Source organism: Paenibacillus sp. UASWS1643, assembly GCF_008693195.1.
In the GTDB taxonomy this organism is placed as follows: Bacteria; Bacillota; Bacilli; order Paenibacillales; family Paenibacillaceae; genus Paenibacillus; species Paenibacillus amylolyticus_B.
This window is the reverse complement of the sequence record NZ_VXKZ01000100.1, coordinates 1-57,671: the sequence shown is the minus strand read 5'-3', so window position 1 is coordinate 57,671 and position 57,671 is coordinate 1. Positions and strand designations below refer to the sequence as shown.

At 46.2% G+C, this 57,671-nt stretch carries 49 protein-coding genes, 4 tRNA genes and 1 other RNA gene; 7 read left to right on the top strand and 47 right to left on the bottom strand.

Annotation, left to right across the window (positions count from 1 at the left end):
* Positions 1–103: 103 nt before the first annotated feature.
* The 12 genes from FE296_RS07965 to FE296_RS07910 form a co-directional block, all read right to left on the bottom strand.
* Positions 104–811, bottom strand: coding sequence for a uracil-DNA glycosylase (locus FE296_RS07965; RefSeq protein ID WP_150364666.1), 708 nt, complete (start codon positions 809–811; stop codon positions 104–106).
* 131 nt (positions 812–942) lie between these two features.
* Positions 943–1,869 carry a metal-dependent hydrolase gene (locus FE296_RS07960; RefSeq protein WP_190945081.1) on the bottom strand — a complete coding sequence of 309 codons (927 nt, stop codon included), beginning with the start codon at positions 1,867–1,869 and terminating at the stop codon, positions 943–945.
* Positions 1,870–2,308: 439 nt separating this feature from the next.
* Positions 2,309–2,673: a transfer-messenger RNA gene (ssrA, locus tag FE296_RS07955) on the bottom strand.
* A 569-nt stretch (positions 2,674–3,242) separates the two neighbouring features.
* Complete coding sequence (gene smpB, locus FE296_RS07950) at positions 3,243–3,725, bottom strand: SsrA-binding protein SmpB (RefSeq protein WP_036674736.1); 483 nt, start codon at positions 3,723–3,725, stop codon at positions 3,243–3,245.
* A gap of 255 nt (positions 3,726–3,980) precedes the next feature.
* Positions 3,981–6,767 carry a ribonuclease R gene (gene rnr, locus FE296_RS07945; RefSeq protein WP_150364664.1) on the bottom strand — a complete coding sequence of 929 codons (2,787 nt, stop codon included), beginning with the start codon at positions 6,765–6,767 and terminating at the stop codon, positions 3,981–3,983.
* Between the two features lie 557 nt (positions 6,768–7,324).
* Entirely contained in the window at positions 7,325–7,558 is a 234-nt protein-coding gene (gene secG / locus FE296_RS07940; RefSeq protein WP_062837740.1) for a preprotein translocase subunit SecG, read from the bottom strand.
* Between the two features lie 212 nt (positions 7,559–7,770).
* Positions 7,771–9,057 (bottom strand): phosphopyruvate hydratase, encoded by a 1,287-nt coding sequence (gene eno / locus FE296_RS07935; protein WP_062837741.1) that lies wholly within the window; start codon positions 9,055–9,057, stop codon positions 7,771–7,773.
* A 242-nt stretch (positions 9,058–9,299) separates the two neighbouring features.
* Complete coding sequence (gene gpmI / locus FE296_RS07930; RefSeq protein ID WP_062837742.1) at positions 9,300–10,844, bottom strand: 2,3-bisphosphoglycerate-independent phosphoglycerate mutase; 1,545 nt, start codon at positions 10,842–10,844, stop codon at positions 9,300–9,302.
* A gap of 1 nt (position 10,845) precedes the next feature.
* A complete protein-coding gene (gene tpiA / locus FE296_RS07925) occupies positions 10,846–11,598 on the bottom strand; it encodes a triose-phosphate isomerase (RefSeq protein WP_036616221.1) in 753 nt (250 codons plus the stop codon).
* Positions 11,599–11,640: 42 nt separating this feature from the next.
* Positions 11,641–12,822 carry a phosphoglycerate kinase gene (locus FE296_RS07920; RefSeq protein WP_150364663.1) on the bottom strand — a complete coding sequence of 394 codons (1,182 nt, stop codon included), beginning with the start codon at positions 12,820–12,822 and terminating at the stop codon, positions 11,641–11,643.
* A 151-nt stretch (positions 12,823–12,973) separates the two neighbouring features.
* Entirely contained in the window at positions 12,974–13,981 is a 1,008-nt protein-coding gene (gene gap, locus FE296_RS07915; RefSeq protein ID WP_017691243.1) for a type I glyceraldehyde-3-phosphate dehydrogenase, read from the bottom strand.
* A 106-nt stretch (positions 13,982–14,087) separates the two neighbouring features.
* Complete coding sequence (locus tag FE296_RS07910) at positions 14,088–15,113, bottom strand: sugar-binding transcriptional regulator (protein WP_124118313.1); 1,026 nt, start codon at positions 15,111–15,113, stop codon at positions 14,088–14,090.
* 426 nt (positions 15,114–15,539) lie between these two features.
* Between FE296_RS07910 and FE296_RS07905 the strand changes: the two genes are divergently transcribed.
* Together FE296_RS07905 and clpP are read left to right on the top strand one after the other, a co-directional pair.
* Positions 15,540–15,614, top strand: a tRNA-Arg gene (locus FE296_RS07905).
* 176 nt (positions 15,615–15,790) lie between these two features.
* Positions 15,791–16,387: an ATP-dependent Clp endopeptidase proteolytic subunit ClpP gene (gene clpP / locus FE296_RS07900; protein ID WP_017691245.1), complete on the top strand. Its 597-nt coding sequence runs from the start codon at positions 15,791–15,793 to the stop codon at positions 16,385–16,387.
* 166 nt (positions 16,388–16,553) lie between these two features.
* On the opposite strand, the gene FE296_RS07895 is transcribed toward clpP, so the two are convergent.
* The 7 genes from FE296_RS07895 to FE296_RS07865 all read right to left on the bottom strand — a co-directional run bounded on the left by FE296_RS07895 (position 16,554) and on the right by FE296_RS07865 (position 23,319).
* A complete protein-coding gene (locus tag FE296_RS07895; protein ID WP_150364662.1) occupies positions 16,554–17,651 on the bottom strand; it encodes a stalk domain-containing protein in 1,098 nt (365 codons plus the stop codon).
* Positions 17,652–18,039: 388 nt separating this feature from the next.
* A complete protein-coding gene (locus FE296_RS07890) occupies positions 18,040–18,792 on the bottom strand; it encodes an SIMPL domain-containing protein (RefSeq protein WP_074092967.1) in 753 nt (250 codons plus the stop codon).
* 156 nt (positions 18,793–18,948) lie between these two features.
* Positions 18,949–19,218 carry an HPr family phosphocarrier protein gene (locus FE296_RS07885; protein ID WP_017691248.1) on the bottom strand — a complete coding sequence of 90 codons (270 nt, stop codon included), beginning with the start codon at positions 19,216–19,218 and terminating at the stop codon, positions 18,949–18,951.
* Positions 19,219–19,472: 254 nt separating this feature from the next.
* Positions 19,473–20,411 carry a DNA-binding protein WhiA gene (whiA, locus tag FE296_RS07880; protein ID WP_091038642.1) on the bottom strand — a complete coding sequence of 313 codons (939 nt, stop codon included), beginning with the start codon at positions 20,409–20,411 and terminating at the stop codon, positions 19,473–19,475.
* A 6-nt stretch (positions 20,412–20,417) separates the two neighbouring features.
* Positions 20,418–21,404, bottom strand: a complete 987-nt coding sequence (locus FE296_RS07875) for a gluconeogenesis factor YvcK family protein (protein ID WP_150364661.1) — start codon at positions 21,402–21,404, stop codon at positions 20,418–20,420.
* 13 nt (positions 21,405–21,417) lie between these two features.
* A complete protein-coding gene (gene rapZ / locus FE296_RS07870) occupies positions 21,418–22,317 on the bottom strand; it encodes an RNase adapter RapZ (RefSeq protein WP_047841457.1) in 900 nt (299 codons plus the stop codon).
* Between the two features lie 51 nt (positions 22,318–22,368).
* Entirely contained in the window at positions 22,369–23,319 is a 951-nt protein-coding gene (locus FE296_RS07865) for an ROK family glucokinase (RefSeq protein ID WP_062837749.1), read from the bottom strand.
* Positions 23,320–23,680: 361 nt separating this feature from the next.
* On the opposite strand from FE296_RS07865, the gene FE296_RS07860 reads away from it, so the two are divergent.
* Genes FE296_RS07860 through FE296_RS07845 form a run of 4 tightly spaced genes read left to right on the top strand, consistent with a single transcriptional unit; the run spans position 23,681 to position 27,085 of the window.
* On the top strand, positions 23,681–24,595 hold the full coding sequence (locus FE296_RS07860) for an ABC transporter ATP-binding protein (RefSeq protein ID WP_317889404.1): 915 nt from the start codon (positions 23,681–23,683) through the stop codon (positions 24,593–24,595).
* Between the two features lies 1 nt (position 24,596).
* Positions 24,597–25,334: an ABC transporter permease gene (locus FE296_RS07855; protein ID WP_150364660.1), complete on the top strand. Its 738-nt coding sequence runs from the start codon at positions 24,597–24,599 to the stop codon at positions 25,332–25,334.
* 9 nt (positions 25,335–25,343) lie between these two features.
* The gene (locus FE296_RS07850) at positions 25,344–26,483 is read left to right on the top strand and encodes a sensor histidine kinase (protein ID WP_150364659.1); all 1,140 of its coding nucleotides are present in this window, start codon (positions 25,344–25,346) and stop codon (positions 26,481–26,483) included.
* Positions 26,480–27,085, top strand: coding sequence for a response regulator transcription factor (locus FE296_RS07845; protein WP_150364658.1), 606 nt, complete (start codon positions 26,480–26,482; stop codon positions 27,083–27,085). The genes FE296_RS07850 and FE296_RS07845 overlap by 4 nt, the downstream gene beginning before the upstream one ends.
* A gap of 169 nt (positions 27,086–27,254) precedes the next feature.
* Here FE296_RS07845 and FE296_RS07840 read toward each other — a convergent pair whose 3' ends face one another.
* From FE296_RS07840 to FE296_RS07830, 3 genes are all read right to left on the bottom strand, one after another.
* A complete protein-coding gene (locus FE296_RS07840; protein WP_124118318.1) occupies positions 27,255–28,286 on the bottom strand; it encodes an AI-2E family transporter in 1,032 nt (343 codons plus the stop codon).
* Between the two features lie 162 nt (positions 28,287–28,448).
* The gene (gene trxB / locus FE296_RS07835; protein WP_124118319.1) at positions 28,449–29,408 is read right to left on the bottom strand and encodes a thioredoxin-disulfide reductase; all 960 of its coding nucleotides are present in this window, start codon (positions 29,406–29,408) and stop codon (positions 28,449–28,451) included.
* A gap of 170 nt (positions 29,409–29,578) precedes the next feature.
* Entirely contained in the window at positions 29,579–31,312 is a 1,734-nt protein-coding gene (locus FE296_RS07830) for a tetratricopeptide repeat protein (protein ID WP_150364657.1), read from the bottom strand.
* Positions 31,313–31,770: 458 nt separating this feature from the next.
* Here FE296_RS07830 and FE296_RS07825 point away from each other — a divergent pair, with 458 nt between their 5' ends.
* Positions 31,771–32,223 carry a hypothetical protein gene (locus tag FE296_RS07825; RefSeq protein WP_150364656.1) on the top strand — a complete coding sequence of 151 codons (453 nt, stop codon included), beginning with the start codon at positions 31,771–31,773 and terminating at the stop codon, positions 32,221–32,223.
* Between the two features lie 147 nt (positions 32,224–32,370).
* On the opposite strand, the gene FE296_RS07820 is transcribed toward FE296_RS07825, so the two are convergent.
* The 25 genes from FE296_RS07820 to FE296_RS07700 all read right to left on the bottom strand — a co-directional run bounded on the left by FE296_RS07820 (position 32,371) and on the right by FE296_RS07700 (position 57,575).
* A complete protein-coding gene (locus tag FE296_RS07820; protein ID WP_150364655.1) occupies positions 32,371–34,122 on the bottom strand; it encodes a hypothetical protein in 1,752 nt (583 codons plus the stop codon).
* Positions 34,123–34,375: 253 nt separating this feature from the next.
* Positions 34,376–35,326 carry a sugar phosphate isomerase/epimerase family protein gene (locus FE296_RS07815; RefSeq protein ID WP_124118324.1) on the bottom strand — a complete coding sequence of 317 codons (951 nt, stop codon included), beginning with the start codon at positions 35,324–35,326 and terminating at the stop codon, positions 34,376–34,378.
* Between the two features lie 49 nt (positions 35,327–35,375).
* Positions 35,376–36,248: a carbohydrate ABC transporter permease gene (locus FE296_RS07810; RefSeq protein WP_062837759.1), complete on the bottom strand. Its 873-nt coding sequence runs from the start codon at positions 36,246–36,248 to the stop codon at positions 35,376–35,378.
* A gap of 70 nt (positions 36,249–36,318) precedes the next feature.
* Positions 36,319–37,218 (bottom strand): ABC transporter permease, encoded by a 900-nt coding sequence (locus FE296_RS07805; protein WP_124118325.1) that lies wholly within the window; start codon positions 37,216–37,218, stop codon positions 36,319–36,321.
* A 131-nt stretch (positions 37,219–37,349) separates the two neighbouring features.
* Positions 37,350–38,939 carry an extracellular solute-binding protein gene (locus FE296_RS07800; protein WP_150364654.1) on the bottom strand — a complete coding sequence of 530 codons (1,590 nt, stop codon included), beginning with the start codon at positions 38,937–38,939 and terminating at the stop codon, positions 37,350–37,352.
* Between the two features lie 447 nt (positions 38,940–39,386).
* The gene (locus tag FE296_RS07795; RefSeq protein WP_150364653.1) at positions 39,387–41,648 is read right to left on the bottom strand and encodes a helix-turn-helix domain-containing protein; all 2,262 of its coding nucleotides are present in this window, start codon (positions 41,646–41,648) and stop codon (positions 39,387–39,389) included.
* 255 nt (positions 41,649–41,903) lie between these two features.
* Positions 41,904–42,851, bottom strand: coding sequence for a ribose-phosphate diphosphokinase (locus FE296_RS07790; RefSeq protein ID WP_036616184.1), 948 nt, complete (start codon positions 42,849–42,851; stop codon positions 41,904–41,906).
* A gap of 80 nt (positions 42,852–42,931) precedes the next feature.
* On the bottom strand, positions 42,932–43,756 hold the full coding sequence (gene hisJ, locus FE296_RS07785) for a histidinol-phosphatase HisJ (protein WP_150364652.1): 825 nt from the start codon (positions 43,754–43,756) through the stop codon (positions 42,932–42,934).
* Positions 43,757–43,768: 12 nt separating this feature from the next.
* On the bottom strand, positions 43,769–44,494 hold the full coding sequence (gene hisIE, locus FE296_RS07780; protein ID WP_150364722.1) for a bifunctional phosphoribosyl-AMP cyclohydrolase/phosphoribosyl-ATP diphosphatase HisIE: 726 nt from the start codon (positions 44,492–44,494) through the stop codon (positions 43,769–43,771).
* 1 nt (position 44,495) lies between these two features.
* Positions 44,496–45,257 carry an imidazole glycerol phosphate synthase subunit HisF gene (gene hisF, locus FE296_RS07775; RefSeq protein ID WP_017691268.1) on the bottom strand — a complete coding sequence of 254 codons (762 nt, stop codon included), beginning with the start codon at positions 45,255–45,257 and terminating at the stop codon, positions 44,496–44,498.
* A gap of 30 nt (positions 45,258–45,287) precedes the next feature.
* Positions 45,288–46,022, bottom strand: coding sequence for a 1-(5-phosphoribosyl)-5-[(5-phosphoribosylamino)methylideneamino]imidazole-4-carboxamide isomerase (hisA, locus tag FE296_RS07770; RefSeq protein WP_047841450.1), 735 nt, complete (start codon positions 46,020–46,022; stop codon positions 45,288–45,290).
* Between the two features lie 62 nt (positions 46,023–46,084).
* Complete coding sequence (gene hisH / locus FE296_RS07765; RefSeq protein WP_124118331.1) at positions 46,085–46,711, bottom strand: imidazole glycerol phosphate synthase subunit HisH; 627 nt, start codon at positions 46,709–46,711, stop codon at positions 46,085–46,087.
* Between the two features lie 3 nt (positions 46,712–46,714).
* Entirely contained in the window at positions 46,715–47,344 is a 630-nt protein-coding gene (gene hisB, locus FE296_RS07760) for an imidazoleglycerol-phosphate dehydratase HisB (RefSeq protein WP_197997954.1), read from the bottom strand.
* Positions 47,337–48,641, bottom strand: a complete 1,305-nt coding sequence (gene hisD / locus FE296_RS07755) for a histidinol dehydrogenase (protein WP_150364651.1) — start codon at positions 48,639–48,641, stop codon at positions 47,337–47,339. The genes hisB and hisD overlap by 8 nt, the downstream gene beginning before the upstream one ends.
* Before the next feature lie 158 nt (positions 48,642–48,799).
* Positions 48,800–49,459 carry an ATP phosphoribosyltransferase gene (gene hisG, locus FE296_RS07750; protein ID WP_124118349.1) on the bottom strand — a complete coding sequence of 220 codons (660 nt, stop codon included), beginning with the start codon at positions 49,457–49,459 and terminating at the stop codon, positions 48,800–48,802.
* A 1-nt stretch (position 49,460) separates the two neighbouring features.
* The gene (locus FE296_RS07745; RefSeq protein WP_124118333.1) at positions 49,461–50,660 is read right to left on the bottom strand and encodes an ATP phosphoribosyltransferase regulatory subunit; all 1,200 of its coding nucleotides are present in this window, start codon (positions 50,658–50,660) and stop codon (positions 49,461–49,463) included.
* 390 nt (positions 50,661–51,050) lie between these two features.
* The gene (locus tag FE296_RS07740) at positions 51,051–51,593 is read right to left on the bottom strand and encodes an acyltransferase (protein WP_124118334.1); all 543 of its coding nucleotides are present in this window, start codon (positions 51,591–51,593) and stop codon (positions 51,051–51,053) included.
* Positions 51,590–52,246 (bottom strand): pyrophosphatase PpaX, encoded by a 657-nt coding sequence (ppaX, locus tag FE296_RS07735; RefSeq protein WP_124118335.1) that lies wholly within the window; start codon positions 52,244–52,246, stop codon positions 51,590–51,592. The genes FE296_RS07740 and ppaX overlap by 4 nt, the downstream gene beginning before the upstream one ends.
* A gap of 6 nt (positions 52,247–52,252) precedes the next feature.
* On the bottom strand, positions 52,253–53,278 hold the full coding sequence (gene lgt / locus FE296_RS07730; protein WP_124118336.1) for a prolipoprotein diacylglyceryl transferase: 1,026 nt from the start codon (positions 53,276–53,278) through the stop codon (positions 52,253–52,255).
* A gap of 121 nt (positions 53,279–53,399) precedes the next feature.
* A complete protein-coding gene (gene hprK, locus FE296_RS07725; protein WP_091011999.1) occupies positions 53,400–54,338 on the bottom strand; it encodes an HPr(Ser) kinase/phosphatase in 939 nt (312 codons plus the stop codon).
* Between the two features lie 421 nt (positions 54,339–54,759).
* Positions 54,760–55,884 (bottom strand): ABC transporter ATP-binding protein, encoded by a 1,125-nt coding sequence (locus FE296_RS07720; protein ID WP_124118337.1) that lies wholly within the window; start codon positions 55,882–55,884, stop codon positions 54,760–54,762.
* Between the two features lie 103 nt (positions 55,885–55,987).
* Positions 55,988–57,205, bottom strand: a complete 1,218-nt coding sequence (locus tag FE296_RS07715) for a PucR family transcriptional regulator (protein ID WP_124118338.1) — start codon at positions 57,203–57,205, stop codon at positions 55,988–55,990.
* Positions 57,206–57,324: 119 nt separating this feature from the next.
* Positions 57,325–57,397: transfer RNA gene (locus tag FE296_RS07710), tRNA-Lys, on the bottom strand.
* A 7-nt stretch (positions 57,398–57,404) separates the two neighbouring features.
* Positions 57,405–57,490: transfer RNA gene (locus FE296_RS07705), tRNA-Tyr, on the bottom strand.
* A 12-nt stretch (positions 57,491–57,502) separates the two neighbouring features.
* Positions 57,503–57,575 (bottom strand) — tRNA-Phe (locus tag FE296_RS07700).
* Between the last annotated feature and the right edge of the window lie 96 nt (positions 57,576–57,671).

Here is a 57,671-nt window from a genome sequence, read left to right as displayed (position 1 = left end):
AGCTTCACCAACCAATCTTTATAGGATAGGGCATACGTTATGTGTGAGCACTTGAACGATAAGAATGCATGTGTCAGCATTTATTTCTCCAGTTCCAAATGGGCTAGATTATTGACCTTACTGCTTTTTGGAATTGTACTGCTCTTCCATTTGCAGGATGGGGAACATGATGATGTTTAATGAGATGGGCGCTTAACGTGTCTGCTGACTTTTTGCCAATAGCCACGATCTGAGCATCAGGATTCAGTTGCATAAGCTGTTTGGCGAATAACACACCATCCTCCAACTCTGCCAAAGTCGGCGTTCGATTCGTCATTCTTTTTTCAGGAGATTGATAAGGATGAAAGGGATAGATGTTCCAAAATATAAAGTCATTTGGCTTCCACCTTGAACTGGATAACACTTCGCCCCATATGATGGATGCTGTCGGTTCTGCGAATCCATACAGCGCCTGACTGCGGTTAGGTTTTGCGATATTGGGCAAGCTCGTTCGGACACCCGGCTCACCTGGAAAAATCATCTCGTGATTCACCAGCAAATGATTCCCGGTAACCATTCGCTCAGACGTCAAGGGTACACCAGAGAACCTCGCCCCTTGATAGCCCACGGCTTCCGCAATAAATATGTACCGAGCCTTGCACATTCTTGGTTCGAAATACCTGACCAAATGTTCTGTACGAATATCTACCGCTTCGGGGCCGATATCATAGCCCGTCACATAATCTCTCCAAGGATTAATCACATTTACTGGCGACACATATGCTTGTATCCCTGCAACAAACTCGCAGATCTCTTGCTGCGTTTGGCTCATGCTTCTTTGCCTCCTTTGGGAGATTACAGAGTATATCGGGCTTGCATCAGCTTATTTTACAAAGATTATAGCATAAACCAAAAAACCACCAACCAGACGGCTGGTTGATGGTGGATAGAAACTGTAGAAAACTATTGCGGTATAACTTCTTCCCACTGACCATTGGTGGTTTCTTTGTAGGTAAGAAGGTTTCCATCATACTTTCCCTGAATAAAGTTAGAACCCGCTTCTTTCCATTCCTTAGTAACAGATATCACAACTTTAGAATCCTGTAAATTTATTGGAACATACTTTCCTCTTGATAAATTTATCTCAAAGGCTACTGGATAAAAATCGTACCAGAATAGTTTGTCTGATTTCTCTCCCAGTATACCCGCATCACCACCTTTAGAGAAATGAGGACTGATGACTCGAAACCTGAACTCTAACCATTTTCTGGGATCTAGAGGAAATTCATAATGACTATCGGGCTCCACTATAATATATGACTTTTCAGGAACTGGGTGTTGAACTTGAATTTTGTGCTCAATTATTTCTTTTGATATTATTCGAAAAACTAAATATACCAATATGAATAGTATCGAAGTAATTACAGGTAATTTAGGCTTGTTCCTCAAAAAAACACTTAATCCAAGACCAATAATTAACGGAAACCATATCCATGGATCTCCCAATGTAATGGCTTCCATAATATATAATTTATCGCTAAGGGGATAGAATGCTGGTAAATCATGTCCCATATAGTCTAAAAATAAGTGTCCAAACAAGACAGACAAAATAGAAGATCCCCAGATTAATTTGAAACTAGTCTTTTTATAGAACAGTTTTGTCAAATAGGCTATTCCTAAAACTAAAAAGGGTGTAAATAATACCGAATGGGACCACGGAGCTACACTTCTATCCCCGAAAATATCAGGGATTATTCCACACAGTGCACCCGAACATAGACATATCATAAGATTTTTCCATGTATCCCTTGGCAAAAAGCAGTATGCAATTACAGCCCCAAGAAGAGCATGTGATAGAACATGAAAAAACAAATATAAGTACGGATCCAAAATAACTACTCCTTTACTCTGTTAGCATCAAAAAAATATGGTACTTAATGTTAAACATTTAGTTTTTATATATGAAAGACCCTGAAAGCCGAACCTCTTCCAAAGGTCTGTGGCGAGTAGTCTCCGTTTGGATGTATCCAATCTATTTTCTTAGATCAAAAATTCGGGCCCAAGCTAGCCCAGGCTTCACAAAATAGAATCAACAAGCTTTAAATACCCTAAACCATTAATGCCTCGTATGTATTTTCTATTATCATAATTCGGTCTAGCTAAAAGTTTGTTTCCATTCATGTTGATTGGACTTATTTAATTTTTTTTCGAGCTGTTCTCAATTTTTCAACATCTTGAGTTAGCCAATCAAAATTTCTTTTTACATTATATCATAATAAATGGAAAAACCACCAACCAGAACACTGGTTGGTGGTTTTTGACTTGACTCTAATGGAGGCGAGGGGAGTCGAACCCCTGTCCGAAGATAACGACACATAAGCTTCTACGGGTGTAGTCACAGTTTTGATGTCACCCGAGTATCGCCCCGTAACCGGCTATACGTTGGGTCAGCCTGATTGTCTTCTTCAGCACACCCCAGGCGGAGATGTGACAGCGTATCCCACTACTTGTTAGCCCCTAATCCTGTCACATGGGCGATGCAGGTTAGAAGCACGCACACAGTTTCTTAGGCTGCGAAAGCGTAGTTTGTTTGTTGTTTGCCGTTTAATAGGCTTTAGCGTTGATGAAGCGGACGCGTCCCCACTACCCGCTACCCATGCTCGAACTATCCCCGTCGAATCCATAAACGCCCCCTCATATAAGAAGGGCTCCAGGATTAATTCGTGAATACGGAGCAAAGGTGCTGCACATCTTTTCCCTCCAAGGTAAAAAGATGCTTCTTTCAAACTCGGCATTCCTGTCTGCTACATGAGTAATCATAACACAGGACACATCACCGAAATAGTATAGATTGCTGGAAGACATTCCAGCAGGCTGAGCATGTGTACAAGGTTATCCAATACAACAGGCTCAATCGTCTACATATTATACCGCGTCACCAATCGGAAGTAAAGTTTACCCAGATTGGATCACGAACAACTGCACCTAAGTATCTTACCCACGATTTAGTCAACTTACCCAACAACTGATAATTTAGATTCATCACCGCACTTAGCACCAGGCTCCTAGCTGTTTTCTTAGTCACACATCAACAAAAACAGCCCTCTCACACTTTAGCAATTCATATCAATTCCCCTCCCCAATACAAATAAAAAAAGCCTCAATCTTGCCCATTGCAGGACAAACCTTGAGACTCCTTAACTCATACATCAATCTTCCTAGCTTCATCACAAAAACTAACTTATACACCTACAGTGCTCCACTTAACGCGCAACCTTCTGCTTCTCGCGCAGTACCCGTTGGATATCACGTTGAGCATCCCGCTTAGCTGCAGTCTCACGTTTATCATACTGCTTCTTACCTTTACCCAGTCCAAGCAAGAGCTTTGCGTAACCGTTGCGGATATAAATTTTCAGCGGAACAATGCTGTACCCATCCTGTTTCGACAGCCCAAGCAACTTATGAATCTGCACTTTATGCATCAACAACTTGCGCGTACGTGTTGGATCGAGCGGATTATTTCGGTTCCCTTGTTCAAAAGGACTAATATGCATATTGTGAATATGAATCTCACCGTTCCGAATCGTGGCAAATGCATCACCAATATTCGCACGGCCGTTACGAAGAGATTTGATCTCCGTTCCGGTAAGCACCATGCCCGCTTCATACGTATCTTCAATGAAGTAGTCATGGGAAGCCTTTTTATTCTGTGCAAGCACTTTACTCTGTCCATCATTCTTGCCCATGTCCTCACTCCTTCTCCGTAAAATAAGCCGGTACCATGCTCTATAGCAGCGCACCCATGTTGCACCGAGGTACTACGTGCCAGACCTTAATTGTAGCAAGTACGGCTGTTAAAATCAAGAAAGAGGCGACCTCTGCCGCCCCTTCTCATTACACCACTTTCAGACTGTGCGAAACAACACACAACTGAAGTGACTATTTCTCTAACGTAACTTGGAGGAACCAATTGTAATCCATCCCTCCAAGTTACGTTAGCTTTATTTTTTCTTTTTCCGTACAAAAGCTGCCGTGCCATTACCAGCTGCACCTTTGCTCTTCTTCCGCTTGCGTCGTGGTGCTCCACCTTCCTGAGCGCCACCAGGTGTTGCAGCTTCCCCGATGAATACGCCGCTCGGCGAAGTGTTCTTGCGACCACTTCCGCCTTTGCCACCTTTACCGCCACCCTTGCCGGACTTAAAGCTGCCTTCACCGCGACCGCTACCGCCGTTCAGGCCACTTCCTTGTCCACCGGTTGAACCACTATCCAGTCCACCCGATGTAGAGCCATAACCACCTTTACCTGAGCCAAAACCAAAGCTTACCGCCCCTTTGCCCCGGCCAGTCGATGCACCAGCTTCCCCAGCACGACGCTCACCTTTCGGTTTGCCGCCGCCTTTACCTGTATAGCCACCGGATGAGCCTGCGCCTGCACTCGCTGCTCCACTGCGACCGCGTCCACCTTTGCTGCTCTCTTCCGTAGATCTGCCACCACGGTTGGCTCCAGCGCTAGCTGAGCTGCCTTTACCGCCACGCGAACCGCTGAAACCACCTGGTCCACCCTTGGCACCGCCGCGTCCGCCGCCGCTACCTGGACGTCCACCTTTACCGCCACGTCCGCCACTGAAGCCGCCAGGACGTTCAGCGCGAGGTTTCATATCTACCATTTCAAAATCAATCGTATACTCTTCCATGCTTACACGTGCCACACGGATCTTCACTTCATCACCGATGCGGAAGACTTTCGAGGTACGTTCACCAATCAGAGCCATATGCTGATCGTCAAAATGGTAATAGTCGTCCGTGAGCGCACTCAGACGAATCAGACCTTCAACCGTGTTCTCCAGTTCAATGAACATACCAAAGCTGGTCACACTGCTGATCATGCCTTCGAACTCTTCGCCTACTTTATCGAGCATGTACTCGGCTTTCTTCATTTTCTCCGTATCCCGCTCAGCTTCTACCGCCACACGTTCACGTTCAGAAGACTGCTGTGCAATATCAGACATGCGTGCCGCCAAATACTCCTGACGGTTCTCGGGCAAAGCACCATTATTTTCAATGACTTCGCGAATCACCCGGTGAATGACGAGATCGGGATAACGACGAATTGGAGACGTGAAGTGACTATAGAATTCTGCTGCGAGGCCAAAGTGACCTGACATTTCGGAATCATACTTCGCCTGTTTCATGGAACGCAGCATCATCGTACTGATAACGGTCTGTTCTTTCGTTCCGTTGATATCTTCAAGCAACGATTGAAGGGCCCGTGGATGAATTGCATTGCCACGTCCTTTGACCTGGTGTCCGAAATTCGCTGCAAAGGCGAGGAAATTTTGCAGTTTTTCCTGATCCGGGTCTTCATGCACACGATAGATGAACGGAACCTTCAACCAGTGGAAATGCTCTGCCACTGTTTCATTTGCTGCCAACATGAACTCCTCAATGATTTGCTCTGCAATCGAACGCTCCCGTTTTACGATATCCACCGGTTTGCATTCTGCGTCCACAATGATTTTGGATTCTTCAAAATCAAAGTCAACCGCACCACGGCGCATACGCATAGCACGCAGCTTCAATGCAATCTCTTTCATCAGATGGAAATCATCCACCAGATCCTTATAACGCTCGAGCAATTCCGGCTCTTCGCCTTCAAGGATTTTACGGACGTTGGAATACGTCATCCGCTCTTTGGTTTTGATTACACTCGTGAAAATGTCATGTTTCACAACCTTCATCTGGTCGTTAAACTCCATTTCACAAGACAGGGTCAAGCGATCTACCTGCGGGTTCAAACTACAGATCCCGTTGGACAGACGTTGTGGCAGCATAGGAATAACCCGGTCTACCAGATACACACTGCATCCACGGTTGTAGGCTTCCTGATCAAGCTTGGAATTCTCCTGTACATAATAGCCGACATCGGCAATATGAACGCCCAGACGGTAATTACCGTTAGGCAGTTTCTCTACATTTACAGCATCATCCAGATCCTTGGCATCTTCACCATCAATCGTGACAATGTTAAGTCCACGCAGATCACGGCGACCCTGTTGTACAATCTCTTCATCCGTGATGGAGTCCGGTGCCTTCTCCGCCTCTTCTACGACTTCATCCGGGAAAGCTTCAGGCAGCTGATGCTTGCGAATGACGGACAAAATATCAATACCCGGCTCATCCTTATGACCGAGAATCTCGATCACTTCACCCTCGGCTGCCGCACGGCCCTCTGGGTAGCTGACGATTTTTGCTACGACCTTCTGTCCATCCACAGCCCCTGCAAAGTTAGTGCGCGGGATGAAAATATCGCGATTAATCCGTTTGTCATCCGGAATAACGAAGCCGTACACCTCATGACTTTGGAACACACCTACAACTTGTGTCACCGCACGAGTAACAATACGGACGATCTCACCCTCCAGGCGACCACCAGAAGGTCCTTGAGATGTGACTTTAACCAATACCGTGTCACCATTCATCGCACTCTTCATATCATTGGCGTGAATGTACACATCCGGGTGCTCCCGATCCTCAGGAATGAGGAAAGCAAAGCCTTTGGCGTGAGCTTGTAAACGTCCACGTACCAAATCCATGCGCTCTGGCATGCCATAGCGATTGTTACGAGTCAGCAAAACTTTACCGGATTCCTCCAGCCTATTCAGCATAATCAAAAAGGCTTTGAAATCAGCTGCGTCTTCGATGGCGAAGTGCTGTTCCAACTCCTGATAAGTCATGGGTCTATAAGCGGTTTCCCGCATGAAGTCGAGCAATTCTTGTTCTGTTATCATTAATATATTCACCTCGGGAAACATAAAAGTGTAATCGGGTCTCATCTCTTTATGTATCGGAATTCTTACCATTTTCATGCAATACAATATCACTGTTGCAGAGACTGTAGTAGTTCAACCATACTATCTCATACCCTAGTATACACGAATTCAATCCAACCCATCCGTACCTCATAAAAAAACTACAGTTGCCTGACGCCCCTCTAAAATCACGCTTTCACGTATCTCTACAGACATTTTATGCGATGCAACTGCTGTACGCATCTGGAAAAGGAGTATATCTGAAAATTTTCTGTACACATGACATTCATTATAGGGAGTGAGTTCGCGTAACGAATAAGCGAGGGACATACCATACATGATAGGGGTGCGTTGCACGCTAAGGAAGGAAAGCCGAAAAGAAGTGAGAAGAAGACTGAAATCATGGAGTCCATAAATCGTTGGAAAAGTTTGGACGCTTGAAAATTTATTAAAAAACCCCCGTTTCTCCACGAAACGAAGGTTCATCAATTAAGCCATTAGCTTAAGAGCTATTCATTGCCGTGCTAATCCAAGTCTTACTTGGAAACAACCGTAACAATAATAGACAAAATCATAAATCCTGCACCCAGTACCACCGTTGCACGTTGCAGGAAGAGATCCAATCCGCGCGCTTTCGTTTTACCGAAAAGATGTTCCGCACCACCGGAGATGGCACCCGCCAAACCAGCGCTTTTCCCGTGCTGCAGCAATACTACAGTGATTAGACCGATCGAGAAGACAACGAGCAGCAATTTCAAAGCAATATCCATTCTTTCCACCTCCTACCCATGTGGGCATAACATCTCACCATAAAAACAGTTACTTTAATTGTAACATAGCTATGGTTGTACTACAAGTAGTACAGTTTATACAATGCCCTAAATTTCACCATCTGCTTGATCCTTGCGTTATACCATTACTCCGTTTCAATAAAAAAGACAAGCCGGTTACCCGGCTTGCCCGTAAAAGCTGGATATCCAGCTTATTTTTTAAGGTTGTAGAATCCTTTAAGACCATTGTATTGAGCCAGTTCACCCAATTGATCCTCAATGCGGAGCAATTGGTTGTACTTCGCGATACGGTCTGTACGGGAAGGAGCACCCGTTTTGATTTGACCAGCGTTAGTTGCAACAGCGATGTCAGCGATTGTGCTGTCTTCGGACTCACCGGAACGGTGGGAGATTACAGCTGTGTATCCTGCGCGTTTAGCCATTTCGATTGCATCAAATGTTTCAGTCAATGTACCGATTTGGTTAACTTTGATCAGGATGGAGTTACCGATACCTTCGTCGATCCCTCTGCCCAGACGCTCAGTGTTTGTTACGAACAGGTCATCACCAACGAGTTGTACTTTGTCGCCCAATTTCTCAGTGAGCAATTTCCAACCATCCCAGTCATCTTCGGACATACCGTCTTCGATTGTGATGATTGGGTACTTCTCAACCCATGAAGCCAAGAGGTCTACATACTCAGCGGAAGTGTAAGATTTACCTTCGCCAGCAAGTGTGTATTTACCATCTTTATAGAACTCAGTGGAAGCAACGTCCATACCCAGGAATACGTCAACACCTGGTTTGTAACCCGCTTTTTCAATTGCTTCGATGATTGTAGTGATTGCTTCTTCGTTCGAACCAAGGTTCGGTGCGAAACCACCTTCGTCACCTACAGCTGTGTTCAAGCCTTTGGAGCTCAATACGGATTTCAAGTTGTGGAAGATTTCCGCACCTACGCGAAGAGCTTCTTTGAAGCTTGGTGCTCCAACTGGAAGAACCATGAACTCTTGAACGTCGATGTTGTTGTCCGCATGCTCACCACCGTTGATGATGTTCATCATTGGAACTGGCAATGCTTTAGCGTTGAATCCGCCCAGGTAAACGTACAATGGCAGGTCCAGAGCGTCAGCAGCTGCGCGAGCTACTGCCATGGATACAGCCAAGATTGCGTTAGCACCCAGTTTACCTTTGTTTGGCGTACCATCCAAAGTAATCATCAATTTGTCGATACCCAGTTGATCCAATGCATCCATACCGATAACTTCTGGAGCGATTGTTTCGTTTACGTTTTTAACAGCTTGCAGAACGCCTTTACCGAGGTAACGGGATTTGTCACCATCGCGAAGCTCAACTGCTTCGTGGGCACCAGTGGATGCACCAGATGGAACGATTGCGCGTCCGATTGCGCCGGACTCCAAGTATACTTCAACTTCAACTGTAGGGTTACCGCGGGAGTCGAGGACTTCGCGAGCGTACACGTCAGAAATAATAGTCATTTGTGATAATCTCCTTTAAATTTAAATTTATTATAAATTAGGACCACTTGTGTTTTCCCTTTTCCACTACGTTAGCAGAATTGTCCTCTGATCGCTGTTATCCCCTGATTTCTTTGAACTTATTTTCATAAGTTGGAATCATGTGATAAAGGCGAACGCTAACGCTTCTTCAGACAATTTCTGCTTCCTTCGTTCAGGGGTAAACTCCAAACTTCCCAATTTCATATATGTTGTTGCGTAACTTATTTGCGGGTAGCGATGACAGATGTTCCTGTCATTTCTTCCGGTTTAGGCAATTGCATTAGGTCAAGGATCGTTGGCGCGATATCTGCCAGGATTCCGCCTTCACGCAGGGTTACATTGGCATCCGTAACGATGAATGGAACCGGGTTCGTTGTATGAGCTGTGAACGGACGTCCTTGCTCATCGAACACCATATCCGCGTTACCATGATCCGCAGTGATCAGTACAACGCCGCCTTTGGCAAGTACTGCATCCACAACACGGCCCATGCACTCATCTGTTACCTCAACCGCTTTAATAGTAGGCTCCAGCATACCGGAGTGTCCAACCATGTCAGGGTTAGCGAAGTTCAGAATAATGGCGTCATGTTTGTCTGCTTCGATCTCGCGAACACATGCGTCAGCTACTTCATACGCGCTCATCTCTGGTTGCAGATCATACGTTGCAACCTTTGGTGAGTTGATCAGTACGCGAGTTTCGCCCGGAAGCTCCACATCACGACCGCCGCTGAAGAAGAAAGTAACGTGCGGGTATTTCTCAGTTTCTGCAATACGCAGTTGTTTTTTATTGTTCTGCACCAGAACTTCACCCAACGTATTGTCGAGGTTCTTCGGCGAATAAGCCACATAACCTTCAACCGTCTCGCTGAACAAAGTCAAGCATACAAAGTGCAAGCCCACAGGGAACTTCGGACCACGATCGAAACCGCGGAAATCCTGGTTTGTGAATACTTGCGACAACTGGATCGCACGGTCAGGACGGAAGTTGAGGAAGATAACGGAATCGCCGCTCTCAACCAAACCTACCGGCTCACCATCCGCTTTGACGATAACCGTTGGTTCAACGAATTCATCAAATACGGACTTCTCATACGATTCTTCAACCGCTTTGAGTGGGTCAGTGTATTTTGGTCCATCTCCATAAACGATGGCGCGGTATGATTTCTCAACCCGTTCCCAACGTTTGTCACGGTCCATCGCGTAATAGCGACCTTGAACCGTTGCGATTTTACCTACTCCGACTTCTTCAATCTTGGCGATCAGCTTCTGCATGAAGTCTTTACCACTGTCTGGCATAACATCACGGCCATCCATGAAGGCATGAATATATACATCGTTCATTTCTTCTTTTTTGGCCAGATCCAGCATAGCAAACAGGTGGTCGATGTGACTATGTACGCCGCCATCGGACAACAAACCGTAGAGATGAAGCTTTTTGCCGCTTTGTTTTGCTTCGCGAACCGCTTTGACAAGTGTTTCATTGTCGTAGAACTCGCCGTCACGAATGGATTTGGAGATACGGGTCAAATCCTGGTATACGATCCGGCCGGCACCAATGTTCAGGTGACCTACCTCGGAATTTCCCATTTGCCCTTCTGGCAAACCTACAGCTTCACCGCAAGCAGTTAGTGTTGTATGTGGGAATTGGCTCATGAAACGGTCGTAGTTCGGTTTCTTGGCTTGCGCTACCGCGTTGCCTTCCACCGTGTTACGTAGACCAAAGCCATCCATGATGATCAGTGCTACAGGTTTTGGAGCTGTCATCTTACTTCGCCCCCTCAACAAGCGCGATGAACGAAGCCGGCTGCAAGCTGGCACCGCCAACAAGTGCGCCGTCGATGTCGCTTTGTCCGAGGTATTCTGTTACGTTCTCTGGTTTAACACTGCCGCCGTATTGAATACGAACTGCATTCGCAACCGTCTCGTTATACAGATCCTTCACCAGCGTACGGATGTAAGCAATAACTTCATTCGCATCTTGGGAAGTCGAGGATTTGCCTGTACCAATCGCCCAGATTGGCTCATAAGCGATAACAACTTGTGCCGCTTGCTCTGCAGACAGACCTGCAAAAGCAGCTACTGTTTGCACTTTGCACACGTCTTTTGTTTGGTTCGCTTCACGCTCTTCAAGCGTCTCACCAAGGCAAAAGATTGGAGTCAATCCGTGACGGAATGCTGCATGCAACTTTTTATTGACAGTCTCATCGGTTTCCGCAAAATATTGACGGCGCTCCGAGTGACCAATAATGACATAATCCACACCCAGGTCTTTCAGCATCACGCCGCTGATTTCACCTGTAAATGCACCGTTATCTTCAAAGTGAAGATTTTGTGCACCAATTTTGATGTTTGTGCCTTTAACGGCTTCTACCAAGGATGGCAGATTTGTAAACGGTGCGCAGATTACAGTCTCCACGCCTTCAACTTCCGCTTTTCCTTTAACTTCCTGAATGAAGTCATTGGATTCGGAAACCGTTTTGAACATTTTCCAGTTACCTGCGATAATCGGTGTTCTCATGGGTTTCAACTCCTTCATGCTATAGACTACTAAAACAAAAACTTACTTGTCGTTCAACGCCACTACGCCTGGAAGTACTTTACCTTCCATGAACTCAAGCGATGCACCGCCACCTGTAGAGATGTGGTTCATCTTGTCAGCCAATTTGAACTTCTCAGCTGCTGCTGCGGAGTCACCGCCACCAATTACAGTGTAAGCTTCTGTCTCAGCGCAAGCTTCCGCTACTGCACGAGTACCGTGGGAGAATGGCTCGATTTCAAATACGCCCATTGGTCCGTTCCACACAACCAATTTGGAGTTTTTGATTACGTCAGCATAGATCTCACGTGTTTTAGGACCGATGTCGATGCCTTCCCAATCTGCTGGGATGCCGTCGATGTCAACGATTTGTGTGTTTGCTTTCGCACTGAAATCGTCAGACACTACGATATCTACCGGCAGGTAGAAGTTTTTGCCCAGTTTTTTCGCTTTTTCGATGAAACCGAGAGCAACATCAAGTTTGGAATCATCCAACAAGGATTGTCCAATTTCATGTCCTTGTGCTTTCAAGAACGTGTAAGTCAGACCGCCACCGATGATCACGTTGTCTGCAATGTTCAGCAGGTTGTCGATTACATCGATTTTGTCCTTGACTTTGGATCCACCAATGATAGCTGTGAAAGGACGCTCAGGGTTGGAGATTGCTTTACCCAACACTTCAAGTTCTTTCTCCATCAACAAACCGGACACTGCTGGAAGCAAGTGAGCGATTCCTTCAGTCGAAGCGTGTGCTCTGTGTGCCGCGCCAAACGCATCGTTAACGAAAACGTCAGCCAGTTCAGCAAATTGTTTTGCCAGTTCCGGAGCGTTTTTCTCTTCGCCTGCGTGGAAACGAACGTTTTCAAGCAACAATACGTCGCCATTGTTCAGTTCAGCGATTTGAGCTTTAACAGCGTCACCAACAGAATCGTCAGCTTTAACAACTGTTTTACCAAGCAATTCAGACAAACGCTCAGCTGCTGGAGTCAAACGCAAGGATTCAACCACTTCGCCTTTAGGACGACCCATGTGGCTTGCCAAAATGACTTTAGCGCCTTTTTCAATCAAGAAGTTGATTGTAGGAAGCGTCGCACGAATACGTTTGTCATCTGTAATTTTACCATCTTCGAGCGGCACATTGAAATCTACACGGACAAAAGCCCGTTTTCCTGTCAATTCGATATCGCGTACACTTTTTTTGTTCATCTGTATTTCCTCCGCACCCATGTATTTGGTGGACCAATCAAGAGCTATAATCCCTTGTCAATCCTGGTGTTTTTGAGAAATTTGCAAAATGTAGATATATAAAGAGCGGAAACAATATAGCATCTGTTTCCGCTCTATGTTATTTCAGATATTACTTAATCATTTTTGCAAAGTGCTCCAAAGTGCGAACCAATTGTGCAGTGTAGGACATTTCATTGTCATACCAAGCTACAGTTTTAACCAATTGTTGGTCGCCAACAGTCAGAACTTTAGTTTGAGTTGCATCAAACAGGGAACCGAAAGTGATTCCTTGGATATCGGAAGATACGATTTCGTCTTCTGTGTATCCGAAAGTTTCTGGATCGGAAGCTTCTTGCATAGCTGCGTTAACTTCTTCAGCAGTTACTTTTTTGTTCAGAACAGTTACGAGCTCAGTCAGGGAACCAGTAGCTACTGGTACACGTTGAGCTGCACCATCAAGGATGCCTTGCAGTTCTGGGATTACCAGACCGATTGCTTTAGCAGCACCAGTTGTGTTAGGGATGATGTTTTCAGCTGCTGCGCGAGCACGACGGAAGTCACCTTTAGGGTGTGGAGCATCCAACGTGTTTTGGTCGCCAGTGTAAGCGTGAATTGTAGTCATCAAACCTTGAACGATTCCGAATTTGTCCTGCAGTGTTTTTGCCATAGGTGCCAGGCAGTTTGTTGTGCAAGATGCGCCGGAGATTACAGTTTCAGTACCGTCGAGGATTTCATGGTTTACGTTGTAAACGATGGTTTTCATGTCGCCAGTAGCTGGTGCGGAGATAACAACTTTCTTAGCTCCACCTTTCAAGTGTTTCTCAGCTGCTTCTTTAGTTGTGAAGAAACCAGTACATTCCAGAACGATATCTACGCCCAGGTCGCCCCAAGGAAGTTCTTCCGGGTTACGGTTAGCCAATACTTTAACTTCTTTGCCGTTCACTTTGAAGAAGCCATCGTGTACTTCAACATCGCCATCGAAGCGACCTTGAGTTGTATCATATTTGAGCAAATGAGCGAGCATTTTAGCGTCAGTCAAGTCGTTGATTGCTACTACCTCGATGCCTGCTACATTTTGAATACGGCGGAATGCCAAGCGTCCAATACGTCCAAAACCGTTAATACCTACTTTAATCATGAGTAAGTTCCTCCCAAGTTTTGATTAATTTTTTATGAAACTTATATATTCAAGACAGACGGTGAAGTCCGTCAAGACAACAATAGTTGTGATGCAAAGTATAACCTTATTCCATTTCAGCAACGATGACTTCGGCAGCTGCCTCATCTATAATCAGAATATCTTCCTGACCAAATCGCAACACGGAATGTATAGCAGCAGCTTTGCTTTTGCCCCCTGCAATTCCGATCACAACATCGGTTCGTTCAATATCCTGAAGTCGCATACCCAGTGTAAGCATGGTATGTACCACCTTACCCTGATCATTAAAGTAATAACCGAAAGATTCAGATACGGCTCCTTGCTCCTGAAGTTCATCTATAATCTCCGTCGCAAGTTTACGTCTTGTCGCCATCTCCACGGCATCACCAATTCCATGAATAACAATCCGCGATTTCCGAATCAGCTGCAGAATTTCCTGAACACTAGGGTCCTGGATTAATGATTCATAGGCATGATCACTAAGCAAATCCGGTACATGCAGGAGTTTGTATTGCGCCCCTACCCGTTTTGCCATTGTGGATGCAATCGTATTCGCCTGAATTTCAAGGCTTTCTCCAAGTCCACCGCGTGCCGGTACGAACCAGACACCTTTGAGCGATGTTGGCGGAGTCAGTTGCTCTGCAACTTCGGCCGTTGTTGATCCGCCAGTAACGGCGACAACGTCGTTGTCACTCATGATATTGCCGAGAGCCTTCGCTCCGGCTCTGCCCAGTTCCCTTTTGGCAAATGGAGATACGTCCGAATCACCAGGAACCACAACTACCTTTTGCAGACCGTAGGCTTGCTTGATGCGCTCTTCCAGCTCGGATAATCCGAACAACTCTTTGGCTACGGGCTCTAACTGCTGCAGCAAATCATACCCTGCCTCGCTGATCTTCATTCCTGCACTGTCAATTTCAATAAGTCCCTGAGCCTTTAACAGATCGGTCTCAGCCCTCAGAACCCGCTCGGTCATCTGCATGGAATTAGCTAACGTTCTCCGTCCGATCACATCCGATAACATGATCTGTTGCAGAATCGTATACCTCTTTTTCAAGACATCCATGAGATCAGGCAGAAGCTGCTTTTGTACTTCTAAAATCGTTCGCATGCTTTCCACTCCCGCAAGTTCTCGTTCCAAGCTCTCTTTCGTGGCCCTAAAACGTCCCGGGTTAACTTTTTAAGTCCCACGTCTATTCTACCTAAAACTGACGTGACATGCAAGTGTTTCAACGTGTTATTTCGACACACATTCAGCGTTTGTACGCGCCTATTTTCACAATCCTAGACTTCCATGATCAAGGACTACCTCACGCATACCATATATAGAAGAAACAAATGAATTCAATCTACATATCGCTCAGAATCACATTTCATCCGGCATGTCCAAAACCTCTAATAGCATTTACTTAATTGCACTCTTTATCCACTCTTCTTCATCATGATCATTTTTAGGTTAATCCAAACCAATAACCCAACGAACTGCTTGCAATTAAATATTTCATGAGCTATAATCATTATTGCTGTCACATAATGTGCGCCCGTGGTCCAATGGATATGACGTAGGCCTCCGAAGCCTGAGATCCAAGTTCGATTCTTGGCGGGCGCGCCATTTTTATTTAACAGCTCATAACCCATTTAACCAATGAAACCGGAAAGGTTTCTTTTTTTTGCAAGTTAGTTTGACTTTCTTTGACTTTTTGTTTGGAATTGTTTATTATGTGGGTAATACGGTAACAGTTTAAGTATAAGCACCAATAACATTTACATTCCAAGGAGGTTTTTCACGTGAGTTTTATTCCAATGGTCGTTGAACAGAGCAACCGGGGTGAGCGCGCCTACGACATCTACTCCAGATTGCTGAAGGATCGTATTATTTTCCTTGGTAGCGATGTTAATGACGTAGTGGCTAATGCCATTATGGCACAGATGTTGTTCCTGGCTGCGGAAGATCCGGAGAAAGACATTCACTTATACATCAACAGCCCAGGCGGATCAATTACAGCCGGTATGGCGATTTACGATACAATGCAATTCATCAAACCGGATGTATCTACCATCTGTGTAGGTATGGCCGCTTCCATGGGTGCATTCTTGTTGAATGCCGGTGCAAAAGGTAAACGTTTTGCGTTGCCTAACAGTGAGATCATGATTCACCAACCACTTGGTGGTGCTCAAGGTCAAGCTTCTGACATCGAAATTCGTGCTCGCCGCATCCTGAAAATGCGTGATACCTTGAACCGCATCATCTCTGAGCGTTCAGGTCAACCGCTGGAGCGGATTGAGAAAGATACAGATCGTGACTACTTCATGAGCGCTGCTGAAGCCGCCGATTACGGTATCATTGATAAAGTTATTGAAAACGTAGGTTCCCAAGGCATCTAATTGTTACGTAGACCACGGTCTACGAGTTAACATATCAACACCTAACGTTAATCAGCAACACCACATTGTTGTCTATACGGGAAGAAGCCCTCATCATAATCATGATGAGGGCTTCTTTTTTCATTTTATAAGGAAGATAACTTAAGAGTGCATAATAATGATTTCTTTATTTGGTTCCAGATACATTACTGAAAGGTTCTGTGCCTTTAGGGAGAAGCTCTTTATACGTAAATGGCATTTCAGGGAATCCCTCTGCGTACGCCGTATACTCATACAACTGGAAGAACACGACCACACCCGTTGGTGTCACATAGAAATCTTGATCTTTATTCAACCCTTTATAACCATCGAGGTATCCGCCGCGGGCTTTCAGTTGTTCACCCACTTTTTTACTCAACGTCTCGCGCATGGTTTTGTTATTTTGCAGCACATCATCTAACGTAAGCTCCTTGCCTGTGTCCAGTGCAAAGGTGTGGCCCGTACGGTATGTCATGCCATGAGCGCCAGCATAATCTTCGTATCGTTGTGTAATGAGTCCCAGCACGCCTTTTTCGTTGTACGTCACTACATAAGAGCTCTCAAATGCATATGGACGGTTGGCTGTTGCCCCGCCGAATTCAGATGTCTGTTTCTTGAAGTCAGCTACATAAGCATCCACTTCGTCTTTCAGCACTTTGTTGATTGCCGCTTCAGCTTCTTTGCTGGCAAGTCCACTCACCTTTGGATATTGAACATCTACTTCAGCATTTTTTACAGTGACATTAACTGTTGCCGCTTTAATTTTAACGTTATTTTGTTTCACCTTGCTGAGTGTCAACGTTTTGGTTTTGCCATCCCAATTCCCCTGTACACCCAAATAATCTCTCATTGCTGAGAATGGAATATACAATCTGCCGTTGATCAGCTTGGCGTCCACTTGAGGATAATAGTTGTTAATTCGAACACTCGGCTCGCCATCCAATAGGCTGATCGTCATTGTGTTATTGGCTGCTGTCAAAGCGTACTCTTTGGTTTTCGCATCATATTTCAGAGTCCCACCTGCCACATCTTTAACCGCCGTAAGAGATACCCAAGTTGAACCACCTTGAAGAAGTCCTTTTTGAGTGAGTGTTTTTCCACCCGACTTCAGGGTCGCCTCAGCTGTGGTTGTCACTTTCGCGGATACCGATGCCGCCTGAACCGAACTGTCCTGCCACACCGAACCGCTACCTACAATAATTCCTGCTGCAAGCAATGCACTTGTCCATTTTTTCCATGATGTCATATATAAAACTCCTCTCTGAATTCACAATTAGGGATCATTGCGTATGTAATCCTGACCTGATCGCATATCTCATACGCTCACCTCTCTATTATAATTAACCCGATTTCGGAAAGGTTTACAGCTCGAGTTACAATATTGATGAATATCAGACCGAAAATATAACGGGATATGACCTTTTTGTCACGAACAACTATACAAAAAAGATACCAATATACAGCATTTCATGTTGCTTCAAAAGCTACCCTCCTATCTAACTTCATTAAAGTTTGCTTTTCCAACAAAAAAAAGACTCTGTCCACAGGACAAAGTCTTTGTCATTATTTCGTTGTACCCTTCAAATGACACTTATAAAGGTTACTTGAGCTTACAATCCTTAGTTCAATCTTGTTTATTTCATTTCATACGTGATATTCAGGATTGTGCTTACTTTAACCTGGCCTGTTTCAATCTCAGTGCCACCTGCTGTATCTTGTGCTTTGGACATCAACGCCTCGCTTGCATAGAAAACAGGCACATTGGCATCACCTTGGCTTACGGAAAGAACAGCACCCAGTTGACGTTTAACTGCTTTTGCAATGGCTCCAGCTTTCACATCTGCATTGGCAACAGCTTTCTCAATCACTTGGGATTCATAACTTTCCGGATTTTCTACAGTAAAGCGCACGTTTTCAATATTGTTGGCACCCGCACCAGAAGCAGCATCGAGCAATTCGCCAATCTTGTCCATCTCACGATATGTGACTGTCAGCGTATGATGCGCTGTGTATCCTTTAATTTGTTGTCCGTCTTTTTCGCTATACGTATAGTTGGGTTGTACAGAGAACTGACTCGTTTGAATGTCGTCTGCACTGATCTTCCACGTATTCTTCAGCAAGTTGGATACCTTTTGAACTTTGGCAGCGTTCGCTTTTTGAGCAGATGCAGCTGTCTCTGCAGTACTGTTCACACCAATGGACAGATAAGCGATATCAGGCTTCACCTGAATCTCACCTTTACCCACAACATTAATCACATTCTGTTGTACTCCCTGAACCTCTGCAGCGTAAGCATAGTTACCTGGCGCAACCCATGCTGTTCCCCCAACAAGCAACGTACTTGCCACCAGCACCGCACCAAACGGTTTCATCCATTGTTTACCCATCACGATAGCCTCCTTATGTGTTAACATCTCAAACTTTAATCGATTTGATACCTTAACAGACGGGACAAATTCCATAATGTTGCACTTGACGATAGCATAAACGTGAAAAACGCAAAAAAGCCCCTTTCGGGACTTCTTCATTGGATTGATCATATCTTATTGGTTTTCGAGCTCTTCCTTGCTTACCAGACTAACTAAAGCGTTTACAGCCTGTTCGGCATCCGCGCCTTCTGCACTAATCTGGATTTCCGTACCTGTGCTAATTGCAAGGCTCATGATCCCCATGATACTTTTTGCATTAACTTTTTTGTCGTCCTTCTCGACGAACACTTCAGACGAGTACTTATTCGCTTCTTGAACGAACAGTGCCGCAGGTCTGGCATGGAGACCCGTTTTCAAACGGACAACTACCGGGTGCTTTGTCATGGAAACTTACCCCCTATTATGAAATCTGGACATTAAATACACAATTATATTTATACAACATTATACCATTAACCCGTGCAGGACACTAGAAGAAAAAACTCAGGATGCTTTGACGGATGTTATCTTGCCCTATTTCATCTTTTGAACAGCACATCCAATGACCTAAGTAAGTCTTCTAGATCCTTAACGATTGACTTTCCCGACCTTTCTGTTCAGCAGAAACAGCCGACCTTGTTACTTTACCCTACTCCGTCTTAACCATAACGTTCTGTGCGTACTTTCTCAGCCAGCTCATCAATTTTACGAAGCCTATGGTTCACTCCCGACTTGCTGACTGTACCTTTAAGGAGTTCGCCCACTTCCTTCAGATTGATATCTGGATGAGCGAGTCGAACCTCCGCCACCTCGCGAAGTTTCTCAGGCAGCGATTCCAGACCAACTTCCTTTTGCAACAACCGGATATTATCGATTTGTCTTACCGCCGCTCCAATGGTTTTATTCAGGTTGGCGGTCTCACAATTGACGATCCGGTTAACGGAGTTGCGCATGTCTCGCATAATTCGTACATCTTCAAACTTGAACAAGGCCTGATGAGCACCAATGATGCTGAGCAGCTCAATGATTTTCTCGCCTTCCTTGATGTATAGGATGAATCCTTTTTTCCGTTCTATACACCGGGCATTCAGATGAAATTCATTGGCCAGATCAACTAGTGCCTGACAGTGCTCTTCATACATGGACGCAATCTCCAAATGGTACGAGGAACCTTCCGGATTATTAACCGATCCACCGGCCAGAAATGCACCGCGAAGATAGGCCCGTTTACAACAGTTCTGCTGAAATAACTCCGTATTAATCCCTGGCGTAAACAGAAAACCTTCCGATACAATATGAAGACTATTGAGAATCTCCTGTACCATGGTTGGAATACGAACAATATATACATTGTTCTTTTTCAGCCGCATTTTTTTGCGGACCAGTAATTCCGTATGCACTTGAAAATGCTTTTTAAGCAGAGAGTATGCCCGTCTTGCAATGGCGGCATTCTCCGTCGAAATATCCAAGATCACTTTTTTATTCGATAACTGCACTGCACCAAGCATACGGATGAGGGCTGAAAGTTCCGCCTTTTCGCAGCACGGTTCGCTCTCGATCATGGTTAACTCTTTTTTGGTCTGTGCTGCAAACGACATGGGACTTCACCTCTTCCGTAACATCCAATTTTGTACCAGCTGGTAGATATGATGACTTAACTTGTCGGCATCATGACGCAGATAAGTCTTGAACAGAACAAGGGTATCTGCAACCACCTGATAGCCGGCGCTTTCGAGTACATTCATATCCAGTACAACCGGTTTTGCTCCTTTTTCCGCATACTTATTCTGCACTTGCAGCGGAATATCACCATTATTTACGATAACATAGTCGAAGAGCTGATGACCTATATGCTCGTTTACCGCCTTAAGGTGGTCACTTACCGTATAGTTATCTGTTTCTCCAGGCTGTGTCATCACATTACAGATAAACATCTTCACCGCATCAGCCTCTACCACAGCTTCTGCAAGCTTAGGTACGAGCAGATTGGGAAGGATGCTTGTATAGAGGCTGCCTGGCCCGATCAGAATGGCGTCAGCTTGACGAATGGCATCTACTGCCTCTGGCAACGGCTCCACGTGATCCGGTTCAAGGAAAACACGTTTGATGCGTCCACCCGCCTCAGGTATTTTGGACTCACCTGTAATAATTGTCCCATCTTCCATCTCCGCATGCAACACAACGGCCTGCCCGGCTGCTGGCAATACCTCACCTCGAACGGCAAACACGCGGCTAAGCTCCCGCACTGCGGTCACAAAGTCGCCCGAAATATCCGTCATTGCAGCCAAAATCAAATTTCCCAAGCTGTGGCCTGCAAGCCCCGCGCCTGTATTGAAACGGTACTTCAACATATCTGAAAGCAATGGTTCTACATCAGCCAGTGCCGTAAGCACGTTGCGAATGTCGCCCGGAGGCGGCATCTGTAGCTCATTGCGCAGGATGCCTGAACTCCCACCGTCATCTGCAACTGTGACGATGGCCGTGATATCCAGCGGCTTCTCTTTCAAACCGCGTAACATCACGGATAATCCGGTTCCGCCGCCCATTACAACTATTCTCGGACGTTCTCTTCGTGGTCCGGCCTCTTTCATCCCTTCACCCTCTTCAATGACGGTCCCGGTCAGCGTCGCGATGGCTTACGGTGACAGCTTCTGTCTCGCTGCTTCCCAACATCTTGCCCAAATATTCCGATATTGCTACCGAACGATGCTTGCCTCCGGTACAGCCGATTCCAATAATAACCTGGCTTTTGCCTTCCTTCCGGTATTGCGGAATCAGGAAATGCAGCATATCCAGCAGCTTGGTCAGAAACGCCTGTGTCTCTGGCCACTTCATAACATATTCGTACACATCACTATTCTGTCCCGTATTCGGTCGTAAATGTTCAATATAATGTGGATTCGGTAAAAAACGTACATCAAATACCAGATCAGCATCAATCGGAATGCCGTACTTAAATCCGAACGACGTTATATTCACTGACAGCATTTGGCTCTCCAGATGAGAAAAACGGGATATAATGCGTTCTTTCAGTTGAGCAGGCTTCATTGTACTAGTATTCAGTACCTGAGTCGCGGAGTTTTTGAGTTCCTCCAACATCTTGCGTTCCAGTCGGATGCCGTCCAGCGGCATGCCTTCAGGAGCCAGTGGATGTCTGCGCCTGCTTTCTTTGTAACGCTGAACAAGGACAGAATCTGTAGCATCCAGGAATAAAATTTCGCAATGAATGGTAAAATGATCTTTAATATAGTTCAAAGACTCGGACAGAGCCGTAAAGAATTCACGCCCGCGCAGATCGATAACCAATGCAACCTTACCAATCTTGCCGTTTGACTGTTCAATTAGTTCCGCAAATTTTGGAATCAATACCGGCGGCAGATTATCCACACAGAAGAAACCCAGATCCTCCAGGCTTTGTACTGCAATGGTTTTGCCTGCCCCGGACATGCCCGTAATGATAATGAGCGTGGCGCCTGTGCCTGGTGAGCCTTCACCTTCAAGCATAAATGTCCCCTCCTTATCATATTGCTGTCTTCATATATTGTTACGAGGGTACTAGGAACGCAAGAGAAGACCTGCCGCACCCACAATACCTGCATTATTACCAAGTGTTGCTTCCAGAATCTGAACCCCTTCTTGCAGCGGTTCCGGTGTCAACTTAGCAAATACGGTACGTATTTCATCGAACAAGAAATTGCCCGCTTTGGATACGCCACCACCAATGATGAACATCTCCGGGTTAATAACAGCAGCTACAGTAGCCATGGACTTACCCAGGTAGAAGGCCGCACGGTTTACAATGCGCTGTGCCACTTCATCGCCTGCCTTGGCAGCATCGAATACTTCTTTGGCTGCAATCTTGTCGACGAGTGCCAGTGACGTATGATCACCGCGTTCTACCGCATCCTTCGCCATACGGATAATACCCGTTGCAGACGAAACTGTTTCAACACATCCCATTTTACCACAGCCGCACTTGATGGCCTCCAGATCAGGTACAACACTGATATGCCCCAGTTCTCCCGCCATACCAGAGAAGCCTTGATAGATGTTCCCATTCAAGATCAAGCCTCCGCCGACACCTGTACCGAGTGTATAACATACACAATTGTCTACGCCTTTACCGGCTCCTGCCCATACTTCACCCAGTGCAGCCACATTCGCATCGTTATCTATTTTGATTGGCTTGCCCAAACGTTCTTCCAGAATCGAACGAATGGCTACATTCCGAAATCCGATGTTAGGGGCATGAACGATAATTCCCTCGCGTACATTCGTGAAACCGGCCACTCCAGCGCCTACACCCTCAAGCTGTTCCCAACTGTAAGGTGATTCGGCTACGATATGTCGGACATACTTCTCGATGTTGGCGATGACCGTGTCTACGCCCTTATCCACTTCAGTCGGTCCTTCATACGTATGCATTAGCTGACCTTGTTCATCGCATATACCGACCTTAATTGCTGTTCCGCCGAGATCGACCCCAACGTAGATTTTCTCAGACATGCTGCAAGCCACCTTTATCTATCTAAAATAGTTTAAGTCCTACGTACCAACTATAATTGAAGGATACGCCTGGGTCAAGACGATAAGACCTCGGATACATCATGCTTTGCCAGGGTTGTGAACCACATCACACACCATTTATGAATACGTATACATCCTCCCTTTCTCCTATTAAAAAGCAAGCTTCATTCTTCTCTAATAGAAAGGGAAGCCTCAACTCATGATATTTCACGATCACTCGTTCCATTCATAAAAGATGACAACTGTCACCTGAAAGTCATGACAATGCTTACTAAATTCCCCACGACTTTTTCCGTAAGATGAAATTATCTTATTGAACAGACGAAAGGCGTGAATAACGATGACCATGGATTCAACGGTTATCCATTTGAACAACGTAAGCAAGCAGTTTGGAAGCAAACATGCCATTAAGCATATTTCATTAAAAATCACCAGCGGCTCGGTTGTGGCCATACTCGGACCCAACGGTGCAGGCAAAACAACAACCATGAAAATGATGCTCGGCTTGTCCAGCCCTTCTTCAGGTGAAGTGACTGTGCTAGGAATGACACCGGCCCATAAACAGGTTCGTCAACGGATGGGTGTTATGTTACAGGATGTCAGTGTCATGGACGGTCTTACCGTCCGAGAGATTATTCGCATGGTTCGCAGCTACTATCCCACCCCGCTGGATGCAGATGTAATCGAAGCTTTAACTGGTCTTGCGCCAGCTGCCTTGAACCGAAGAGCAGAAAAGCTGTCTGGCGGACAGAAGCGCAGCCTGAATTTTGCAATGGCCATGGCTGGTGCCCCTGACGTTCTCTTCTTCGATGAGCCTACTGTCGGAATGGATTCCGAGACCCGTAGGCATTTCTGGATACAGATCCGCGCACTTGCGAAGCAAGGCAAAACCATCGTATTCACCACACACTACCTGCATGAGGCAGATGAAGCAGCCGATCGAATTATCCTTTTCAATGAAGGCTCCATCGTTGCAGACGGAACACCAGACAGCATCAAGGGCGGAATCACGAAACGAACGCTATCCTTTTCAATCTCCACCGATTCGAACATCCGTACTCAGATTGAAAGTTTGCCAGACATAGACCAGATTGAATACCGCAAGGACCGCTGCATTCTTCATGCCAAAGATACAGATGCTCTCATCCGCCACATCATTACCATTCAGCTTCCAGTTCAGGAGATCCGTATTGAAGCCGGACAGCTGGATGATGCCTATGCTACATTGCTCCAAACCATTAAGGAGGATCATTAATATGTCTATGCTGCTGGCCCAATCCCGAGTGGAAATGCTTCGCATTTCACGCAATCTCTATTTTGTCTTCTGGTCTTTATTGATGCCCGTCCTGTTCTACATCCTGTACACTCGTATATTTACCACGGATGCTGTGGATGCACAGCAATGGAATGCACATTATCTGATGTCCATGACCTGCTTCAGTGTGATGGGCTCGTCCATCATGACACTCGGCATTCGTCTTGTTCAAGAGAGGGTGCATGGTTGGGTCACCTATCTTCGGGTTACACCGTTGCAGAACTCCATTTATTTTGGTGGTAAAATGATTGGTCAGACCTTCATTCACCTATGCTCAATTATCATCATTTTTATATCCGGTTATCTGATTAACGGTGTTTCCCTTATTGCATTACAGTGGATTGGTTCTGCGCTCTGGATTCTGGCTGGTTCTTTACCTTTTCTTGCGCTCGGTACCTGCATTGGCACCTTTCGCCGAGTCGATACTGCCAGCGGATTAAGCAATGCATTGTATCTCTCCCTTGCCTTGCTTGGAGGTATGTGGATGCCGCTGGATGTTATGCCAGACTGGCTTGGGCAGATCGGTAGCTGGTTGCCTTCACACAGCTTCGGTAACGGAGCATGGGTCATAATAACTGGAGGCATGCCTCATATGCGAGATGTCCTACTTTTGGCAGCATATCTGGTGGGATTTATGTTACTATCCACATATATCCGCAACAAACAGAAGGAGGCGTAATTTCGACGCATGCTCCAAGGTTTCAAGCTTTTTCCCAAGAGATACGGTGTCTACCCGTATATATGGCTAATCTATTTAGCCATGCCCTTATACTATTTGTGGAACTCACATGGGCTTCAGCAATACATCGGGATTACAACTTTTGTTGTTTTCGTTCTAACCTATCGGCAACTCTATATGACTGCGGGCACATCCCACTTTTCCTATTGGCTTAGCCTGCAGATGTTATGTGTGCTTATTTTTACACTAATTCTTGATCCCAACATGTTTTTTCTTGGATTTTTCACGGCTAATTTCATTGGATGGTATTCAGATAAACGTGTTTTTCGATTCTTTCTGTTTATTTTCGCCTTCATTCAGACCATTCCCATAGCCATTATCATCACCTTCAACCAACTCAATACCGAGCGATTGCTGTTCTTTATTCCGTTTTATCTCATCATGCTGGTATCGCCCTATGGCATCAAAACGATGTTGGATCGGCAACAACTGGAAGCCGAACTCGATGAAGCGCACCAGCATATCAAAGAACTGATCAAGCGAGAAGAACGCATGCGCATTGCCCGGGATCTGCACGATACGATGGGGCATACACTCTCTTTGATTACATTAAAAAGTGAACTTGTTGCCAAACTTATCGCCAAAAATCCTGAACGAGCGATTCAAGAAGCACGTGAAATCGAGCGCACCTCACGTGCTGCCTTACGAGAAGTACGTCAACTCGTCTCCGATATGCGGGCCATCAGTATTACAGAGGCATTGGCTGATGCCAAAGAAACTTTGAAAAGTGCCGAGATCGAACTCCGACTGACTGGAAAACAGGAATCCTATGCTGATGTGCCTGACCTGACTCAGAACATGGCAAGTCTCTGTATTCTGGAGTCCGTGACGAATATCGTAAAGCACAGCAAAGCCACTCTAGGTATAATTCAACTGGAACGATTACCTGATGGAATCAGGATTATGGTCCAGGATAATGGCATTGGCATGAACTCAAATCAACATCACGGAAACGGACTGAAGGGAATGTCCGAGCGGTTGGATCTGATCGACGGCTCATTTCAGATTTCCTCGGGTTCGAAAGGAACCAGGGTCGTTATTTTCTTTCCCTTAATCGCCAGCGAACCACAAGGAGGACTATCACTATGATTCGTATATTAATTGCCGAAGACCAACGCATGCTGCGTGGTGCGCTTGCCTCCCTGCTCGATCTTGAAGATGATCTTAAAGTCATTGGAGAAGCAGGGAATGGAGAGGAAGCCTTGAGACAGATGGCTACTCTCCAGCCAGATATTTGCCTGATGGACATTGAAATGCCTGTGATGAGTGGACTTGATGTGGCTGAGCGCATTCAACAACTTGGTCTCCGTTGCCGGATCATTATCCTCACGACGTTTGCTCGGCCTGGATTCCTGGAACGAGCTATACAAGCCGGAGTTCAAGGCTATCTGCTCAAGGACGAGCCTAGTGACCGCTTGGCCGAGGCTATTCGGCGAGTGATGAACGGTGGACGAGAAGTGTCACCTGAGCTTGTTTTTGGCGCAGCCAAAGCTGTTAACCCGTTAACGGAACGGGAGAAGGAAGTACTCAAAATGGCAGCCACCGGGATGAATGCCAATCATATTGCTGCTTCCCTACATCTCTCCTACGGGACCGTACGTAACTATTTATCCGAGGCCTTCGCCAAGCTGGACGCCAAGAACCGAATGGAAGCCGTCGCTATTGCCGAGGAGAAAGGCTGGCTTTCATAGGACTTTCGTTCGCGAAGCACGATATATGGTCCAGAGAGAACTTCATTCGCGATCCATTACACCTTCTGGTGTATGGCATAGAAAAAAACGCCTTCCAGCAAACTGGAGGCGTTTTAGTCTTTTTACACACATCATTATTTACAGAACTCAGCCGTTCTTCAGCTATACGTCACAGCTTCGATTCCACACGTACCGGCTCTTCTGTCTTCTCCATCTTGTTTACATCCAGAATATCGAGCAGGAAAACGAAGATCGGAATACCAATGATCAGTCCCCAGATCCCAAGGAAGTGCTGCGACAGAATCAGTACGATAAAGGTGTAGAACATCGGCAATTTGGTCTTATGTGCCATCAGTTTCGGATTCAGGAAGTACGTCTCCAGGGCATGAATCACAATAATCATGATAATCACAATAATACTTAATTTCAGTCCACCCATCTGATACCCAATCAGACAGAGCGGTACCAGTGAGATGATAACCCCCGCCACGGGCACCAGACTGAGCAGGAACACCAGAATGGTCAACGCGAACAGATACGGGAAACCCAGAATCCATAAGCCCAGGATCGTCAGCACTGTATTGAACACCGCAATAAGAAGCTGTGCCTCAATGACTTTACCAAAAGAAGACACGAATTTGTCTCCCAGATAAGCTACTTCATTATAGAACCATCCAATTTTACTTGTTTTGAACTTGGACGTGAACTTGGATATCTCCTGCTTCTGCAACAAGAAGAACAGACTCAGAATAATAACAAGCAGAATAAATTCCAGCCACTTGCTCAAAGCGAAAATATATTTCAATGCATCATTGGTGTAATTTTTAATATCGAAAGATTGAAGATAACCCGCAATTTTGGATGCAAAATTATCACCGTCAGCACTATCGAGAAATTTCATAATTTCGTTCGTTAACTGAACGACCTGATCCACGATCCGTGGTGAATATCTGGAGATGCCGAGCACAATTACTGCGATAACAATCATATAGAGCAGGATGACCACAACTTTATAATTGATCGGAAACAACCGATTCAAACCACCTGTAATGAAGTGCTGTAACCTGTTCATGACATACGTCACCAGGAACAACAGCAGAATCATGTGCAGCATACTCCCCATACTGAACAAAACCAAACAGAACAAGAGCAGGATCAAAAATCGTCTCACTGTCGCATTCTGCAACCAATCTTTTATCATTTCCCCCAAAATCTTCACCTCACAGCTAATATGCCCCATATGTATACGAACTCATGCCCACTGTAGTTTCAAAAAAAGAGAAGCCTTCCGGCTTCTCTCATTTCATGAGACTTCCCGTTGTCTCTTATTCCTAGCTTATGCCTAACCATATGCGTGTAATGCTTATTTATCCAACGTTTCGCTCCAATCATGGACAATGCTTCCTTCAAGGAACTTCTCACAATCCATCGCGGCCATACATCCGGATCCTGCAGCCGTAATAGCTTGACGATATTTCGTATCCTGAACATCACCACAGGCGAATACACCCGGAATATTGGTCTCCGTTGTTCCCGGTTTAACCACTACATAGCCATGTTCGTCCAGTGTGATTGCATTACCCAGAAATCCGGTATTTGGTGTGTGACCAATGGCAACGAACACGCCATCTGCTTCTAGCAACTCTTCCTGCCCCGTCTCATTGTTGCGTACCTTCAGTCCTTTGACACCCATAGCTTCCGGTACGACCTCGAGTGGAGTACGGTTCAGTGCCCACTTCACCTTCTCATTGCTGCGAGCCCGATCCTGCATAATCTTGGATGCACGCAATTCATCCCGACGGTGAACCAATGTGACGTCTGTTGCAAAACGAGTCAGGAAACTCGCTTCCTCCATCGCGGAGTCACCACCGCCAACGACCACAATTTTTTTACCACGGAAGAAGAAGCCGTCACATGTCGCACATGTACTTACACCACGTCCTACATTTTCCTGCTCGCCCGGAATACCAAGATAACGTGCGGAAGCACCTGTGGAGATAATAATCGATTCAGCTTCCAGTTCACCGATTCCTCCAACTTTGACCTTGAAGGGCGGTTTGCTGAAATCAACCTCTTCCACCCAACCGTTTTTGAATTCCGCTCCAAAACGTTCAGCTTGCTTACGCATGTTGTCCATCAGTTCCGGACCCATAATACCTTGTGGGAAACCGGGGAAATTCTCAACTTCCGTTGTTGTCGTCAATTGACCACCCGGCTGAAGTCCTTCGATAACCAGCGGTTTCAGATTAGCACGAGCCAGATATATCGCTGCTGTCAGACCCGCAGGTCCCGTTCCGATCACAATCGTTCTGTATTTAGACATATAGATACAGCCTCCTTAATTAAGGTGAGAATGTGTTGTACTAGCGATGAACTTGCCAAGATGATATCCTACAGGCGTTTACGAGGCCCATTCGTTAAGTTTACCCGTTTTCCCGGTTATTGTATCCTTCACCTCATGATGTCTTTCTGAAAACAAGTGAGGGCCATTTTCTATACAAGTGGTGGATTGCTGTTACAGACCGAATGAATCTGTTTAGCATACTTGCTAACCGTTGATGCCGATATCCCATACCGCTCCGCAATGCTTTGATAGGTAACGGGCCGACTGTGATTCTTCGCTGCCAAATATTCAAGTCCCGCAGCCCAACCCTCAATCTGCTTCGTACCTGGAACCTCCGGATGTACCCGGGATACATAATCCGTCCAGAGCCGTTCCATCTCTTGCTGCAACTCAGCCTTTGCTTCAGACATCTGTAACGCACGATCAACAACAGCCTGCCAATGGGAGGTTGAACCAGTGTACGATTGCTCTGATGTGGATGGAACCTTCCCAATAGACTTCAAGGCTACAGGAGAAAAGGGTCGAACCACCTGAGAATTCCGATCCTCATGTTCAGCCGATTTCAATCCGTTCAGTACAGCTTGTGCTGCCTCAAGCAGATCCTGTTCTTCTCCAGTCTCTTCAATAAAGGATTGCAGAGCCTGCTGCACCTCATAGTCACCGATCATCCCAAGCGCATGAATAACCTGTAGCTTGGTTGCCCGATCACCATGACGTAATGCCCAGAAGAAGGATGAGCGAATCAGTGGATCATTCTTCATTTCTTCAGGTATGCCGCTACCATAGTTCTCCCACTGTCTGAACTGCTCATCAAATGGCAGATGATAGTGATAACTCAGCTTCTCAGGCTCTTGCTCGCCTTGCCGTACAGCCTCAAGACCTGACAGATAGTATCGAGATACTTCCGAACCCGGGTCAAGCTTAGATACATGATGCCATAGACGCTCAGCGGCGTCATAACGCTCTGTATTATAAGCTGCTACTGCTGCATAGTGAGCAAGTGCCGGATCACCAGCCGTCTCTTCATCCTTGAGCAAACGCCGGAAATGAACATAGGCCGTATCGTGCTGACCCAGAATTCCCATCGTTGTAGCCAGTTTGTAGACTTGTTCGTGCTGGAATGGCACGATGACCCGCAATTTTTTGATCAAAAGCAGAACTTGATCTGCCCGGTTCTCATTTTGATGGAAAATGGCCAGATTACAGAGTGCATGCAGATTACCTGGTTCCTGTTCAAGCACTTCGGCAATGGTCTCTTTTGCTTTGGGAAACAGACCCATATAATAGTAGGCGAGTGCCAGATTGTTACGGGCAGCCAAGTAATCAGGATAATCAGAAGACATGCCTTCGAGCAATTCAGCAGCCTGTGCAAATTTCCCTTCTTCCAGCAGTTCCCGTGCCTGATCGTGCTCCACTACACCTTTGCGTGATTTGATTCGATTCAGTTTGGCCGGACGATCCAGCTCATAATACAGAAGCTCCATCATCTCTTCGGCCTCCGTCATGAACTGACCTTGGGTGTCCTCCTCCAGATAGGTAACAAGTGCTTGCTCGGCTTCCTCAAACCGATCCATATTTGCATAATTGTTCGCCATATAAAAATAACATTCCGTCATCGACGGATCTACCACTTCCAGCACGTTAGCCAGAATGGCATTGGAGGCTTCGTAATCCCCCTTCTCCGATAATATACCCGCCATATTACAATGATTTACCGGATTTTCCGGCTCGTATTCAACAGCTTTGCGAAAATATTTTAATGCCTTGTCGACATGATTACGGTCCAGCGAGCGGACAGCTCTTTCAAAAAAGAAAGAAGCATCCAAGTGAATCGGTATTATATTGGCAAGGTGTCCCTCAGCCCGCACTAGCTTGCCCTTCATCTTCCAAGGCACCTCCTCTTTGCGTTTCATTCATACTCTTCAGTATACCACATCTTAAGGCCCACTTCTCAATATGTAGTTTCATGTCGTTTATGAAAAAAATGCAAAAGAAGGTGATATTCCATTTTGCGGAAACCTATCACCTTGAAGCGTTGTTTATTCAGTTGTTTATTCAAAGGAAACCCATCTTTTCTTAGAGACTCCTGCACTCGCTTGCCAAGGATCTATTTGCAGTATTGCATTAGTCCATTCTTATCACTTACTGGACGTCTAACTGGATTCGGTCCGGTTATGATGAGATGAGTGTAGTATATGGTATTATTATCCTTATTGTCCTTTTTACTGGTTTATCTCCATTAAAAATCAAACAACGTATATTAGCTCTGTCCTTCAGCCTCTTTTTCGCGTATGTAATTAAAAATAAAGACACATCATTATTATTTTAAGGAGATGTTATATTGACGATCTCGAAGATAAAACCAATTATATTCATCTTAATCTGCTTGTTTGCTTTGAATGGATGTTCAAAAGATATAGAAAACATAGAAAATCAGTTTACATTAGATGATGTACTGAGAGCGCTCGAGTCTCAAGAACTGGATTTAGTGTCCTTTGGTATAACCGGGTATCCTTTGAAATTAAACGACGTTGTACCTGAGGTGTACTCCGTTGAAGTGCCCGTGGAAGAAGAACCATATAGCCCTGAATTTATACATTTTTATATTTTCAATTCTGAAAAAGATCGCATCAACGGGACAAAAGAATTCAATACACATATGGAAAGCGCCCAATTCACAACATTCCCTTTTCTATATGAGAAAGGAAATGTTTTTATCGTTTACTGGAGCAAAACCAAAGATAATCCTATGTTCACTAAACCAATCGAGACTGCGTTAGAGCAACTGAAATGATAATAGTTCATACATTACTGGACTGAGCTCGATAGTGGGAATATCATTTAGAACGTTAATTGCAGTCATTCGTCATTCGTGAAAAAAAGAAGACCGATTCCATAGGCTCGGTCTTCTAACTGTTATGGCTTTAAAGATCCAACAGATTTAAAGCTTCAACGCTATCAAAGGTGAAAGTGAAATATGAAGGGTTTTATCAAACGGCGTCATGAAATTGACCAGCACAACCTTACACTTGTCCGGCAGTTTTGCCTCACGTACCGTTGCCGCCAGATGCCCCAGCTCGCCCCCGGTGATCTCCAGCCAGTCTTCTCCGCAGGTATAGCGTAATGTACCGCCTTTCCACAAATAGTGACCCTCACTCGTTTCAATCGCGTCCTCACAGGTAAGCTCACCTTCACTTCCAAACACAAAGGACAATTGCATCATCGTATCCTCCGGTTCATTCCCTGTGAGATGCATCGTCCAGCCATTTTCCGTATGCAGAACTTCTGCCCCTACGCGCAATGTCTGCTCATGAGTAAGTTGACGACTCTGATGGGGTAACAAATACCAAGGACTTATAGTTGATGCAGCAGATTCCGGCAGGAGTTCCGTAGGAATCGGACCGTAGTACCCTTTCTTCTGTTCACCCGTTAGATGATATCCCTCGGGCAGCTTCGTCATGTTTTGCATGGGTACATATCCTGGATTAAAATAAGAAGCCAGTTGCACAGCAAGCAGACGTATCTTACCGTGTCGGAGTGCAAAGAAAGGCGGAACTTCTGTCATGACAGTTACGCTTGTCTCACCTTCACGGATTCGGGCCACAGGAGCACCAAAGTCCGTGTGCATCCGACTGTGAGAGATTCGTCCATGATGTCCAGTCGAACCCATCTGCCCCAGATATTGCTCGCGTACAAAATGTTCATTCAGCATCAACTCGTAATTTTCCGGGAGCGAATTCTTCGTACCACTGGTTTGTTGAAGATCAGGTTCCAGTAACAATCTAACGAGAGCGTTGACCGAGCATACGCCCGGGTCCGTTAATGCACTATCTGCCCATGTTGCCATGCCCGCAAAAATGGAGTCACCATCTATCTTCGCCAAGATCGCATACGGTAGATAATAGGACGACAAGTCGTGAATGCTTCCCAGATCCTGCCGACCAGAATAATCTGTCACAATCTCACCCGTGGGATGCACCAGATACACCATCATACGAAGATTTAGACGCACCGGCTCCAGCAACTCTGGACGCTTGAGCAGACGTGCCGCATGAATGAGCATAATGTCACTTACCGCATTATAGATTCCGTTGCTTCGTTCGGTCCACTCCCCATCGGGTGTAATATCCATGCCTTCCGCCAGCCACTGCTCTGCGCGCTGCACAGCTTCCTCCACACCAAAAATATCATCCAAGAAACCGAGCGCCGCGCATAGCACCCAGCGATGATTCGGCGTATGACAGCCTCCTGTAAGCATGGTTGGGATTGTCCGTTCTAGAAATAGCCTCATATTGTTCAATACAGGTTGCAGTGGCTCCCATTGTTGCTGTAGAAGAAGCTGATACAACTGTGAGTACCCCACAACTACAAATGCGGTATCGGGAGGGGAATGGTAATTAGTCCAGCCTGGCGATATTGAACCATCTTCATGCTGGAAGCGAAGTACATATTCCGTGGCTAACAGCAGTCGATTTAACAAAGCTTCGTCCCGGTAATAGATAGAGTCCGGATTGGAAAGCGCTGCTCCCCAGTAACACATATCCGTGGGCGTTCCAGTCGTATGGTTGACCCAGGCAACACCTGTATAGGGATCGATAGTCCCTCCATAGTAACGGCTTTCCGGGTCAAGCATCTGCCGGGATATGCCTCTTTCTACCGCTCTGTCATTACTCTCCACCAATTGTTTATACATGTGCAGTCCCTCCATACCAATGCATTCTCCCGATGTGAGGAGTATGTTGCTCCAGCGCCTTCAATTCAGAACGGAGGCATAAGCATACCGCCGTAAGTGAGTTCATTTTTTCTCGTCAGTATATACCATATAACAACAAAAGTCGCTAGAAAATACGTGCTTGTATAACTACATATTTAGGGTCTTCGTCCCTGAGGAAATAGTCGTTGAACACACCCTATGAACGCGACAACTGTTTCCAAAATCACCACGCCTACTCTGTCACTCCAAGCTTTTTCATAAGCAAGTCATGACTCTCATGGATCTCTTCTGCCTTACAGGCAGACTTCAACTCATACACCTTCACCTGTGCGCGGCGAATCATCGGCAGATAGGCATCATAGAAGTTCATATCCTTACTGTGTACATACGGGCACCAGTGATCAGAGAGACCAAGTGTCTCATGGATATGGACCCCTACGATATCATCCATCAGCCCCTGCATTTCTCCCACACTGTCATAAAGGCCCATTCGGTCCATCATGATGGCATGACCGGTATCGTACCAGATACCAACCGGAGCCCCTTTGAGGGCCGTGATGATGGTCTTGGCTTCGGCAAGGGTAGGAATCTGTTGTGGTCGCGATCTTGTCTCGATGCCAAAACGAACATTCAGACCTTTAGCTGCCGCCCGATTGCATACCTCATCCAAACTGGCGATAATTTTCTCCACATACCCTGAACTGAGGGCTTCCCGCCGCTCCATCAATTCAGCCCATTTGCTGCGATACTTCGGTGAGTCCGGACCTTCCTCGTTATAGATCCTTCCAAGGTCTTTGCTGATATCCTCAGGAAAAGGTACCTCTCCCGGGTGTACAACAACAGCTTCTCCCCCATAACGTTGGGCATATTCAGCCGACTCCACCAGTAATTCGATCGCCCGCTTACGTTTCACTTCATCTTCGAAGCCGAGCAAGATGGAATCCGTACCGTAGTCTGGATCAGGATCATGTGGAAAAGTGTTGTGGACACTAGAAATTCCGATCTCTCCACGCTCAATCATGGGCTCAATCGTCGTGAGCATCTCCTTCGTCACATTATAATTGAGCTCCACCCGACGAAAGCCGAGATCCGCAATCTCCCGAATCATATCTTCCCCGACATCATGTTTTCGGATATTCCAGCATGTGGAGAACGAATATATCCCCTTATCTATGTCCTGCATCTATTTTCCTTCTCCTCCCTCTGGCTAAACTTTTTACACCAGCCTTAACTCAACCTTTTACCGCGCCAAGCATCGCACCGCTGACAAAATACTTTTGCAGCCACGGATAAACAAGCAGGATGGGTACCGTTGCAAATACAACTGTAGCTGCCTTGAGACTTTCCGGAGTCAGTGGTGTGCGGTTAGCACCTTCCATCAATGTAAGTTCACTCACCATGTTGTTTTGAACCATTTGGAAGAGCTTCAGTTGTAGTGGATACAACTTGGGATCATTAATATACAACAGTGAATCCTGGAATCCATTCCAGCGACCAACCGCATAGAATAGCGCTAATGTGGCAAGTACAGGCATGGATAATGGCAGTATGATTTTGAATAGCGTGTGTACATGTGAGCTACCGTCAATTTCTGCTGATTCTTCCAGACTTTCAGGAATGCCTCTGAAAAATGAGATCAGGATAATCAGGTTAAATGGACTTACCAGTCCGGGTAAGATCAGCGCCCAAACAGAATTCAGCATATTGAGATCACGAATGAGCAAATACTCGGGAATCATCCCGCCACTGAAGAACATCGTAATGATGATGACATACATGAAGAGCTTGCGCCCTTTCAATTTTTTCTTGGTTAACGGGTATGCAGCAGCAAGTGTGAATAACATGCACAACACTGTGGTCGCCACTGTCAGAACAGTCGTAAAGCCCAGTGAATATAGCATGGATTGATCAGAGAATACTTGAATATACGCATCCCAGTTAAATTCTTTAGGAAAAATGGTCACTTCTCCCGAAGTAATAGCCCGGTTAGAACTTAGAGATATAGCAATGGTGTGCAAAAATGGAGCCAAACAGAATATAACAAACAAACTGATAAAGGAGATATTAACGATATCAAAAATCCGATTTGAGGTGCGTTCACTCATATGCGCACAGCTCCTTTACTGATGGTCTATACATACAAGCCGATTGGCGTATCTTTCATACTTCGATAACTTATAAAATGCCTTCGCCGGTTGCCTTTTTTGAAATATAGTTAGAGCCAAGTACAAAGATTAGCCCTACAACAGCCTGAAATAGTCCTACGACAGTTGCCAGCGTGTATTGTCCTGATTCAAGGCCGACCCTGTATACAAATGTACTAAGTACATCTGAATATTCACGTACGGCTGTGTTACCGATAATATAAGGCCGATCAAAACCAATGCTGACCATATGTCCGAGATTAAGAATAAGCAAGGTCACTATGGTTGGTTTAATACTTGGCAACGTTATATGCCAGATTCTTTTCAGTCTTGAAGCTCCGTCAATCTCGGCGGCCTCAAACAATTCCTTGTTCACACCGGTTAATGCAGCCAAATAAAGAATGGTACCCCATCCTGCACTCTGCCAGACACCTGTAAACAGGTACGTCACAAGCCATGGGTTTTTCTCTGTCAAGAATGGTATTGAATTTAAGCCCATACTTTCCAACACACCGTTAACCATACCGGATTGATTGCCGAACAATTGGTATACAATTCCCCCGATGATAACCCAGGAGATAAAGTGAGGAATGTACAGAATCGTTTGCGATATTTTTTTAAACCATTTAAATCGAACTTCATAGAGCATGATGGCCAATAAAATTGGAGCAGGGAACGAAACAAGCAGGTCGAGGAAATTTAGCATGAAGGTATTTCGTAATGTGGTGTAGAAGTCCCGCATTCCAAATACTTCACGGAAAGCATCGAAACCGATCCACTCACTCCCGTTGATGCCCTGAAACAAGTTGAAATCCTTAAAAGCGATCTGAACCCCGTACATTGGGCCGTAACGAAAGATCAAGAAGTAGATCAGAGGCAGTGAGATGAGCGCATATAATTGCCAATACCTTTTCAAGTATGTGATGGTCAAGTCGGTTTCCTCCTATCAACAGAGAAACGGCTGTGCCGCCCATACTGGCGGCACACGTTCCTTCCAAAGTTATGCGGTAAATTACATATTGATTTAGTAATCACAAGATGAACCTGCTTATTTAATAACGCTTACTGAAGTGCTGCTTCAAGCTCTTTCTTCAGTTCTGTGCCACCCAGTGACATGAAATCATTCATTTCTTTTTCATATACCGCTTCGAAGTCTGCCGGTTTAGCCATCGCAGTTTTCACAATAAGCACTTTCAACTTATCATTTAGCGCTGTACCATATTTAGATTCTGCTTCAATTGGTTTGCTGAAGATAACCGGGCCGATCGTATCCGTATTAGCGATATCAATGGACTGTCTCATCAGCTCCTGGTTACGTTCTGGGAAGCCTGCAATCCATGCGGCTTCATTGGCTGCCTGATCTCCAACAACTTTACCGTTGGCAATAATGGCCATGTCACCACCGTTGTAGATACGATCTTTGACATCCTGTGGTGCATCATCTTTAACAACTGGAACACCATCAACCATATCGTAATTTTCACCTTCGACACCGGTGTTCATCTCTAGCAAGTTCGTTCCAGAAGCCATCCAGTCTAGGTATTTCACTGCTTCAACCGAACGTTTGCTGCTTTTTGGAATCATGATGTACATACCGTTGCTACCATAGCGTGATTTGATGTGTTTATTGTCCACATTCGAGTTGGTGTAAGCGTCAACTGCTACAACTTTGCTATCCGGTACATTTTTGTACAAATTATCAAGCATACCATCTGCATACAGAATCTGACCTACGTCCTCAGACATGTAGCCGATATTACCGTTCTGGAAGTCTTTGACCAATTGCGTTTTTTCTTCATCAAGACTGAAGTCCTTGCTGATCAGACCTTCATTGTAAAGCTTGTTAAGGAACTGCATCGCATCTTTGAAGCCATCATGCAATGGTAGCTCGTAACGCTGACTGTAAGTAAGTCCATCTTGTACGGGTTTAATAAATGAGTAAATCAATGTCTCGTACTGGGCTGGGGCAAGTGCCATACCCATTGGGATGTTTTTGCTGCCCAGATTACCCGGATCTTTCTCTTTAAATGCTTTCAGCGTTTCGTAAAGCTCATCCGTTGTCGTTGGAGCCTTCATTCCAACTTTGTCGAGCCAATCCTGGCGGATATAAGAATTGTAGCGGGAAGTAATGGCACGTTTACCCGGAATAGCGAATTGCTGACCTTCAAGCTGACCGAATTTCAACAGGTCTTCGCCGAGATATTCTTTTAAGTTAGGTGCATGTTCATTAAGAAGTTCACCTACTTCAGTTAGACCACCTTGCTGAGCATAACGGTAGAACACACTGGAGTCGTATACAAACACAATATCTGGAACGTCACTGGGGCTGGCCATTAACACGTTGAGCTTGGTTGTTTCTTCTGAACGTTGAACAGGTACGAATTGCACATCAATGTTATTCGGATCGCCGAATTTCTCTTGAACAAATTTAGTTAAGTAGTTGTTAGTGATCGTATGTGGAGAAGGACTGTTACCACGATCGAAAACCTCCACTTTCAAAGTAACACGCTCACCATTCGTTGTTGCCCCGCCTTCTGCTGATTCTTTTTCTGATGCAGACGAGCACCCCGCAAGTAAGGACACTCCCATTACCATCGTAAGTGCCAGACCCATCCATTTCTTCTTACTCCCTTTGGTTGCTTTTCCAATCATTTTGTCATCCCCTTTTACTTTGCGTGAATGTTTAAGGCTTGCTCCGAGTATTCCACATCTTCCCGAACTCTAGCAATAAACCAGTTTCGGAAGCGCTTACAAACGGAATTTAGTTTATGTGATAAGCCCATTTTCGCAGACTGATTATTTTCCCAAAGCTGCACTGCACTAGGCTAAGATGGCTCTCAACGCCTCACGACTCGGAACTGCCTGTCCCCATTCGGATAAACCATTTTCACACACTGCCTATATTCGTAAACGGGGAAAAACAGGAATATACGCTTGTTATCCTGCAAAAACAGTTGCGTACGATCTCGGGCAGCAGAGAACTGTTCAACGAAAACAGGGCGAACCTCTGCAAGCCTGCTCTCCTGGTGGAAAGTGACTGCATGAAATTCTCCCTGTGCTATCCTGATCTACAGACCTCAGAATAAGATCATAATTGCGTTACTCTTCGGGTTCTCGATGTTCTCGTTTCAAACGACGATAATCTCCTGGTGTAATGCCCGTTACCCGTTTAAATACACGTCCCAACGTAATTCCATTTGCATACCCAACCTTCAGGGCAATATCCTGCAGAGAGTAGTCGGTATTGAGCAAAAGCTGCTCTGTCTCCTTCATGCGAAGCTCTGTAACAAAATCAACAAACTTCATGTTGAATTCTGTCTTGAACAAATAACTCGCATGTTTGCCCGTAATCTGGAATCGGTCGCTCAGATGTTTCAATGAAAGATCAGGATTCGCAAACTGTTCTTCGATATAATTTTTCATTTCGTTGACCATGGCTTTGTAACTCTTGGTTTCCGTTACTGCCACATACGTTCTGAACATGTCCGTCAAACCATCGAACAAAAGACTTTTCACATCCGTAAGCGTCTCTGCCTCTTCCACAGCACTTAACCATCTGTTGATATTTTCTTCGGACAGCTCTTCCTGAAGCCCTTCCGACATCATGGACACCTCTCGGCTGAGCATCTGCAACATGGCTTGAATCAGAGAACGAATCTCGTCATCCGGCAGTTTGTTCTGTTCAAATGCTGTAAAGATCTCCTCCAACTGTTCCCGCCACTGTCCACTCGACATCCGGAACCGCTTAACAAAGTCCGCAATCATCTGCAGATAGGTATAGGTATCCAGCAAAGGATGCTGTGGTTCATCGCAGTCTGCTTGGCCGACATCTCCATTCATCAACAGTTTGCGTTGCATTACCGCTTCCGCAGCCATATAGGAATCTCGTATTGTACCGATTCCCTGAGCAAGAGGTCCAATACCAAAGCTTAAGGAAATGCGTAGATTTTGTTCTACCCATGATTTGCATTCTTCAGCTACAATACGAATCTGCCCAGACATGTCCAAGTTGCTATCATTCTGTTCTTTGAACACAAAAAGGATTGCAATTCGATCTACACTAATCCATTCCATCCAGCATTGTACTCCCGTATTACGTGACAGCTCTTGTAAAACGTTCATCAAGGCAAACTTCAGCGTATTTTGTTCACCTCTCGTGTACCTCTCCTGAAATCCCTTCTCATAACGGTTAATCTCTCCAACAACAACCACAAAGCGCGAGGAGTCATGCACGTCATTCAGTGGAGAGAGCTCCTTTAATTGCTCTGCTACATTTTCGATGTGTTCACCATGCAATAGGGCATTGAACAACTTGCTACGCTGCATGAGTACATTTTCCCTGCTTTTCTTGTCATAATCCATCATGTGATTAATCAGATTCTCAAGTACACCATCAATCATCTTCATCTCATCCGTGCGAGCTCCCGAGTGTTCAAACGCCCGTATCTGATGAGACTCAATCCGGTTCATGATGATTTGAATGGGTTTATAGTTACGACGAGTAATATACACGATATACACAATCGCACAGATGACCGTCACAATGGCAATGATTACCCATACATAAGAAACGACAGATACCCAGCCAAATAAATTGCCGGCCTTAATTCCACTGGATATTGTCCATCCCAGTCTTTCTAGTGGTAACTTATTCAGTTCCTGACCGTCTATCGATCCCTCTTGGTCCGAGTGTGCATTGTACACAACCTTACCGTCCCGATCCGTAATCGTCAGAAATGAGAGCTGACCATTAACCATACTATCTACGCTCTGTTCAATGCTGCTCATCTTGATATTAATGACCAATGTGCCCTGAGAGCCAAAAGGCAAAGGCATTTCCTTGTTCACGGTTAATACGCGAGTCGGGTTACGTTGAACAGAATCTGCATCGAATTCCCGGACTGGCTGCCAGCCTGAACCGATAGACCCGGTAGCCATCTGATCAATCCATGCCTTATCCGAGAAACTTTCCGCTTCTCTGGAACCACTTACGGTAAGAACATGTTTATTTCGCTTGTCATATAGATAGATGGATTGAATCCATGAGGACGAATTGGTTAACTCACGTAAATTCTGCGCAATTGCATACACCGTGTCCGAGCTGGTCAGGTTGGTATTATTAAAATAGAGTTTGTATGCCTGCTGACTCTGTACCGTTTCCAGGATGGATAGTTCAATATCCCTGATTGTGCGATCCACCGTGTCTATCATATAACTGGAGGAGATCCGGTCTGCTTTTTTCGTTTCCTCTTTGGAGATGTCATTGATGAAAACAAACGCGATGAAAATGAGTATGGTCACCGTAAGAAAAAAAATTGGGAAATACGAGAACAGTAACCGGTAGTACCAATTACGAGACAATAGACCCCACTCCTCACTCCACGATGCCAATGTTCTCAGCCGTGGTTCTACTGTTCAGCATCCATCTCACCTTGAGGGCTGAATGCTATAATGATAACGCTATCATAACTGATTTTATGTTATTATAGCACAAGCCTCTGAGCAGCAATGCAAGAATTGAATTCCAAGAGCCAAAACAAAAAAACCGTGCTGAGCAGACAACAACTCAGACACGGGACAGTTCATCTGGCAGCACACCGTTATATCTTCGATGCTCTAAATGCCAGAATCCTTAAACAATGTGGCCATAGAGCCACCATCCACAATAATGCGTACGGCGCGGGCCAGCATTGGTGCAACAGGTAACACTTTGAAGCATTCAGGGTGGTCATCTGGCAGTGCGATCGAGTCCGTAACTACCACCTCTTCAATTGACGGGTGATTCAATTTACTTACTGCCCCGTCCGAGAACAATCCGTGTGTTGCACATACATATACATTTTTGGAGCCGCGTTCCTTCAAACCTTCCACAACATTCAGAATGGTTGTTCCGGTGTCGATCAGATCCTCAATAATAATAGGTGTCCGTCCTTCTACATCACCAATGACATGGGTAATCACCGATTCATTATGACTTGGACGTTTCTTGATCATAATGGCAAATGGAGAATCCAGACGGTTCGCCAGCTTCTCTGCCATCGATGCTCGTCCCGCATCCGGGGAGACTACAACAGGGTTCTCGATTCCTTTGCTTAACAGATAATCACTAATCAGATCCAGTGATGTCATATGGTCAACCGGAATGTTGAAGAATCCCTGAATGGCCGCTGCGTGCAGGTCGATCGTTACCACTCGATTGGCACCAGCCGTAGTTAATACATCTGCTACCATCTTGGCCGAGATCGGTTCCCTTGGAGCGGATTTGCGCTCTTGACGAGCATAGCCGTAATACGGAACAATGATGTTCACCGTGCGCGCTGAAGCCCTCTTTGCGGCATCAATCATCACAAGCAACTCGACAAACAGCTCATTGATCGGATGAGACAACGACTGTACCAGAAACACATCACAATTACGGATCGTTTCTTCATAATGAACGTATATTTCTCCGCTCTTGAACCTGGACAGCTTGATCTTGCCCAGTTGTACACCCAGCTTGTCACATACCTGTTCTGCCAGCTTAGGGTTCGATGAACCGGAAAAAATACGTAACGAATGCTGCATAATGCCCTCCCGAGGGTTGAAGTCCCTATATAATCCCTTATCTAAAAGGTTATTTCCTACCCTCATTATACTCTACTGGCTTATACATTTAAAGGAATGAACGAGCGATGACGGCCTTCAAAAACAGCGACTTCCGTACAGCCCAACTCATGCAAAAGTGCTTCAGCTTCGGGCAAATAATCCCCCAGCTTCAGTGGGTCATGTGCATCAGAGCCCATGGTTAATGGAATCCCCAAGCGAATGGCTTCCGTCAGCATTCTGCGACTAGGGAACATCTCGGCACAAGGCTTCGATAACCCGGAAGCATTCAGCTCCATGGCGCAGCCACTTTTGGCAATAGCCTGTAGCGCTGCGTTCTCCAGTGAGATACGTTCTTCTGTCTGTTCAGCTGAAGGAACATAGCCAAACCGTTTAATGACATCCGTATGGCCCATAATATCGTACAGGCCCGTCGTAGCTGCCTTACTCACGGCATCATAGTACTGACGATATACTTCAAGGATGTCTTTGCCCTCCCAGTGATGGGTCTGGCGGAAATCCGTAATGTCCCATTCCCCGAGGAAATGAACGGAGCCAATCACATAGTCCCATGGATAACGCTCAATGATCGCACGAATCTCTGTTTCCCAGCCTTCAATATAGTCACCTTCCAGACCAACACGTACGTCAATCTGCCCACGGTAACGTTCTTTCAGGGAGAAACACTCCTCTACGTAACGCGGCAGTTCATCCATAGGCATCGCCATTTCCGGATAATATTGAGCCGGATCGACATGCAACAATGGCATGTGATCGGACAATCCAATCTGGGATAGTCCGATCTCCACACCACGCTGCACGTACTCTTCCAGTTTGCCAACGGCATGCCCACACCGCTCATGGTGTGTATGATAGTCTATACGCACGAAACTCGCCTCCTAATCGCGGCGAGGCCGTTCATGACGGCGGCTCAGCTCTGACATAATGTCGTCCAGCGGCAGCTTGCGCTCTTGTAACAGGACGAGCAGGTGATACATCAGGTCACTGACTTCCAGACGAAGCTCGTCATTATCTTTATTTTTGGCGGCGATGATCGTCTCGGACGCTTCTTCACCGATTTTTTTCAGTATTTTGTCTACACCTTTATCAAACAGATACGTTGTATATGCCCCCTCAGGACGCTCACGTTCACGCTCTGCAATAACGGATTCCAGTTCAGCCAATACCTCAAAGCGGCTTTCGGAACCGGAACTTGCAGAAGCAGATGCCGCACCCGCTTCATCCGAAGCCTTGTCTGCCAATTTCTCTGGCAAACCAATGATTTCATTATGGAAACAAGTTACCTCCCCTGTATGGCAAGCCGGACCGTTCGGTTTCACCTCAACCAACAAGGTATCACCGTCACAATCATATTTTAGGGAAGTAATCGTCTGCACGTTACCAGATGTTGCTCCTTTATGCCACAACTCCTGACGCGAGCGTGACCAGAACCACGTCTCACCGGATTCAAGCGACAACTTCAGAGATTCGCGATTCATATAAGCCATCATTAAGACTTGCCGAGTATCCACATCCTGCACAATGGCAGGAACCAAACCATCACTCCAACGAATGTGTTCCACAACCTGTTCCAAGGACAACTGTTCCTTGATTTCATCGCTCACTTTAGTCACGGATCTCCACCCCTTGTTCTCTCAAATGTTGTTTTAACGCCGGTACGGCGATTTCTTTGTAATGGAAAATCGTTGCGGCCAGCCCTGCGTCCGCTTTGCCTGTAGTAAACACATCATAGAAATGAGATTCCTTGCCCGCACCGCCCGATGCGATGACTGGAATACGCACAGATTCGGATACCGCTGCCGTCAGCTTCAGATCAAAGCCGTCTTTTGTTCCGTCCGCGTCCATACTTGTGAGAAGAATCTCCCCCGCGCCCAAGCTCTCAGCCTGTTTAACCCATTCCAGCGCCTTGATCCCGGAGGGTTTCCGTCCACCATGGGTATAGACTTCCCATTCGCCCCAAGCTTCGTTATACTTGGCATCGATCGCTACCACGATACACTGCGAGCCAAAGCGACGTGCACCATCTGCAATCAACTGCGGATTAAGTACTGCGGCCGTATTCACTGCGATTTTATCCGCTCCTGCACGGAGAATCCGCTTCATGTCCTCTACCTTGGAGATGCCACCACCTACCGTAAAGGGAATAGCGATCTCGCCCGCCGTCTGCCGTACGACTTCTTCCATCGTTTCGCGACCCTCTACCGAAGCGGAGATATCGAGAAACACCAATTCGTCCGCGCCCTCGCGGTCATATAGCGCCGCTAGCTCTACCGGATCACCCGCATCGCGGAGATTAACGAAGTTGACGCCTTTGACGACCCGGCCGTCCTTCACGTCAAGACAGGGGATGATTCTTTTTGCCAGCATGCTACCTCTTCCTCTCTATCCGAATATCCTTTACTTATTTACCGCACGTACTGCTTCAGACAGATCGATGCTTCCCGTATACAGTGCTTTACCCACGATTGCTCCACCAACTCCATCATCCGCGTGGCGACTCAGACGAAGCAGATCATCCATTACACTCACACCGCCGGAAGCAATAACCGTCCGTCCGCTTGCCTTGGCCAGAGACACAATCGCTTCCACATTAGGACCCTGCATCATGCCATCACGGGAAATATCCGTAAAGATAAACGTTTCTGCCCCATATGCCGCCAATTCCTTTGCGAGTACCTCTGCTTGCACTTCCGATGTTTCAAGCCATCCGCGGGTTGCCACGTAACCATTTCGAGCGTCGATACCAATTGCCACTTTGTCGCCGTAACGTCCCAGTACTTCCTCTGTAAAAGCACGATCCTCAATCGCTGCTGTTCCAATGATCAGCCGGCTAACACCCAGACCCAGCAATCGCTCTACATCCGCTACCGTACGAAGTCCACCGCCCACCTGAACAGGTACGTTCACAGCCGAGGCAATCCGCCCGATCAGCTCATCGTTAACAGGATGTCCTGCTTTCGCACCATCCAGATCCACCAGATGAACGTATGTACCGCCTTGCTTCTCCCAGGATAGAGCCACTTGAACCGGGTCATCGTTATACACGGTCTCCTGATTATAATCTCCCTGCACCAGTCTTACACATTTGCCGTCCCGGATATCAATCGCCGGATATAGGATAAAAGATGACATACAAGGCCTCCTGAATATGAATTAGATTTGTACGCTTTCTATAGTTAAGAAGAGATGATGCTTTACCTTTGTACAGGTGCTCCTGTCAGAGCCAAAAAGTTGCCGAGCAGCTTCATACCGAGCTCTCCACTTTTCTCCGGGTGGAATTGCATGCCGAAGTTGGATCCTCTGCCTACAATGGCTGTCACCGGATGTCCGTAATCCGTTACCGCCAGCAAATCGTCCCTGTTTTCAGTAAGCGCATGATAGGAATGGACAAAATAGACGTGACCTGCCTCAAGCCCCGCAAATAGCGGGTTTTCCGCGTGCAGGAATTCCAAACGGTTCCATCCCATATGAGGAACTTTCAGCTCTCCTGGTGCAAATCGCACCACTTTACCTTGCAAAATATCTAGTCCCTCATGCTCGCCATGCTCTTCACTTGAGCTGAACAACAATTGCATGCCCAGACAGATACCGAGCAGTGGCTTAGAACCGGCAGCGGCTTCCTTCACCACCGTATCCAGTCCACTCTCCCGCAGATGAACCATCGCATCACCAAAAGCACCTACGCCTGGCAGAATGACACCATCTGCGCCAAGAATCTCTTCCCGGTCACCCGTGACCAGCGCTTCGTAGCCAAGACGTTCGACCGCTTTGCCGACGCTGTGCAGGTTACCCATACCGTAATCGACAATTGCAATCGCCATCGTTTACAGCACTCCCTTCGTGGAAGGCACACCCGTTACACGTGGATCAATCATCGTTGCTTCATCCAGTGCACGTCCCAATGCCTTAAAGATCGCTTCAATCATGTGGTGGGTGTTCTGACCATAGTGCACAATGACATGTAACGTAATCCGAGCTTCCAGCGCCAATTTCCACAGGAATTCATGTACCAGCTCCGTGGAGAAACTGCCTACCTGTTGGGAAGGGTATTCTGCACGGTATTCAAAGTGAGGTCGGTTGCTCACATCAATAATGACCTGGGCGAGCGCCTCGTCCATCGGTACAAAAACACTGGCGTAACGCTTAATACCGCGTTTGTCACCCAACGCTTCTCGCAACGTCTGTCCCAGACATATTCCGATGTCTTCAACCGTGTGATGATCGTCGATATCAATATCTCCACGGGCCTGCACGTTCAGGTCGAATTGTCCGTGCTTCGTGAACAGATCCAGCATATGGTTCAGGAAAGGTACATCCGTTTCAATCGTGGATTGTCCTGTGCCATCTACAGTAAAGGCCAATTGAATATTGGTCTCGTTTGTTTTGCGGTCAACCTCTGCTTGGCGCACTGCACCTTTGTTTTCAAGTTCCACACCATTATTTTGCTTATCCATTGTCCGATTCCGCCTTTCCTTCCTGTTCTAACCGTACAGCGATTGCACGGGCATGCCCTTCAAGACCCTCATGACGGGCCAACTCTATAATAGCCGCTCCGTTCTGCAGCAGCGCTTCTTTACTATAATAGATCAGACTCGATTTTTTGATGAAATCATCCACGTCCACTGGTGAACTGAATCGCGCAGTTCCATTCGTCGGAATAATGTGATTGGGTCCGGCAAAATAATCTCCTACAGGCTCCGAACTGTACGGGCCGAGGAAGATCGCTCCGGCATTTTCGATCCGGCCAGCGTAAGCCATCGGCTCCTGCACCATGATCTCCAGATGCTCCGGTGCAAGCCGGTTCACCACGTCGATTCCCTCATCGATGGAATCAACCACAATAATGGCGCCATACTGCTCTACGGAAGTAGCAGCGATATCCCGCCGCGGCAGCACTTCAAGCTGCCGCTGTACTTCGTCCTGCACGGCTTCCGCCAGCGTGGCCGAATTCGTGACGAGAATGGCCGATGCCATCTCGTCATGTTCCGCCTGCGACAACAGGTCGGCGGCGACGTACACCGGATTCGCCGTATCATCGGCGAGCACCACAATCTCACTCGGTCCTGCGATACTATCGATATCGACTGCACCGTACACCTCGCGCTTCGCGAGCGCCACGTAAATATTGCCCGGTCCACAGATCTTGTCGACCGGGGCAATACTCTCCGTGCCGTAAGCGAGGGCGGCGATGGCTTGAGCGCCGCCAACCCGGTACATCTCGCTCACGCCTGCTTCCGCAGCAGCAACGAGGATGTACGGGTTAATACCTTCGCCACCGTTCGTTGACGGTGGCGTCACGAGAACGATCTCCGGCACGCCTGCCACCTGTGCCGGAATCACATTCATCAGCACAGACGATGGATACGCTGCTTTGCCGCCAGGTACATAAACGCCGACCCTCTTCAGCGGTCGGATGACCTGGCCCAGCAGGCTGCCGTCTGGCTGCCAATCCATCCACGAGTTGCGTTTCTGTTTCTCATGAAACGCACGAATGTTGACGGCGGCTTGCCGAATCGCCGTCACAAAGGATGGCTCCACGGCTGCATAAGCCGCCTGCAGCTCATCCTGCGGTACGCGTAATTCCGCGGCCGTCAGCTTCGTGCGGTCCAGCTGCTCCGTGTAACGCAGCAGTGCCGCATCACCCTCACGGCGAATGTCGCTGACAATACGCCGTACCGTTTCATTTTGCTCCGCCGTACCATACTCTACTTCCCGCTTCAGATCAAACTCCCGTGCAGGTACAATTTTCATGCGTACGACCTCCCTATCCCCTGTAATGCCTACTTATGGCCGATTCGTTTCTTTGTTGTGTCTCTTACTCTTACTCTTACTCTTACTCTTACTCTTACTCTCACTCTTACTCTTACCTTGCTTCACATGTTCCTCATCTATGTTTCCAACGCATTAGTTTATCCCCGAATGCTTCCTGCAGAAATCTCATTCGATGCCGGAATGACCTGCTGAAGTGCATCACACAAGGCCTGGATTCGTGCGTTTTTCATCCGATAACTTACCCGATTAGCGATAAGTCGGCTGGTGATGTCCAGAATGCCTGTCATCTCCACCAATCCGTTCTCGCGTAGCGTCTGACCTGTCTCCACCAGATCGACAATCCGGTCTGCCAGTCCAATCAAAGGCGCAAGCTCAATGGAACCATTCAGCTTGATCACCTCGACCTGCTGCCCCTGCTCCCGGAAGTACTGTGAAGCAATCCTCGGGTACTTCGTTGCAACACGTTGCTGGATGCCTGGCTTCCAGTCTGGAAGTCCGATCACAGACATACGGCACTGGGCGATTCCCAGATTCAACAGTTCGTACACGTCCCGATTTTCCTCCAGCAGCACGTCTTTACCAACAATTCCGATATCGGCGACACCGTACTCCACATACGTTGGAACATCTACTGGCTTCGCCATAATGAATTCCATTCCCGCTTCCGGTACTTCAATGACCAATCTGCGTGTATCATCCACGTCTTCTGGAATATCCAGCCCCGCTTCACGGAACAATTTGGAGGCTTTTTTATAGATTCGGCCCTTCGGCATGGCCACCTTCAGAATATCCGACATCTCAGCGTCCTCCTTCTTCAGATCCGTAAGTAATAACCTGCTCAGCCTGAACGATTGTTGCTCCAGCAGATACAACACTTGCTCCAGCCCCCTCTTCAGAAAGAAGGAGTGTCACTACATTTTGTCCCAGACTGCGTAATCTTGCCGCTTCCGTTAGTGCCTCGGCCCGACGTTCCGGGCTATATTGGATAAGTACCGGTTTTTTCTCTTCAATGGTAATGCCGTGAACACCATCAATAATCCGGTTGGTTTTCAGTGCGAACCCTGTAGCTGGCAACGAACGCCCGAATTGTTGTAACAGATTGTCATACCGCCCGCCGCTGCATACCGGAGACCCCAGTTCTGCTGCATATCCTTCAAATGTCATGCCTGTATAATAGGAGAAATCACCGATCATCGTCAGATCAATCAGCACATGCTCGGATACACCGTATGCTTCCAACACTTCGAATACGGCACACAGATGTGCAATCGACTGTGCTGCTTCAGCGCTTGAACTTAGCTCTACCGCATGTGTGCATACTTCCTTGCCACCGCGCAGACGCAGGATCGCTTCAAGCTGTTCTTTCAACTTCGGCTCCAGATTCAATGCTTCAATCGATTGGCGATAGCCGACATAATCACGTCCGAGCAGCCCTTCCTTCAATTGCTCCTGCTCCGCTGTCTGGCCTGGAATCACTTCCTCCAGTAATCCGTTCAGGAATCCCATATGACCCATCGCTATTTTAAAAGAAGACACACCCGCTGCCTGCAAAGAGGCAATCGCAAGCGCAACAACTTCTGCATCCGCCTCAGGTGAGTCGTCTCCAACCAGCTCCACGCCCGTCTGGAAAAATTCAGCCTCACGCCCAGCTTCCTCTTCAATGGAACGAAATACGTTCGCATGATAGGATAAACGCAGCGGCAACTGCTCATCTTTGAGCATGGATGAAACGACGCGAGCAATCGGAGCCGTTAGATCCGATCTGAGCACCAGCGTGGTTCCCCGGCTGTTCAGCAATTTAAACAATTTGCGATCTGATGTAGAGCTTGCCACACCTACCGTGTCGTAATATTCAATCGTTGGTGTGATGATCTGGCGGTAACCCCAGCGTTCCATACATTCCAGTACATTGCGTTCAATCGTCCGCAGCTTGGATACTACATGTGGTGTATAGTCGCGGAATCCGGTCGGTTTTTCAAAACCTTTTGGTTTGGACATTGGTAATATTCACCCCGAGTCAGTAGTTTAAGGTCGCAATCGTTCTATTTCAACAGGATTTATGTAGTGTAAATCCCCATTCTATCTTATAAATCTTGAATCACAGTATTATCTCATAAGCCTTCATACTATTGGTTTAGTTCAATCTTTATCATGTTTCATTTCTCCAATAGTACTTTCACATGGTAAAGTGCTAACAAACTAAAGGATATGGGATATGATAACATGAAATCCGCACTACCGTCAACAATACCGAAGCTTGATTGCCCTTGGATCGGCATCTCGTTTTATATACGCGCCGTTACCCTCACCAATCGGTTTTTATATACGAAAAAAGCTGCCATAAGCAGCTTTTCACTTCAACCCATCTTCTTTCATTACGTTATGGACTTAATGCACACTACCCTGAGAAGAATTATCTGTGTTAAACACAGTCTCTTCCGTAGAAGCTGGCGCACGGGATAAATCACGCAGTGGATTGCCACCGACAAAAGCCCCTGGTGCAACATCCTTATGTACGACTGCTCCAGCAGCTACAACTGCTCCATCCCCTATGGTTACCCCGGGCAGAATCGTTGTGTTAGCACCAATCAGTACATTTTCCCCGATGATCACCTCACCGAGCCTGTACTCCTTAATGAGATACTCATGAGCGAGAATCGTTGTGTTGTAACCGATGACCGAGTTTTCGCCGACCGTTATTTTCTCCGGAAAAAACACATCCACCATCACCATCAGGCCAAAGGCCGTATGTTTTCCCACCTTCATACCGAGCATCCGGCGGTAAATCCAATTCTTCACCGATAGAATCGGACAGTAGCGTGACAACTGAATCCAGATAAAATTACGAACGCCCTTCCATGGGCTCACTGTCTTGTAGATATGCCAAAGTGCATTCTGGTCCTCTACCGGATAGCGGGTTACTTTTCTCATGAACGTTCCGTTTCAATACGGATGAGTTTCAACAAGTCTCTCATATCGTGCAACATGTGATCGGGGCCATATCCATTCAGGATCGTTTCCCCTTTAAGAGACCATGCAACCCCCGCCGAGAGTGCGCCCGCATTTTGTGCCGATTGGATATCCACCGGACTGTCACCTACCATTAACGTTTTGGCAGGATCTGCACCCAGTTCCGTCATGGCTTTCAGTACCGGTTCAGCATGTGGCTTCGGATTCGTCACATCGGTCACTGTTACAATCGTCTTCATATACTTTAGTAGGTCAAAACGTTCCAGTACCTTTAATGTAGATGGACGAATTTTGGTTGTGACTACACCCATCACAATGCCAGCCTGATGCAACGCCTCTACTACCTCAATGACATGTGGAAAAGGTCTAACCATCGCTTCATGATGGATATCATTATAGGCACGATAACCTTTCACGTACTCAGAGACTTCCTCCTGACCAGAAAAGGTACGCATTTGCTGCTCCAGTGTGCCACCCATATGCGGAATGATCTGTTCCCGTGTCCATGGAGCTGAATGTTCCCATCCCCCCATGACATGCTGGAATGAGCTGATAATCAGCTCATTGGTATCAATAATCGTTCCGTCCAGATCAAACAATACCGTGTCAATCATGTTGCATTACTCCTTTTTATCATCAACTTGCTTCGGATCATCTTTGGCTGGAGGTGTTACCTTGCTCTCTTTGCCAACAACTGTTCCCGTATGTTCCATATCATCTGAGGTAACTTTGGACGATACAATGGGATCACTATAACGAACATCTGCTTTACCTGTCACTCTTCTCACGACAATGAATACAACAGCAACAATAATGATGCCAATAGCGAGCAGTTGCGAGATTCTTACGTTACCATAAGCAGGATCAAGATAGCCTTGTTCAAAGCCCATTACAGTCATTGGAGACCACAACCCGTTCACTAATGAAGCAACCCATTGCGGAGCCTGGAAGCCAAGACTGTCCGTACGCAAAGCCTCAATGAAGAAGCGCCCAATAGAATACCAGATGAAATAAGACATGAACAGTTCACCTGAACGCAGGAACTTCTGACGACGAAGCACCAGCAGCAAGACCAGGCCAACGAGACTCCACATCGATTCATACAAAAACGCAGGATGATGGAATACGCCCTCTACGTTCATTTGATTCACAATAAAGTCTGGCAGATGAAGCTTGTCTCTCAAAAATGATTCTTCCACAGGACCGCCATAGGCTTCCTGATTCACAAAGTTCCCCCAACGTCCGATCATCTGTCCAACAATCAGTCCAGGGGCACAGATATCAGCCATACGCCAGAAGTTATACCCTTTACGACGGAAGAAAATGAATGCACAGATGATTGCACCAATAAGGGCACCATAGATGGCGATACCGCCATTCCATATTTTAAAGATATCCCAGAAATTATCCTTATAATCTTCCCATTTAAATGCGACATAGTAGATGCGGGCACCAATGATGGCAGAAGGAACGCCCAGCAGGACCATGTCCATGAACACTTCCTGTGGAATATTGTAGCGTTTGCCCTCCCGGATCACGAGCAGGAGTCCTAGAAGTGCCGCGGCACCCAGAATAAGCCCGTACCAGTGAACCTTTAACGCTCCAATAGAGAACGCAATCGGGTTCAACAGTAATAATGTATCCATTCATTCACACTCCTATTTATTCGATCAATCACACGCATGACGAATGGTTGGCATGCCCTGCGCCTTAAGAGAAGCAGTACATGTCAACCATTCATCTTCATTTCCTTGTATAGAATATTTCTTAATCCATGTCTTCCATATCTTCCGAGATGGTTGCTGTCAGCTTGTTTGTGAATTGCAATGCAGCATTAAGACCCATCTGTTTCAGACGATAGTTCATACCTGCCACTTCAATAATAACCGCCAAGTTCCGTCCCGGACGAACAGGGATTGTAACCAGAGGTACATCCGTATCAATGATACGTGTAGTCTCTTCATCCAGACCCAGACGATCATATTGTTTATCCTGCTGCCATGCTTCCAGACGTACAACCAAGGTAATCCGTTTGTTATTCCGAACCGCACCAGCTCCGAACAATGTCATGACGTTGATAATACCGACACCTCGAATTTCGAGCAAATGGCGGATCAATTCAGGTGCAGTACCGTGGAGCTGAAAATCTGACGTTTGGCGGATTTCTACCGCATCATCGGCAATCAGTCGGTGTCCACGTTTAACCAGTTCAAGTGCTGTTTCACTTTTACCAATACCGCTACTACCTGTGATCAACATACCAACCCCGTATACATCACACAGTACACCATGAATCGTAGCAGTAGGTGCTAATTTGCCTTCCAAAAATCCGGTAATCCGGCTGGACAGAATTGTTGTTGCCATATTACTGCGCAATACAGCCAGATCCCGTTCTTCACTGATATCAATCAGCTCTTGCGGGACTTCCAGTCCACGCGTTACAACGATACACGGGGTCTCTTCCGTACAAAGACGTTGCATGCGATCACGCCGCTCTTGCTCGGGTAACATTGCAAAAAAGGCAAGTTCCGTTCTTCCAAGCAACTGAACGCGTTCTTGAGGATGGTATTCAAAATAACCGGCCATTTCCAGACCAGGACGGTTCAGATCATCTACCGTAATGACTCTTTTCAATCCGTGAGATCCAGAAACAACCTCCAACTGAAACTGCTGCACCAATTCGGATACTTTCACTTTTTTCGCCATTTGTCTCTTCCTTTCAGCATTCGCTGTACCTCTATGTAATTCAGATCGTGTATCAGTTCTTTCCATTATTAGCGCATTCACAACATGGGGTACAGAATGCATACCCTTCCAACAGTCGGTTCTCTCAAATATATGAAGACAGACCTTCAAATAATCTTAAATGAATTCCGGGCTGAATGCAATCGCGGCCTCCGACAATCAATAGTAAGAAAAGTCTTCTGATCGAAGCATCTTCTAGGATATTACATTCGTAGTTTAGCGGCTGTTTTTCTTGCGGTTATTAATCCTTCAACTCCGCAGAAACTTATAATTCCAATAATCTTAAAAAAGCCCCTTCCAGCAATAACGGAAGGGGCTCTCATTACAATGTATAATTGCATTAACTGTCAGGTTCCATCGTCACCGAGGAATCCCAGTAATATTAGTCTTGAAGAAGTACGTTAACTTCAGTCTCTTTGTCAAAGATATGAACCTTGTTCATGTCGATGGCCATTTTAACTGTGGAACCATCACGAGTGTTAGAACGTCCGTCTACACGTGCGATTGTTGTATCGTTACCAACACCACTCAAGTAGAGGAGCATTTCGTGACCCAGGTTCTCTGTAACATCTACGTGTGTAGAGAATACGGAGTTCGGGGATGCTTCCAGGAATACTGGCTCTTCGTGAATGTCTTCTGGACGAACACCCAGAATCACTTCTTTGCCAATGTATCCTCTAGATTTCAACACTTGTGCTTTACCTTGCGGGATTTCAACGTCCACGCCTGGAGCAATAAAGTGAAGGTTAGCACCTTGCTCAGCCAGTTTACCCGAGATAAAGTTCATTGTCGGGGAACCGATGAAACCAGCTACGAACAGGTTAGCCGGCAGGTTGTACAACTCTTCCGGAGAAGCTGCTTGTTGGATGATACCATCCTTCATAACAACGATCCGATCACCCATCGTCATAGCTTCGATCTGGTCATGCGTTACGTAGATAACAGTTGTTTCCAAACGTTTCGCAAGTTTAGTGATCTCAGCACGCATTTGACCACGCAGTTTGGCATCCAAGTTGGAGAGAGGCTCATCCATCAAGAACACTTGTGGATCACGGACAATCGCACGTCCCAAAGCGACACGTTGACGTTGACCACCGGACAATGCCTTAGGTTTACGCTCAAGCAAATGTTCGATATCCAGGATTTTAGCTGCTTCACGTACACGTTTGTCGATCTCATCTTTTTTAACCTTACGCAATTTCAAACCAAACGCCATGTTTTGATATACGCTCATATGCGGATACAAGGCATAGGATTGGAATACCATCGCGATATCGCGGTCTTTAGGTGCAACATCATTAACGACACGGTCACCGATATAGAGTTTACCTTCAGAAATTTCCTCAAGGCCTGCGATCATACGAAGTGTTGTTGATTTACCACAACCGGACGGACCTACCAGTACCAGAAATTCTTTATCTTTAATGTCCAGGTTAATGTCAACTACAGTTGCTTTATCAGAACCCGGGTATTTTTTGAAAATATGCTCTAAACGTACTCCAGCCATGATTGTTGCCTCCTCAGAGATCATTTTGTAATCGAATACAATTTGTATTTTTATAATACCCTATCACCGTGAGGTTTGACTATTCGCAAACTGCACAAAAATATCAATGCTTTTTCGTCACTTTGTACATTAGTAGTAAAAACTGCACTAGAACTGCACTTTCAAAGTGCCTCACATCATAGCCAATCTCCTGTTTGATCTTATCCAGACGGTATACCAACGTGTTACGATGAATGAAAAGTCGTTTGGCTGTCTCACTGACATTACAGTCCAGGCTAAAAAAAGTCTCCAGCGTAGCAAGTGTCTCACTATCATTAAAGATTACCGTGTCTTTGCCAGTTTCCTTTATAAAACGTATCCGTTGATCATCTGGAATGCTCGCTACCAACCGCTCCAGGTGAAGCTCCCATGGGAGATGAATATGCTGCGTAACATGGAATGCTCTCCCCAAGTGAACACTTTCTTTAAGAAGAGTTGTGACCGATACAAGTTGTTGTGCAGGAATGCATGGCAGAGATGCAGACAGATGGAACACCCCAGCCCACTCACTGGCAACCAATTCATGCAACCCCAAACAAAAAGCGTTCAGTGAATCCTTTTGGGCTTCCGTTGTATCTTCCTCGGCTTCTTCTGTAACAATTTCTTTATCACCCATGAAAATCCACTCTTGCTCCCCCAAAGGAATCAAGACAATCTCCTCGCCGAAGTAACTCTCAAGCAACTTGTTGAGTTCCTTGGACCTTAAACGATGTGCATCCGGTGTATCCCCTTGCAGCAAGAACAGAATCTTCTCAGCATTTAATCCTGCAGGCGCCACAAAGCGATCAGGAACCGCTTCAGATTCCTGCTTGGTTGGTTGTTCGATCTGCTCTTTAAGCCAGAGACCCAATTCAGTCAAATACTGCTCCCTATCATTCTCATATACAACAGGTTGTACCTCATCGGGTAGAGTCGTGTTAGTACGGATCAAAAGCTCAATCAATTGTCGTGTTTCCACGGTAATAGATTTTGCAGGGCATCCCCAACACACGACGGTCTCTTCTTGCTCATTCATCCGAACCTTAAAAAAGATACGCTTTCCCGTATTCAAACTGATTACATCGGATGAACTTGGAGATGTAGATTGAACAGATAACTCCTGACTCTCACCTTCATCACCAACGGTCTCTAAATTCTCATGATGACCAACCAGATTAGCAACGGATTGCGTCCATTCTTGTATTGTAATTTCATATTCGTCCAAAGTTGTGCCTATAATGACTTCAATTTGCTGTTTTAGATCAGGTATGAGCTTCATATAATGAACGTCACCACTCTGCATGTTTTCTATTAGTTTATCATATCTTGCCCAGCATTAATAAATATCCATATTGAGCTAAAATCACATAAAAAAAAAGAGCAACTAATCAAATTAATGATTAATCACTCTTTTCTTAAAGATGAGTCATGAAGGGCTCGAACCTTCGACACCCTGATTAAAAGTCAGGTGCTCTACCAACTGAGCTAATGACTCATAAAACTGGTGGAGGATGATGGATTCGAACCACCGAACCCGTACGGGAGCAGATTTACAGTCTGATGCGTTTGGCCACTTCGCTAATCCTCCAGGGATTAAAGGTGGCTCGGGACGGAATCGAACCGCCGACACGAGGATTTTCAGTCCTCTGCTCTACCGACTGAGCTACCGAGCCATATTTAATTTTTAGGATTAATGGCGGAACCGACGGGATTCGAACCCGCGATCTCCTGCGTGACAGGCAGGCATGTTAGGCCAACTACACCACGGT

What these genes read in the sequence shown, in the direction of transcription:
- FE296_RS07965 (WP_150364666.1), bottom strand. Translation starts at nt 811, where the DNA reads ATGAGCCAAACGCAGCAAGAGATCTGCGAGTTTGTTGCAGGGATACAA.
- smpB (WP_036674736.1), bottom strand. Translation starts at nt 3,725, where the DNA reads ATGGGCAAGAATGATGGACAGAGTAAAGTGCTTGCACAGAATAAAAAG.
- rnr (WP_150364664.1), bottom strand. Translation starts at nt 6,767, where the DNA reads ATGATAACAGAACAAGAATTGCTCGACTTCATGCGGGAAACCGCTTAT.
- secG (WP_062837740.1), bottom strand. Translation starts at nt 7,558, where the DNA reads ATGGATATTGCTTTGAAATTGCTGCTCGTTGTCTTCTCGATCGGTCTA.
- eno (WP_062837741.1), bottom strand. Translation starts at nt 9,057, where the DNA reads ATGACTATTATTTCTGACGTGTACGCTCGCGAAGTCCTCGACTCCCGC.
- gpmI (WP_062837742.1), bottom strand. Translation starts at nt 10,844, where the DNA reads ATGACAGCTCCAAAACCTGTAGCACTGATCATCATGGATGGCTTTGGT.
- tpiA (WP_036616221.1), bottom strand. Translation starts at nt 11,598, where the DNA reads ATGAGAACACCGATTATCGCAGGTAACTGGAAAATGTTCAAAACGGTT.
- FE296_RS07920 (WP_150364663.1), bottom strand. Translation starts at nt 12,822, where the DNA reads ATGAACAAAAAAAGTGTACGCGATATCGAATTGACAGGAAAACGGGCT.
- gap (WP_017691243.1), bottom strand. Translation starts at nt 13,981, where the DNA reads ATGATTAAAGTAGGTATTAACGGTTTTGGACGTATTGGACGCTTGGCA.
- FE296_RS07910 (WP_124118313.1), bottom strand. Translation starts at nt 15,113, where the DNA reads ATGCGAACGATTTTAGAAGTACAAAAGCAGCTTCTGCCTGATCTCATG.
- FE296_RS07895 (WP_150364662.1), bottom strand. Translation starts at nt 17,651, where the DNA reads ATGACATCATGGAAAAAATGGACAAGTGCATTGCTTGCAGCAGGAATT.
- FE296_RS07890 (WP_074092967.1), bottom strand. Translation starts at nt 18,792, where the DNA reads ATGGGTAAACAATGGATGAAACCGTTTGGTGCGGTGCTGGTGGCAAGT.
- FE296_RS07885 (WP_017691248.1), bottom strand. Translation starts at nt 19,218, where the DNA reads ATGACAAAGCACCCGGTAGTTGTCCGTTTGAAAACGGGTCTCCATGCC.
- whiA (WP_091038642.1), bottom strand. Translation starts at nt 20,411, where the DNA reads ATGTCGTTTGCAGCACAGACCAAAAAAGAGTTAACCATGATCGAGAGC.
- FE296_RS07875 (WP_150364661.1), bottom strand. Translation starts at nt 21,404, where the DNA reads ATGAAAGAGGCCGGACCACGAAGAGAACGTCCGAGAATAGTTGTAATG.
- rapZ (WP_047841457.1), bottom strand. Translation starts at nt 22,317, where the DNA reads ATGCTTGAAGGTGAAGGCTCACCAGGCACAGGCGCCACGCTCATTATC.
- FE296_RS07865 (WP_062837749.1), bottom strand. Translation starts at nt 23,319, where the DNA reads ATGTCTGAGAAAATCTACGTTGGGGTCGATCTCGGCGGAACAGCAATT.
- FE296_RS07860 (WP_317889404.1), top strand. Translation starts at nt 23,681, where the DNA reads ATGACCATGGATTCAACGGTTATCCATTTGAACAACGTAAGCAAGCAG.
- FE296_RS07855 (WP_150364660.1), top strand. Translation starts at nt 24,597, where the DNA reads ATGTCTATGCTGCTGGCCCAATCCCGAGTGGAAATGCTTCGCATTTCA.
- FE296_RS07850 (WP_150364659.1), top strand. Translation starts at nt 25,344, where the DNA reads ATGCTCCAAGGTTTCAAGCTTTTTCCCAAGAGATACGGTGTCTACCCG.
- FE296_RS07845 (WP_150364658.1), top strand. Translation starts at nt 26,480, where the DNA reads ATGATTCGTATATTAATTGCCGAAGACCAACGCATGCTGCGTGGTGCG.
- FE296_RS07840 (WP_124118318.1), bottom strand. Translation starts at nt 28,286, where the DNA reads ATGATAAAAGATTGGTTGCAGAATGCGACAGTGAGACGATTTTTGATC.
- trxB (WP_124118319.1), bottom strand. Translation starts at nt 29,408, where the DNA reads ATGTCTAAATACAGAACGATTGTGATCGGAACGGGACCTGCGGGTCTG.
- FE296_RS07830 (WP_150364657.1), bottom strand. Translation starts at nt 31,312, where the DNA reads ATGAAGGGCAAGCTAGTGCGGGCTGAGGGACACCTTGCCAATATAATA.
- FE296_RS07820 (WP_150364655.1), bottom strand. Translation starts at nt 34,122, where the DNA reads ATGTATAAACAATTGGTGGAGAGTAATGACAGAGCGGTAGAAAGAGGC.
- FE296_RS07815 (WP_124118324.1), bottom strand. Translation starts at nt 35,326, where the DNA reads ATGCAGGACATAGATAAGGGGATATATTCGTTCTCCACATGCTGGAAT.
- FE296_RS07810 (WP_062837759.1), bottom strand. Translation starts at nt 36,248, where the DNA reads ATGAGTGAACGCACCTCAAATCGGATTTTTGATATCGTTAATATCTCC.
- FE296_RS07800 (WP_150364654.1), bottom strand. Translation starts at nt 38,939, where the DNA reads ATGATTGGAAAAGCAACCAAAGGGAGTAAGAAGAAATGGATGGGTCTG.
- FE296_RS07790 (WP_036616184.1), bottom strand. Translation starts at nt 42,851, where the DNA reads ATGCAGCATTCGTTACGTATTTTTTCCGGTTCATCGAACCCTAAGCTG.
- hisF (WP_017691268.1), bottom strand. Translation starts at nt 45,257, where the DNA reads ATGCTGGCAAAAAGAATCATCCCCTGTCTTGACGTGAAGGACGGCCGG.
- hisA (WP_047841450.1), bottom strand. Translation starts at nt 46,022, where the DNA reads ATGTCATCTTTTATCCTATATCCGGCGATTGATATCCGGGACGGCAAA.
- hisH (WP_124118331.1), bottom strand. Translation starts at nt 46,711, where the DNA reads ATGGCGATTGCAATTGTCGATTACGGTATGGGTAACCTGCACAGCGTC.
- hisB (WP_197997954.1), bottom strand. Translation starts at nt 47,344, where the DNA reads ATGGATAAGCAAAATAATGGTGTGGAACTTGAAAACAAAGGTGCAGTG.
- hisD (WP_150364651.1), bottom strand. Translation starts at nt 48,641, where the DNA reads ATGAAAATTGTACCTGCACGGGAGTTTGATCTGAAGCGGGAAGTAGAG.
- hisG (WP_124118349.1), bottom strand. Translation starts at nt 49,459, where the DNA reads ATGTCGGATATTCTGAAGGTGGCCATGCCGAAGGGCCGAATCTATAAA.
- FE296_RS07745 (WP_124118333.1), bottom strand. Translation starts at nt 50,660, where the DNA reads ATGTCCAAACCAAAAGGTTTTGAAAAACCGACCGGATTCCGCGACTAT.
- FE296_RS07740 (WP_124118334.1), bottom strand. Translation starts at nt 51,593, where the DNA reads ATGAGAAAAGTAACCCGCTATCCGGTAGAGGACCAGAATGCACTTTGG.
- ppaX (WP_124118335.1), bottom strand. Translation starts at nt 52,246, where the DNA reads ATGATTGACACGGTATTGTTTGATCTGGACGGAACGATTATTGATACC.
- lgt (WP_124118336.1), bottom strand. Translation starts at nt 53,278, where the DNA reads ATGGATACATTATTACTGTTGAACCCGATTGCGTTCTCTATTGGAGCG.
- hprK (WP_091011999.1), bottom strand. Translation starts at nt 54,338, where the DNA reads ATGGCGAAAAAAGTGAAAGTATCCGAATTGGTGCAGCAGTTTCAGTTG.
- FE296_RS07720 (WP_124118337.1), bottom strand. Translation starts at nt 55,884, where the DNA reads ATGGCTGGAGTACGTTTAGAGCATATTTTCAAAAAATACCCGGGTTCT.
- FE296_RS07715 (WP_124118338.1), bottom strand. Translation starts at nt 57,205, where the DNA reads ATGCAGAGTGGTGACGTTCATTATATGAAGCTCATACCTGATCTAAAA.